Genomic DNA, 57671 nt, shown 5'->3' with positions numbered 1-57671 from the left:
GGACGATTTTTTTCATGAAACGTTATCCACCTCAAAGTTTACAGACAATCCTGCCGATCGGCTTAACGGTGTTTCAGGCTAAAAAGCACACCGTTCACCATATACCAGGCGTAATAGTAATAGATTTTTAACGGATTGTTTTTATAGATAATTCTTAATAGTTCGAGGTGCCATTTCGCGGCTTTATTTTTATTACGCGACAGAGAATCGCCCAGCTCATAATAATTCACCAGAATTGTCTGAATTATCCTGGCCTGTTTATAACGACTAAACAGTTCGTAGAGGAAAAGGAAGTCTTCATGACCTTTGCGCTGGAAAAAAATACCGCCTGGTGGACGGCGAAAGCACACGGAAGAGAAGCAGACACGGTACTGTTTTTTTACGAAGTTGTCCTGCTGTAAATACGGCTTCGAGTAGCGGATATCGTGGTCAGCTTTGCGGGTTTTATAATGATATTCGGTAATAACCAGATTATCCCCATCGACTATCGCCTGCATCTGCTGACGCAGTTTATCACTGTGCCATTCATCATCGCTGTCCAGAAAAGCAATGATCTCTTCTTTGGCCGCGCGCAAGCCGACATTGCGGGTTTCGGCTGCGCCCATGTTCACGGCATTGTCCAGAATCGTAATACGCGGATCCTGGCACTGTTCTGTTACCCAGGCGAGGGAGTCATCGGTGGATTTATCGTTGATCAGATAGAGGTGCCAGTCCTGATAGGTTTGATTTAACACGGACTGCACGGCGCGTAATACCGTCTGGCGGGCATTATACATAGGCATCACGATGCCAACGGTACCAGAGTGATTAGTCATTTTCATACCTGAATAAATAAAAAGACGGAGCGACCGGGAGAGGCTTCCGGCAGCACAGAAACGTCACAACATTTAAGAGAATCAGGAAAGTGCCTTTTCACCGCCAAAACGCGCTTTCAGCTTGTCTTTCAGGCGGTTGAGGAAGTAGGTGCGATTGTCTTTATTAGTGAGCAAGAAATAGCGGGCAAAACTCACGCTCGCCATCAGGGCGTTGCCGTCCATTTTGTAGCGCAGCGGCAGCTTAAAGGCTTTATAGGTGTGAATATCACGCGCGGTAAGGTGCGGCTTCATGGTATCCAGCCAGAACAGGGAGTATTTGACCGATTCCCCTTTGTGCTTTGAACCGAACGAGGTCACCAGATGATAATTAGCCAGCGGCGCGTCAATCATCTCGAACCGGTAACCCATCCGATCGGCACGGATACAGAAGTCATAATCCTGATGGCGAATAAAGCGCGCATCGAACTGAATTTTGGCGGCATCTTCACGCTTCAGCACAATCGTGCTGGTTTGAATGAAGCCATAACAACCGAACAGATATTCCGCCACCGTTTCATTTTCAGCAGGCGGCTGCATTGGCATGACTTTCAGGAACGCGCCGTCCTGATAGATATTCACCTGACTGAAGATAATGGTCTTGTCTTTGCCCTGCGCCTCAAGTTCGGCAATTTTTTTTGTGACCTGCAGCAGCTTATCGGCGTGCCATTCATCGTCGGCATCCAGGAAGCTGACATAGTCGCCCGTGGCCAGTTCAATGCCTTTGTTACGCGCACCTGCGCCATTCAGCTTGACCTCTGACAACACCAGGTTGATGTCCAGGTCCTGGTAACGCTCGCTGCGAACCACCTCGGCGAGCGCGGCGGCATCCGCCGATTTGTCATCAACGATGATGACCTCGAAATGACGATACGTCTGTGCTTTAACGCAATCCAGCGTCGTGACAATCGATTCTGACGCGTTATAAGCCGGAATTACGATGGAGAAACGAATGTCCTTCATTGCCAGCACCTCATTAAAATAGTTCAAAAATAAACAATTCAATCGACAAAGGTCGAAGAAAAACCTGTGTTCTGACTGGCAACCGCCCCTGCGTGACGCCTTTCACGTGAGGACGATCGCCGGGTTGATTAGCGAGTCAACCAAAACTCCTGCGCCACTTCGTAGCCGACAACCGCCTGTTTGGTGGAAATGGTGTTGTAGTAGAGGTAATAGAGCAGGAAGAAAACCAGCATGCCAAACAGTGCGGGCTTCCAGACGCGCCTGGCCTGAAAGATGAGCGAGGTCAGGATAATCGGCTCGACCTGTTGCAAATAGTTGGACAGACGTGAACCCGACGGGAAGTTGTACAGGAAGATCCTGATCGCCCCGCCGATAGCAAAACTTAAAATCAGCAGATAGTTAAGACGGTACTGGGCGTAATTTTCGCGCTTCAGCTCTTCCGTCAGCATGAAATAGAAGAAGATAAACACCAGCATGATGTTTTTCAGGTTCGAGACTGACAGGATACTGCCATCCATTGCGTAGGACGGGTCATTGTTATAGCCCGATGCCCTTTCACCCAGCGACCCCAGATGACCGGCAATCAGCGCGATAAAGCTGGAACCGCCGACAACGGAGAGCGGCAGACTGAAGAGAATGATAACCACCGGCCACCAGCGCCAGTCACGAATAAACAGGAACGGCACCAGCGTCACCACCATAACGGCGGTGTTGTGGCTCATAAATGACAGAATAAAAAAGGTAAATGCCCACCAGTAACGCTTGAGGTAAATGGACCACAGCACACCCAGGAACAGCGCGGAGCTCAGGCCAAAGCGAATCTGGTTTATGTCTTTGTTAATAAAGATGTGCGCGGAATACAGCGCCAGCGCCAGCACCGGATAGGGTGACATCTTCTTAAAGAAGTAGGTATTTATGGAAACTGCAATGGCACAAAACACAAACAGAAACACGCTGGCATTGTGCGAAAACAGGCTGGTCAGCCAGGCCATGGCGAAAATCAGCGGTTCGTAACGGAAAAAAGCGACGGTATTAAAAAAGCCGTTAATCTGGATACGTCGTACGAAGTCCTCGAAGAAACTCCGGTACTGAAAGTCATCCATGCCGGTGCCCAGACCGCGAATACCGCCGAAAACAATCAAAATCATGGCAGCAATACAGAGCAGCCAGGTTAAAGCATAATTTGTGCGTTCGTCTTTTTTAACCAGGATTTCGAACAGCGAAAGCAGCAGCAAAAACCCTGATATTGACCAATATGGAGCCATGGTGTGATTCCTTAAATCCACAAGTTCACATGCCAACAGTGGCCAGCGCTGATGCCCTTCCAGGGGGCTGTCTCAGCGGGTCTGCGTGAAAGACCAGGGCATGTTGATGATGAATTCTGATGATTGACGTGAGATCGTCGCTTATTGTGCGTTCTATCCAGAATCATCTGTGCAAATCGTTGCGTGTCGTCATCGCAAGCCAGCGATCAAAAGGGGCGGTGAAACCCGCCCCTTCTCACTTAGCGCTTAGCTTTTCGTGGGTTTACCGTATTCGTAGTCGTAGTAGTCGTAGCCGTAACCATAAGAGTTAGCGGCTTTGCGTACCACGGCGTTCAGAATCACCCCTTTAATTTCGATACCGTTCTGGGCAAAGCGTTTGAAGCTGACATCCACTTCTTTCGTGGTGTTAGTTTCGAAACGCGCCACCATCAACGACGTACCGGCCAGTTTTCCGATAATGGAGGCGTCGGTAACGGCCAGAATCGGCGGTGTATCAATCAGGACCAGATCGTAGTTTTTGCTTGCCCAGTCCAGCAGTTCACTCATGCGGCGATGCATTAACAGCTCCGACGGGTTCGGCGGCACCTGACCACGTGGCAGGAAATCAAATCCGTACGCGCCCTGCTGAATCATGGCCGGGCTAAACTCCGTTTTGCCGGACAGGACGTTTGACAGCCCGGATTTGTTATCGGCACCCAGCAGTTCGTGGGTATAACCCCGGCGCATGTCACCGTCGATAAACAGCACTTTCTGACCGGCTTTGGCCACCAGCGTCGCCAGGTTGACACAGATAAAGGTTTTACCAATGCCCGGGCTGGCCCCGGTAATCATCAGGATGTTGTTTTTCGCCTCCATCATGGCGAAGTGCAGGCTGGTACGCAGGCTACGAATCGCTTCAATGGACAAATCGGTCGGATTACCCAGCGCCAGCAGCGTGTCATGCGGATCGGTTTTCACCTTGTGACCACGACGTGCCAGCGCCTCGGTGTCTTTCTTACGCTGCCAGTCGGAGAGCGGTACGCTGGCATAGACGTTCATGCCCAGCTCTTCCAGCTGTTCTGGATTTTCGATGCCGTGATGCAACAGGGCTTTAAGCAGAACCACGCCCACGGAAACCATCAGGCCCAGGATAAAGCTGGCGGCGATAATCAACAGCTTCTTCGGGCTACCGGTGCGTTAGCGGTGGCCGCCTGGTCGATGATGCGAACATCCCCCACGGTACTGGCCTTGCTGATGCTCAGCTCTTGCTGACGGTTAAGCAGCTGCATGTAGATTTCCTGGCCTGACTGCACATCGCGGGTCAGACGCAGAATCTCTTGCTGGGTTTTCGGCATCTGCGCAATTTTCTTGTTTAACTCAGCCTGCTCATCTTCCAGCGTTTTGCGCTTCTCAAGCAGCGCACGATAGGTCGGGTGATCCTTGGTAAACAGCTGCGACACTTCGGCTTCACGGAAGGTCAGCTCGTTAAGCTGGCTCTGTACGCTGACGGAAGAATCCAGTGCCGATTTCGCTTCCAGTGAGAGGTCAACGGATTCATTCGCGCGGCGGAAGGCGTTCAGCTTATCTTCAGCCTGATCCAGTTTGGCCCGGACTTCAGGCAGTTGCGTTTTCAGGAACTCCAGGCTTTTCTCCGCCTGCTCAGATTTACGCTGAACGTTCTGCAACAGGTAGTTGTTGACGATCTGGTTCAGCACCTTACTGATCTGATCCGGGTCTTCACCCACATACTGCAGGCCCAGCACGCCAGTATCTTTTCCTTTATCCGCGACGGTCAGGTTAGACAGGATGCTGTTAATCGCCTGCAACTCGTTCAGTTTGGTGACGGTAAATGTGGTGCCGGGTTCAGCATTGATATCGCTGACCAGCATGCTGACATCACCGTGTTTTTCAAACTGCCCGACTTTTCCTTTAAACAGCTCATCCCCGTCAGCCGAAACGGTGTAGCTGTCTTTTCCGGTCACTTCCAGCTTAACGCTGCGTTTGTCGATAGTGCGTGGGATCTCCAGACGGGAAACCGCGACCTCGCCCGGTTTATTGCCCATCAGGCGCGACAGACCTTTACCGATAACCGGGAAATAGTTCTGTGAGACCACCGCGTCCAGACCAAGGTCCTGAACGGTTTTGCCCAGTACCATACGTGATTCCAGAATCTGAATCTCAGTGTCAGAAGCAGGCGTGGTCGGCATCAGCGTTTGCAGTTCATTCAGAACGGTGCTGGTGTTCTTTTGCTCGACCTGAACCATCGCATCGGCGCTGTAAATGGGTGTTGCAAACAAGGTGTAAAGGGTTGCCACCAGCATGAAAAAAGCGGTCACAGCGACGATCACCCACCGGTGATCAATCAGCTGTCCCACAAGGTGTGCCAGATCCCATCCATTCGATTCCTCGCGTGGCGCGGTCATGACTTTATTTTTACTATTCATGGATAATCCCAACTATCGGCTTAAAACGCTGACCCATTTCTGAGTGGCGTGTTCCAGTAACCCGTAAACCTCTTCAAAGGCCTCACGGCTTTTTCTGTACGGATCCGCAATTTCCTTCTGATCGAGCCAGTGCCCAAGCAGCATCGTTTTGCCACGCGCTGCCGGGTCAATGCGGTTAACCTGTTCAATGTGGCGCTTTTCCATCACCAGAATCAGGTCATATTCCCGACACAGGTTGGCCGTTAACTGTTGGGCCTCGTGCCCTTCCAGTGACAACCCGTTATCGGCCGCGACGTCAGAGGCGGTTTTATCCGCCGCGTGCCCGACGAGGGCACCCAGACCGGCTGAGGCGACAGAGAGTTGCGGCAGCGCACGTTTGAACAGGCGCTCTCCGGTAGGAGAGCGGCAGATGTTGCCTACGCAGACGACTAACACAGACTTAATCATGGCGAAACCTTAGTTCGACCAGTTGCGGATGCGTTGTGCGGCCTGCGTCGCATCGTTAACACCGGCTATGGTTGGTATCAACTGCGATATCACGCGATTCCAACGCGTCAGCGGCGTCGAGGTCACGTAGACGATATCGTAAGGTTCGAGTTGGAATTCGGTACCCATCACCATTGATGCAGCATCTTTGGTGTTCAACTGGTAAATATTGGCGATCTTGTTGCGGTCTGTGCCGCGTGTCGGACGGATAACAAAGACACCGGTCGCATCCGACGTGGTCTGATCCATGCCCGCCGCATTGCCCAGCGCTTCCGCCAGCGTCATGCCACTGCGATCCATCTTCAGGGTGGCCTGCTGTTTCACTTCACCCATAACGAAGACTTTCAGATCGTCGTTGCGCGGCACATACAGAATGTCGCCCGGATAAAGCAGATGGTTTTGGCTCAGATCGCCATTCTGCATCAACGCCTGCAATGACACGCGCTGTTCGCGGCCATTATGCGTCAGAACCACGTTGCGCCAGTCGGCGTCCGCAGCCAGTCCGCCCGCGGCGTTAATTGCGTCCAGGATAGTAAGCGGAACGTTGGTAATAGGCTGTTGACCTGAGGTGGTCACCGCACCGGTTACGTAAGTTTTCTGTGACTTAAAGGAAGCAATGCTGACGTCAACCTGAGGACTTTCGATGTACTGTGCCAGGCGACGCGCGATCTCATTACGCACTTCCCCTACGGTCCGGCCTGCGACACGGACACGACCAATATAAGGGTAGAAAATGGTGCCATCTGAATGGACCCAGTTACCGGTGTCGCTTGCACTGCGGTACTGACCAGCGGGCGTGGTGAGTTCAGGGTGATCCCATACGGTCACGGTGAGCACATCACCGATGCCGATACGGTATTCATAGTTCTGAATCTCATTTTGCAGTGACGGGTTGGCTTGTGCTACCAGTGGCTTAGGACGCATTCTTTCCACCAGGCTCGGCGTTAACGGATACACGTTAACGTACTTGTCGATGTCAAAGTTGTTGTCCTGCTGCTCAATGACATCTTTTCCCGAAGTGGATAAATTTTGCCCCGGCACGACGGTACAGCCGGCCATAAACGTGGCAGATACCAAAACAGGTATCATCTTCATTTTCATTGTAATCATTTAGATCTTCGCTATCAGTTAATGTTTGATAGAGGCAAGTACGCCGCTGTGTAAGCGCTCAAAAAAAGTAAACTATCCTGACTCAGGCACTGAACATGTCGTTCATTATTCTTAGCTCCTGTCTTTTACCGATCACGCGCTTTACCCAGAAAGAAATAAAGCAAAGCAGAACATGGCTGTTTATCAATGCCGTACCGCTTTTTTTTAGAAAAATGTACCAACCCGCTCCCCTGTCGTGTGCTGTCAGAGAGAGGCTGGCACCTTTTTCCTGCGGTTAATAAGCACCATCACGCTTAAGCACGACACCGACGGTTTTGAACAAAATGGCGATATCGTTCCACAACGACCAGTTTTTCACGTACCAGGAATCGAAATAGACGCGCGTTTCATAATCAACGTCGTTACGACCACTGACCTGCCACAGTCCGGTCATGCCGGGTTTGGCCATCAGGTAGTAATCCACATCACCGGCGTAGCGTGCCAGCTCGTCTTCGATGACAGGACGCGGTCCTACCAGACTCATATCACCCCGAACGACGTTCCACAGTTGCGGCAGCTCATCCAGGCTGGTTTTACGAATGAAGTGGCCGACTTTGGTAATGCGTGGATCGTTTTTAAGTTTGAAATCTTTATCCCACTCAGCACGGGCGACCGGATCGGTACGCAGCACTTCCTCAAGCACTTCTTTGGAGTTGATCACCATCGAACGGAATTTCAGGCATTTGAATTTACGGCCATTCATGCCCACGCGCTCATGACCATAAATCGGTGGACCGCCATCCCGGCCGACCAGAAAACCCAGCACCAGCAGCGCGGGGAGCAGCATGACGATGATAGACAGTGCGCCGACAATATCGAACACGCGCTTCAGGAAGCGTGACGTACGCTTAGCCAGGTTATTCTGCACGCGCAGGATCATGACTTCATGGCTGAAGATGTAAGCCATATCGGTACCGTACAGCGGTACGCCGCGCAGCGTCGGAATGACAGAAACGGAGCGACAGTTGTGCATAGCCAGTGATTTCAGCCACATATCACGGTACTGGCTTTGCTCGAATTCCACCGCCACGATGAACTGGGTGTCCGCATTGGTCAGCTTCCATACGTCCTGTTCGTCGCGCAGAACAGGAACGCCCGACATGACGTCCTGAGGGCAGGTCCCATCAACGTCGTAGAAGGCAATGACATCGAATCCCATGACTTCTTCACTTTGCAGCGCTTCCCACGCTTCCTGGGCATTTTTACTGCTGCCGATAATGATGGTCTGTTTTTTCCACAGGCCATAATTATTTAAGACGCGTTTAAAAACGGAGCGACAGACAGGAATAATCACCAGCGTGATAAGCCAGGTCAGCAGCCAGACAAAACGGGACATCTGCCACTGAGACAGTGCCGTGATTGACAGTTCAATAACGGAAAAAATAAGAATGGTACGAAAAATTTCTTTTAATTCGAACCAGAAAGGTTTGCGATAGGTGTAATGACGCAGTCTGACCCAGAACCAGCCCACGCAAATTACTGACAGGCAAATGTGGGTAGCAATTTTTAAATTTAATTCCCGGTCAGACATATCCGACAAAAGAGACGGAGATGTCAAATTAATTAGCATCATCGCGATAAATAATGCCGCGTTGAAACATATTAAATCAGAACAAGCCAATAATAATTTGGTGATAAGACTTTTAAACGTAAAATGGTTATCGCGCATATTTAACTCTTTATTTTATTTCCTTAACCCACCACGACCAGACCCTGAAGTGAACAGTACTGATGTTGAGCCTGAAGCGTTTCTGAGGGGAGCTCCTGCGGCATTTACGCCATTGTCATTGACTATGAAAACAATAATCCCGTACTCAATACCAACAGATTACTCTGACTTTACCCACACAGGACTGATTAAATATCAAACCACAGCGGCAAGTCAGGCACGCTACCGCCCTTGGCTGTCGGTGCCAATACCGCCTTGATAGCCTCGGGTTATCCCTGCGCCACAAATGAAGGCGCACAACGCATCCCTTGCCGAATGCGTTTACATTCCGCTGCTTACCCTGACGGATGATTGCGCAAATTACAGGTTCAGACGCAGGCGTTAACTAACTCGTTGCTATACTAGTTATTACTGGCCTGTTTACAAGTGGACCCCGCCATCACCGGACTATTTTAGGAAAAAGACTACCAGTAATAAGTATTGAAGCCGCTCATTTTGGGTGCCAGGGAAGAAAAAAATCAGATTTATTCCATGTTGGCACCAGGATTAATCGCATAAGAAATTCCTCTGAATGGCGAGTGTAGTGACATTAATCTGCAACCTTTATCCCTTACAGTCCTTCCCGCATTAATCATTTCGTCCATTAATTCGCCTGTAATTAAAGTGGTCTGTGTCTAAATAAAGCGTAAAGCGCCTGTCATTCCGCTATTTGTCCCGACGCCGTCTGTCCACTATCATCAGACAAAGCTTATTTTTAGACATTCAGGTGAATAACGCATGCTGGAGGTAATGACCGATCCCTCATTGTGGGCAGGTTTAGTAACGCTAATCGTTCTGGAGCTGGTGCTGGGTATTGATAACCTTGTGTTTATCGCTATCCTGGTGGAGAAACTGCCTGCGGCGTTGCGCGACCGCGCGCGCATTATTGGTCTGCTCATGGCGCTGGTTTGTCGCCTGCTGCTGTTAGCCTCGCTTTCCTGGCTGGTAACGCTGACTCAACCTTTATTCACCTTCGCGCATCATGCCTTTAGTGCGCGTGATCTGTTGCTGTTGTGCGGGGGGCTGTTTTTGCTGTTCAAAGCGACCACCGAACTTAACACACGACTTGAAGGCAGCGATGCGGAGGACACTCAACAAAAGGGCGGCGCTAAATTCTGGCCCGTCGTGGCACAAATTGTCGTGCTGGATGCCATTTTTTCTCTGGATGCGGTGATTACCGCCGTCGGGATGGTCAACGATCTGCCGATCATGATGGCGGCGGTCACTATCGCCATTTTACTGATGTTGTTAGCCAGTAAACCGCTGACGCGCTTTGTTAACAACCATCCGACCATCGTGATTCTGTGTCTGAGCTTTTTGCTGATGATTGGTTTCAGTCTGGTGGCGGAAGGGTTTGGTTTTGCGATTCCCAAGGGCTATCTGTATGCCGCGATCGGTTTCTCCGTCGTCATTGAAGCCCTGAATCAGCTGGCACAGTTTAACCGCCGTAAAGTGTTGTCAGCCGGACGGCCCCTTCGCCAGCGCACAGCTGAAGCCGTGCTGCGGCTGCTGCGTGGTGAAGCGGAACAGGCCGAGCTGGATACGCAAACCGCCTCTATGCTGGCTGACGGTGAGTCTGTTGCCCTGTTTAACCGGCAGGAACGTGTGATGATTGCCAGCGTGATGGGACTGGGGCAACGTCGTATCGACACAATTATGACCACGCGCCATGATGTTCAGCACATTGATTTAAGCGACGATCCCGACGTCATTATGGCCGATCTTGACCGCAATCAGCATACGCGCATCGTTATCACCGAAAACGGTAACGAACCGCTTGGTGTTGTCCATGTTAACGATCTGCTGCATCAGTCGCTGCATCGGCATGCCCTGGATCTGCGTAGCCTGATCCGTCAGCCGCTGGTCTTCCATGAGCGAATAACGGTGTTACAGGCGCTGGAGCAGTTCCGCCAGGCACAGACGCATTTTGCGTTTGTGGTCGATGAGTTCGGGTCGGTAGAAGGCGTGGTGACGCTGAGCGATTTAATGGAGGCGATTGCGGGCAATCTGCCGAACGAAGCCGATTCAGAGGCGCGCCACGACATTCAGCCTGACGGCGCAGGCGGCTGGATTGCCAATGGCCATATGCCACTGGACGATTTGGCCCTTTACGTCACGCTGCCGCGAGAAAACACACAGCATTACCACACGATCGCAGGTTTAATGATGGATCGCCTGCAACATGTGCCGCAGGAAGGCGAAGAGATTCAGCTTGGCGAATACCGGCTACGGACTTTACAGGTCGACCAGCATCGGATTCAGAAGGTAGGGATTGTACCTCACGTCGACGGTGCGGCGCTGAAAGCGTAATTCAGCGCCGGCTGCCGACGGTGATTACGGGTGCGTACTGTTCTTGTCTTTTGCCTGTTGACGATCGAGCCACTGATTGAGGCGGGATTTTGCCTCATTCTGTAGCCTGTCACGCATGACATCATCTACCGGCAGCGTATATTGCGGATTAGCCCAACTGCCATAAATACGGAACGGAATCACCTGGTCGGACAGCGCGGCCACCAGTTTTTCGTCGCCGCGCCAGTCGCTCAGTGTCAGGCCCAGCGTCACATCCAGCTGTTGCTGCACCAGATTGATACGCCCCTCGCCGCGCAGCGTCAGCGCCTTCCCTCCACCGTCGAGATGACTTAACGTCAGCAGCCCATTTTTCATGGCCAGTTGTCCGCTCATCTGCTCAATGCCCTGTCCGGACGCCTGAGAATCACTGCTGACACGGTCGCTGACACGTGCCACGGCACTGCGCACCATTTGCTGTAAGTCGAGCTGGGCCAGTTTCAGATCATGCGCCTGGATATCGGCCTTGCCCTGCCAGCTGCGTTTTGCATCCGCAAGCGTCAGATTTTCACCCGACAATTCACCTTTAAGGCTCAGGGTTCCCTGCAGCGACGGCGGCAAGGCCAGCGCTTTTAATAAAGGCTGGATAGCTATCTGGTTCAGCACCGGCGAAAAAGCGACCTGCGTAACAGGCTGACGAATGTCGATACTGCCCGGTACAGAGAAGCTCCCCTGCCCCACATTGCCTGATAATGTACTGAAGGTTATCAGCCCCTGTTGATTAACTGCTTTGAGGGAGAGTTTGGTCAGGTTCAGGCCACGCCAGACCGCGCTATCGGCCTGCAGCGACAAATCAAGATCAATGTCGTTAAGCGGGGAGTCTGCATTGGTCGGTTCAGGCTGGTCCGCGATGACCGGTGCCGGGGCAATCTGACTGTTTTGTCCACTCATCTGCTGGGTCAGGGTCGAGATAAACAACAGATTGTCCATATTGAGTGCGCTGGCATGAAGATCCAGCGCCAGCTTTTGCGGCGGCGTAAGTTCGCCTTCAGCGCGCCCGCTGAGCACGCTGTCGTTAGCGGTCAGCTTAAGATTGCTCACGTCAAAACGATTTTTATCCAGGTCCCAGTTGCCCTGAAAGCTCAGCGTGCCTTTAATGCCCTCTGGCGGCAGGCTCGCTCCGGTCAGGTTATAGTCGACCTGCGCCACCTGGCCGCTCAACTGATGCGGATAGCGTGATTTGTCCAGTTGCCCTTTCAGCGTCAGGACAGCGGTGCGCTGGTTACGGGTCAGACTGGTCGTCAGGCCGATCGTGGCGATTCTGGACTGATCCTGCTCCATATCCAGATTAAGATTACGGAAGGTAAAGGCGTCCCCGCCCGGCTGCTGCCAGATAAGCAGGCTGTCGGACAGTTGCAGATTGTCGATGTCAAACGACCAGCCGGCAGACGAGGTGGGTTCGCTGTTGTGTGGCGCGCGCGGCGCGTTCTCAGGTGCCCGCGCGGCGCTGTCTGGCGTGACCCGCACGATGGCATTTTTTAACATCACCTGGCTTACGCTGAGCTGATGGGAAAGTAACGGCAGAAGATTAACATCCAGACGCATGTTATCGGCAGAAACAACCGGTTGCGCCGCTCCGGGTGCCGTCAGGCTCATCCGTCCGGCGAGAATGCTGAGTTTCGGCCACACATGCCAGCGCAGGTCGCCATCGATAGTGAGTTGATAACCGCTACGCTGTTCGACCTCTTGCACCATGTAACTACGGAAGTCGTTAGGGTTCACCAGCATGACCAACGCCGTTAATCCGGCTACGACCACTACCAGTAGAATGGCCAGCGTGGTTATCACTCTTCTCATCACATCCTCATGAATTAATCTTTGTCGATACGACTGGCATCAGCACCCTGCTGGCCACGATATTTTGCATTCTCACGGCGATTATAGGGACGCGCTGCCGGACCGGAAAGCGGTTCAAAGCTTAGCGCACCAATCAACATGCCAGGGCGCAACGCCAGAGGCAGTTTGCCTGAATTATAAAACTCCAGCACGATACGGCCCTGCCAGCCCGGATCGATACGGTGCGCAGTGACGTGAACCATTAGCCCGAGGCGGGCAAGTGAAGAACGCCCGTCGAGCCAGCCCACCAGATCGTCGGGAATCGTGACAGATTCCAGCGTTACCGCCAGCGCCAGTTCGCCCGGATGCAGAAAGAACGCCTCACCTTCCGGCAACACGATCTCATCGCTCATGACGCGATCCAGCGCAGCACTGACCTCGTGCTTCGGGCCGCTTAAATCAATAAACGGCGCGGTATGTCCGCTGAACGTCCGGAACTGATTGCCCAAACGCACGTCCACCGTTGCACCATTGATATGTTCCACGGTTGGCCGTGGGGTAATCGCCAGTTTTCCAGTGTCGAGCCAGGCTTCAATATCGCGGTCGCATAATCTCATTACGGTAACTCCATGAAGTAAGTGTAGCGAACAGGGCGCATCTGTGCTTTTAACCTGTTCGCGTCACGCCTTTTGAGACGTAAACTACTCGAAAAACTGATTAATCTTGGCCTTCAGAATATCAATCGCGATGCGGTTTTTACCACCGCGCGGCACGATGATATCCGCGTACTGTTTTGACGGTTCAATGAACTGCAGAAACATCGGGCGTACCGTTTTCTGATACTGACTCATGACGGAATCCATTGAGCGACCGCGTTCATTGACGTCGCGCTTCATTCGGCGCATCAGACAAATATCCAGCGGCGTATCGACGAAAATTGAAAAATTCAGTTCCTGGCGTAACCGCGCATCCGTTAACAACAGAATGCCTTCAAGAATAATGACTTTTTTGGGCTTGAGATGCAGCGTCTCTTGCGTGCGGGTGTGCTCAACGTAGCTGTAAACCGGCAGTTCAATGTCCTGTCCTGCTTTGACAGCGCGCAGATGCTGTAACAGCAAATCATGATCCATCGCGCTGGGATGGTCATAATTGGTCTTAACCCTCTCTTCCATGGTGAGGTGACTTTGATCTTTGTAATAGGCATCTTCGGGAATAACACCAATGTGTTCATCACCCACCTGATCGCGAATTTCACGATACAGGGTACTGGCGATTAAACTTTTACCGGATGCGGATGCACCTGCAATGCCAACGATCACGCACTGATGGGACTTGTCAGTCATACTTTTAAAAACCTGATACTGGAGCCAGAAACTGTACGCAAACTGCGCACCCAGTTAATGGGGCTGAACGGAGAGGGTGATTTGGCGCTAAGTATAGGGATTTCGGTCTTTTGATGCCAGAGAAATGGCATGGCCGGTTTTCAGACTTTCCCCTTTTAACTCGAATGATTTCATCGATAAACTAGCCCTCTCAGACAGCATGACGATGCACAGCACGTATCAGGTCTTACAAACCTGAACAAAAAGGGCCTGGGGCCCGAAAAAAATAAAGGAAAACTATGCTCTGGAAGACCCTCACCTATTTTGGTGACAGTATGTTGTTAATTCCCACGGCGGTGATTATTGCACTGATTTTGCCGTGGAAAAGTGATAACCGGCGCACCGTATGGTACTGGCTTTTTGCCTTTGGCCTGGCGGGGCTGGTTGTCAGCCTGTCAAAAATTCTCTTTCTGGGCTTTGGCATTGGCAGTGCCCGTTTTAACTTCACCGGATTTAGCGGCCACAGCGCCATGTCTGCCACCCTGTGGCCCGTGATGCTCTGGCTGATATCCGGACGCTGGCCGAGCCTGTGGCGCGGTTTCGCCATTGGCGTGGGCTATATGATCCCCTTAATGGTGGGGTTTTCCCGCCTCGTCATCCATGCTCATTCCCTCAGCGAAGTCCTGACCGGACTGCTGTTAGGCTTTACACTGAGCACCGCTTTTTTGCTTTCACAACGCGAAACCGCATTAAAAGGGTTTAGCTGGCCGCAGATTGCCGCCGCGTTGCTGGTGCCGGTGCTGCTGCTGGGACATGGACGCATCGCCACCACGCAGCAGTTTCTTGAGCACTTTTCAGCCCGCCTCGCGGGCCTGGAAAAACCCTATACCCGTGCCGACCTTTTTCGTTGAATAAGGCGAGACGGGCTCGCCTCACAGACGAGCCCGTCAATCGGTCAAATAACGCAATTTAATGATTTCCCCCCTTTTTTCTCCAACAAATGTGCTAGCATTCTTCAATCAGGATGGCTATCTCGTCACCTGCCATGTCAATACCTTGTACCCTGCTGGATCGATAAATGATCGTTGATGCGCTGGCTTCGTCAGATAAATCACCTAATTCGTGGCTTCATGCCTGCGGGCTTGGCCTGGTTTCGTTCGTCCTGACCTTGTTCTGCCTTGAACTGATCGTAGTGAGCGGCAAGATTTCGCCTTTATGGTTTTCCACCGCCTTAATGACCGTGGTGGTGTTTCGCTGCACATCACGTCAGTTGCCGTTGTTCCTTGCGGCCTGCCTGATTGGCACCGCTGCAGCCAATGCGTTTGTCATCGGTCCTGCGCTTTCAAATTTAAAATTTGCCCTGTTGAACCTTTTGCAGGCGGGCATCGGTGGCATGCTGCTGCGCGCGTTGCTTAACCGCGAGGCACCGCTGGTGTCGCTGCGTGACTGGCTGCGCTTTGTTTTTGCCACCGGTGTGATTTCGCCACTGATTGGTGGCGTACTGGCGCTGTGGGTTTTACAGGTTGGACAACAGGCCTCTTTCGCCTTCTTTTATACATGGGTGATTTCGGAAATCATTGGCATGCTCGCGCTTGGGCCGGTTCTGCTGCTGCTCTCCTGGCCCTTGCCTAAGGGTTACCTCAAGCGCGCCTCGCTGTTTGAAACACTTTTCAGCCTCGTTCTGACGCTGATTGCCAGCTATTTGTCGCTGCGTTTTTTGCCCTGGCCGTTTACCTTCATTTTGGTCGTGCTGTTCTGGTGCGCTGTTCGGCTGCCCAAGGTGGAGGCGTTTGTCCTGTTCTTTCTCAACGCCAGCTTTATGGCGCTGCTGCTTTCTTTAGACTGGATAATCGTCACGCCTACGACGACGAATTACGCCATGATTGTCAGTTGGCTGCCGTTTCTGATGGTCTTAATCCCCTGCCATATTATGTCGCTGGTCATGGATGCGTTCCGCCATGAAACGCGCCATATCAGTGAAAGCGAAACGCGTTTTCGTAACGCCATGGAGTATTCCGCTATTGGCATGGCGCTGGTTTCACCCGAAGGCCGCTGGCTTCAGGTGAATAAATCATTATGCGACACGCTGGGTTATCCCGAGTACGAATTAAAGAACCTGACTTTCCAGCAGATTACGCATCCTGACGACCTGGGTATTGACGATGGCAAAATGGATAAGCTGCTGGCTGGCGAGATTTTGTCGTTCACGCTGGAGAAGCGTTACTTCCGTAAGGACCATGAAATCGTCTGGGTGCGGCTGACGGTTTCGCTGGTACGGGACAGCGAACAACAACCGCTCTATTTTATTGCGCAGATTGTGAATATTTCTGAATTAAAACAGAGCGAGTTGGTCAACCAGCGGTTAATGGAACGTATCACGCTGGCCAACGAAGCGGGCGGCATTGGCGTGTGGGAATGGAACATGAACAGTGGAGAAATGCTGTGGGATAAACGCATGTACACATTGTTCGGTTTGCAGTCGGATGAAGTGCCCAGCTTCGACTTGTGGATCAAACTGGTGCATCCCGACGATCGCGCATTTTGTGTGCAGACCATACAGCAGGCCATTGAAGAAAGCAGCGCGTTTCAAATGGAGTATCGCGTGATGCGCGAAGAAGGACATTACTGGATACGTTCTCAGGCGAATCGTTTACTCAGTCAGGAAGGCCGGATCGAGCGCATACTGGGCGTTGCACAGGACATTACGCCGCTGCGTAACCTGAACGAAGCCCTGTTTCAGGAAAAAGAGCGCATGATGATTACGCTCGATTCCATCGGCGAGGCCGTCATCAGTACGGATCAGGCCATGCGCGTCACCTTCATGAATCCGGTGGCTGAAAAAATGACTGGCTGGTCACAGGAAGCCGCGGTCGGCAGACCGGTAAGTGAACTGCTTCACATCACCCATGGCCGTCACGGCGCGCCGGTGGAAAATCTGATGATCAACCCCACGCATTCTGAAAAGACTGCGCCCTATCTGTCGGAAGAGTGGGTGCTTCACACCCTGAATGGTGAGCACATTGATATCCATTACACGATAACGCCGCTGAAATCGGAATCGGGAACCGAACGCGGCGCGGTGATGGTCATTCAGGATGTGAGTGAATCACGTAAAGTCATGAAACGATTGAGCTACAGCGCGCTGCACGATACGTTAACCCGCCTGCCCAATCGCGCCAGTTTTGAGTTGCAACTGAAGCGACTGCTGTCCGATGCCGCTGAACATCAACATCAGCATGTACTGGTGTTTATTGACCTGGATAAATTCAAAGCGGTTAACGACAGCGCCGGGCACGCCGCCGGGGATGCACTGCTGAGCGAACTTTCCGATTTAATGCGTCACCACCTGCGCAGCACCGACTTTCTCGCCCGTCTTGGCGGGGATGAATTTGCCGTGCTCATGCCTGAATGTCTGGTGGACCAGGCCCGTGATGTGGTGCAGCGTATCGTGCGTGCAGTCAACGACTATTGTTTTGAATGGCTGGGCCGGGCCTATCAGGTTGGGGCCAGCGCAGGCATGACACAAATTTCACCAAATAATTGTCAAAGCAGTGATGTGTTGTCCCAGGCCGATATTGCCTGTTACAACGCTAAACGCAGCGGCCGCGGGCGCTACATGGTGTACGAACAGCATCCGCTGGCCCTGACCGGCAGCCACCATTCGCTGGATCAGGCAACCCTGGATGCCTTGCAGGTGGAACTCCAGGTCTGGGCTGTCGCACCGCCAGGTAAGCCGCACTCTGCCAGCGTCTGGTTGATTGAAGTGCAGTTGTTTACCCGGGAAGGACTGCTGGTGGATGAACATCTGCTGCGTAACAACCTGACTGACGCGGCGCTGAAACAGCGGCTGGAAGACAATATCGTTGAGGCTTTTTTCCGTCATCGCATTGCGGCTATGAGCCAAAAAGGCATTGCCTTAATTTTGCCCGTGGATGTTAACGCGCTTTATAATCCGGTTTTCGTTGAGAAACTTTGTGTCCGTTTTGCAGAATCCGGTCTGGCGAACAGTAACAGCGGTATCGCGCTGCATGCCGCCAGCGTGTTATCGGGCGGCGAGCAGCTTTTGGGTACACTGATGAAGCTGCGCCAGGCAGGCTGTCGCATCGTGCTGCAACAGTTTGGCCGTAACCTGGATGCGTTTAATCAGTTAACCGGTAAAGTGGTGGACTGCCTGATTCTGGCACCCGAGCTGGTGGCGAACCTGCATAACAATCTGATGGATGAAATGCTGATTTCCATTATTCAAAGCCAGACCAATGAACGTAATATTATATTGCTTGCGGGCCCAGTCTCCGTGCCGGCCGTTCTGACCACGCTTACCAGCCTGGATGTTGACGGAGTCTGGGGCAGTGCGGTTGCCGAGCGCCAGCCGCTCAGCAAACTGAGTGAAGATCACCTTTTTGCGATTCGCTAATTCTGCCGCTCGCCGCTTGCCTCACCTTTACAGCTGCGCTAAAGTCGCCCCCTTTTTCCTGCCTGGGGGCGAAAAATGTTCATTGGATTCGATTACGGTACGGCTAACTGCTCGATTGCGGTCAGCGAAAAAGGCACACCACGACTGTTAACGCTGGAGAACGGTCAACGCCTGCTGCCATCGATGATCTGCTCCCCGACACGTGAAGCCGTTACGGAATGGCTTTATCGCCATCATCAGGTTGCCACGCCGGACCAGGAAAGCACGGCGCTGTTGCAACGGGCGCTGCGCTATAACCGTGAAGAAGATATCGATGTTCTCTCCGATAGCGTGCAGTTCGGTCTGACCGCGCTTCAGCACTATATGGTCGATCCGGAAGATGTCTGGTTCGTGAAGTCGCCGAAGTCCTTCCTGGGCGCGAGTGGGTTAAAACCCCAGCAGATCGCCTTCTTTGAAGATTTAGTGTGCGCCATGATGCTGCATATTCGTCAGCAGGGCGAAGCACAGCTTGACCAGTCAATTGAACAGGCGGTAATTGGCCGCCCGGTGAACTTTCAGGGACTGGGCAGCGAAGAGGCCAACGCGCAGGCGCAGGGCATCTTATTGCGTGCCGCTAAACGCGCGGGCTTTCGGGAGGTGGAGTTTCAGTTTGAGCCGGTCGCGGCGGGGCTGGACTTTGAAGCCACACTCGAAAAAGAAACCCGCGTGCTGGTCGTGGACATCGGTGGGGGAACCACCGACTGTTCGATGCTGTTGATGGGGCCGCAGTGGCGTCATCTGTCAGACCGGCGGGAAAGCCTGCTGGGCCATAGTGGCTGCCGCGTGGGCGGTAATGACCTGGATATTATGCTGGCGTTTAAAGCGTTGATGCCGTTGCTGGGCGCGGGCGGGAAGACACAAAAAGGCACGGCCTTACCTGCCCTGCCCTGGTGGAATGCCGTCGCCATCAACGATGTGCCTGCACAAAGCGATTTTTACAGTACCGCCTGCGGCAAACTGTTGCGCGATCTGGTACGGGATGCCGAAAATCCTGCCGCCGTGGCACACCTGTTAAAAGTCTGGCAACAAAAGCTGAGCTATCGTCTGGTGCGTACTGCGGAAGAGAGCAAAATCGCCCTCTCCGACCGCCCTGACTTCGCTGCCGCACTGGATTTTATCAGCGCGGATTTACAGGCCGATATCAGCGTGGCAACCCTGCAGGACGCGATCAGCCAGCCGCTGGAGAAGATCCTGGAACAGGTACATCTGGCGCTGGCGACCAGCCATATTAAGCCGGAAGTGATCTATCTGACGGGCGGTAGTGCACGTTCGCCTCTGCTGCGCGCTGCGCTGCAGCAGGCCCTGCCGGGTACACCGATTGCTGGCGGAGATGACTTTGCCTCAGTGACCGCTGGTCTGGCGCGCTGGGCTGAGGTGATGTTTGCCTGACAGCGGGGGGAGTCGAATAAAGTGCAGCACTCTCGGCGGGTGAAATCGCCTGAAGGGGCATTTTGGCTTCGGCTCCCTTTCCTTCGTTTGCCTTTACCGCGAAGACGTCAGGCTGAGCTGTTTTGGGATGCTAACCTATTGTTGTGATGTCGGCGGGTGAGATCACCAGAAGAGGCACTTTGGCTTCGGCGGTCCTCGCGCCGCTGACGCGGTGCCTTCAGGTCGCTCAGCGCTGCGGAATACCTCGCAGAAAATGTCCCTTCTGGCTTTGTCAGTTTGTGCGCGGGTAAAGCGACACAGTATGTGAGCCCGTGCTTTCTTTTGCGGTGAAGGCAAAACGAATGCAGTGCCTGTCCTCAGAAAAAAGCCCTTCTGCCCTTTAATCTTGAGCGGGGTTAAAGCGGCACCATGCGTCAGCCGGTTCTGCCGCGTTAAGGATAGCGCCCGGTCCGGCAATGCACGTTACTGACGGACCCGGCGGTATCGAAGATGATGCTTATTCCTCTTCGCGCCGCGCCCCCTTGCTCAGCGCTCAATGTCTCAGCAGGCATAACGTAAGGTTACACGCTGACCTTCTTCATGCTGCGCACGGCTGCGTAAAGCGCTGGGTAATGAATGTGTCATCTTCCTGAAGGACAAGTTGTTTTTAATCCTGTATTTCCTGGTCAGGCAGGATATGATCCGGCGCGCTGTGGTCAGCGTAGTCCGCCTTGTTTCACATCAAATCTGACTCTTTGCCAACGCCGTTTTTTCAAAAAACCGACATACTTACGGTGCGCTGACAGATATCCTTAATTCCTTCAAATTTTTACCCGCAGGGACGACTACAATTCGTGGTTTGCAGGCTAACGTTTACGCCCGCGTCCTGGAACGATATCGCTGGAGAGCAACAATAACAATGAACAACCGACATCCTGGAATGAAAAAAGGCCTGATTTTAGCGGTGGTTATTGCCGCTGCTGCAGGCGGTTACTACTGGTGGAAGCATCCAGCCCAACCCGCAGGCAACGAAACATCCAGCCAGTCAGAACACGGCAAAAGAGGCAACGGTGGACATAAACCGCTTGCGCCCGTGCAGGCTGCCAGCGCTGTAACAGAAAGTGTGCCGCAATACCTTAGCGGTTTGGGTACGGTGACCGCAGCCAATACCGTAACGGTACGCAGCCGGGTAGATGGTAACCTGGTGGCCATCCATTTCACGGAAGGCCAGCAGGTCAAAGCCGGCGATCTGCTGGCAGAGATCGATCCGCGTCCCTATCAGGTCGCCCTGATGCAGGCTCAAGGCCAGCTGGCGCGCGATCAGGCTACGCTTGCGAACGCCCGCCGTGATTTAGCCCGTTACCAGAAGCTGGCGAAAACCTCGCTGGTATCCCAGCAGGATCTGGATACGCAAAACGCGCTGGTCAGTGAAACCCTGGGCACGATTAAGGCCGACGAAGGCAGCGTTGCCAGCGCACAACTGAACCTGACTTACAGCCGAATTACGTCCCCGATTGCGGGTCGCGTCGGCCTGAAGCAGGTTGATATTGGCAACTACATTACCAGCGGTGATACCAATGGTCTGGTGGTGATTACTCAGACGCATCCGGTGGATGTCGTCTTTAGCGTCGCCGAAAACAATATCAGCCAGATCATGCAGGCGCAGAAAAGTGGCGAACCGTTGCTGGTGGAAGCCTGGGACCGCAGCAATCAACACCTGATTGCGCGCGGAAAACTGCTCAGCCTGGACAACCAGATCGACGTCACGACTGGCACCATTAAAATTAAAGCGCGTTTTGATAATCAGGATGACCTGCTTTTCCCTAATCAGTTCGTCAACGCCCGGCTGAAGGTGAATACGTTGCAGGATGCCGTCGTGATTCCGGTAGCCGCGTTACAGATGGGCAACGAAGGCCACTTTGTCTGGGTGATTAACAGCGAAGATAAGGTGAGTAAGAAAACCGTGACCGCCGGTTTCCAGGACAGTCAGAAAGTGGTCATCAATGCCGGACTGAGCGCGGGCGACCGCGTGGTAACGGATGGCCTTGACCGCCTGACAGAGGGGGCAAAAGTGGAAGTGGTTGCAGCACAGAGCAGTGCAACTAAACAGAGCCGCGCCAGCTTGCCATCCAAAGGAGAGTCAGAGTAATGCAGGTTATGCCTCCTGACCGCAGCGGAGGACCGTCACGCCAGTTTATTCTGCGCCCGGTCGCGACGACGTTACTGATGATTGCTATTCTGCTGGCGGGGATTCTGGGTTACCGCTTTTTGCCGGTGTCAGCGTTACCCGAAGTGGACTATCCGACCATTCAGGTTGTTACCCTGTATCCCGGTGCCAGTCCGGATGTGGTGACGTCGTCGATTACAGCGCCTCTTGAACGTCAGTTCGGTCAGATGTCCGGTCTTAAGCAGATGGCCTCGCAAAGTTCTGGCGGCGCCTCGGTGGTGACGCTGCAGTTCCAGCTCTCGCTGCCGCTCGATGTCGCAGAACAGGAAGTGCAGGCGGCGATTAACTCTGCCTCTAACCTGCTGCCCAGCGATTTGCCGAATCCGCCGGTTTACAGCAAAGTTAACCCGGCGGATCCGCCCATCATGACGCTCGCCGTCACCACCACCAGCATGCCTTTAACCCAGGTACAGGACATGGTGGAAACACGCGTCGCGCAGAAAATTTCCCAGGTGACCGGCGTCGGCCTGGTCACGTTGACCGGCGGCCAGCGTCCCGCGGTGCGCGTTAAGATGAACACCCAGGCATTAGCCTCTATGGGCCTGACCAGCGAAATGGTGCGTACGGCGATCACCAACGCCAACGTAAATTCCGCGAAAGGCAGTCTTGATGGTCCGACCCGCTCGGTTACGCTGTCAGCCAACGATCAGATGAAATCGGTCGAGGATTACCGCCAGCTGATCGTCAGTTATAAAAATGGCGCGCCAGTGCGGCTGGCCGATGTGGCTACGATTGAACAGGGTGCCGAAAACAGCTGGCTGGGTGCCTGGTCTAACCGTGAACCCGCCATCGTACTGAATGTGCAGCGCCAGCCGGGTGCCAATATTATTGCAACCGCCGACAATATTCGCGCCATGCTGCCCGGGCTGATTGCCAGCCTGCCCAAATCCGTCGATGTCAAACTGGTCACCGATCGCACCACCAATATCCGCGCGTCCGTCACCGATACGCAGCATGAGCTGATGCTGGCAATGGCGCTCGTGGTGATGATCATCTACCTGTTCTTGCGTAATGTGCCCGCGACCATCATTCCGGCCGTGGCTGTTCCGCTGTCGCTTATTGGCACCTTTGCGGCAATGTATTTCCTGGGCTTTTCCATCAATAATCTGACGCTGATGGCGCTGACCATCGCCACAGGCTTTGTGGTGGACGATGCCATCGTGGTGATTGAGAATATCTCGCGCTATATCGAAAAAGGGGAAAAGCCGATGACAGCGGCCCTGAAAGGGGCAGGCGAAATTGGCTTTACCATTATTTCGTTAACGTTTTCACTGATTGCGGTATTGATTCCGCTGCTGTTCATGGGCGACGTGATTGGTCGCCTGTTTCGCGAATTTGCGGTGACGCTGGCGGTGGCAATTCTGATCTCAGCGGTGGTCTCGCTCACCCTGACGCCGATGATGTGTGCCCGCATGCTGAGCGCCGAGTCACTGCGTAAGCAGAACCGCTTTTCCCGTGCCAGCGAAGCGATGTTCGATCGCATCATTGCCGTTTATGGTCGTGGGCTGCGCCGGGTGCTGAATCACCCCTGGCTGACGCTGTCCGTGGCGCTCGGCACGTTGCTGCTGACGGTTTTGCTGTGGATGGCCATTCCTAAAGGTTTCTTTCCGCAGCAGGACAACGGCATTATCCAGGGAACGCTGGAGGCACCGCAGTCGGTATCCTATGCCAGTATGGCGGAGCGGACACGCGATGTTGCCTCTGTGATTATGAAAGATCCGGCTGTACAGAGTCTGACCTCGTTCGTGGGCGTGGATGGCACCAATCCGTCACTCAACAGCGCCCGGTTGCAGATTAACCTCAAACCGCTGGATATGCGCAGCGAGCGTATTCCGGAGATTCAGCAGCGGCTGCAAGCGCAGATCAGCAAAATTCCTGGCGTCACCTTGTGGTTGCAGGCGGTGCAGGACCTGACAATTGATACCCAGGCCAGCCGTACGCCGTATCAGTTTACTCTGCAGTCCGGTTCGCTGGATTCGCTCAGCACCTGGGTCCCTGCCCTGCTTAACGCCCTGCAGAAACACCCTGCGCTACGTGACGTCAGCAGTGACTGGCAGGACCAGGGGCTGGAAGCCTATATCAAAGTGGACCGCGACAGTGCCAGCCGGCTGGGCATCAGCATGGCGGACGTAGATAACGCGCTGTATGACGCCTTTGGTCAGCGGCTGATCTCCACGATTTATACCCAGGCGAATCAGTACCGCGTGGTGCTGGAACAGGACAACAGCACCATGCCGGGCCTGCAAAGCCTGGACGGTATTCGTCTGAACAGCACTGACGGTGGCAGCGTGCCGTTGAGCGCGATCGCCAGCATTGCCCAGCGCCATGCGCCTTTAACGATTAACCACCTGAGTCAGTTCCCCTCCGCCACCTTCTCTTTCAATGTGGCGAAGGGCTATTCGCTGGAAGATGCGACCAAAGCGATCAACCAGGCAGAGACGGAACTGGGGATGCCGTCAGAGGTGATGACGCAGTTCCAGGGCAGCACGCTGGCTTTCGAGGCTGCCCTGACCAGTACCGTCTGGCTGATTGTGGCGGCAGTCGTAGCGATGTATATCGTGCTCGGCGTGCTGTATGAGAGCTTTATCCATCCCATCACCATCCTCTCCACGTTGCCCACGGCGGGCGTCGGTGCGCTGCTGGCGCTGATGATAAGTGGGAATGAGCTGGATATTGTTGCCATCATCGGCATCATTCTGCTCATTGGTATTGTGAAAAAGAACGCCATTATGATGATCGACTTCGCGTTAGCGGCGGAACGTGAACAGGGCATGAAGCCCTATGATGCGATTTATCAGGCCTGCCTGCTGCGTTTCCGACCGATTCTGATGACGACGCTGGCTGCCCTGCTGGGTGCATTACCGCTGATGCTCAGCACTGGCGTGGGTGCAGAGCTGAGGCAGCCGCTGGGGATTGCCATGGTCGGCGGCCTGATTCTGAGCCAGATTCTGACGCTGTTTACCACGCCGGTAATCTACCTGCTGTTTGACCGCCTGGCGCATAACCTGCGTCGTCGCCTGGGTCAGACGGAGGCGCAGCCGTGAAGTTTTTTGCTTTGTTTATCCATCGTCCGGTCGCCACGACGCTACTGACGCTGGCCATTGCGCTGGCGGGCATTCTGGGCTTCCGCCTGCTGCCGGTGGCGCCGCTGCCGCAGGTGGATTTTCCGGTCATTATGGTGTCAGCGTCCCTGCCAGGAGCCTCGCCCGAAACGATGGCGTCTTCGGTCGCCACGCCGCTGGAGCGCTCGCTGGGCCGAATTGCAGGCGTCAGTGAAATGACCTCGACCAGTTCGCTGGGATCGACCCGCATTATTATGGTGTTCGATTTTAATCGTGATATTAACGGCGCGGCACGTGATGTACAGGCGGCCATTAACGCGGCGCAGAGCCTGCTCCCTACCGGCATGCCGTCGCGTCCGACCTACCGCAAAGCCAACCCGTCTGACGCGCCGATCATGATTATGACGCTGACGTCAGATCTGTACACGCCAGCCCAGCTTTATGATTATGCGTCGACACAGCTGGCACAGAAGCTGTCGCAGATTAATGGCGTGGGCGATGTCACCGTGGGCGGCAGCTCGCTGCCCGCAGTGCGCGTGGCGCTCAATCCGCAGGCGTTATTTAATCAGGGCGTGTCGCTGGATGCGGTGCGTCAGACCATCGCTAACGCTAACCAGCGCCGTCCGCAGGGCGCGCTGGAAGACGGGCAACAGCGCTGGCAGTTACGGACCAACGATGCATTACAAACTGCCCGGGAATACCAGCCGCTGATCGTGCAATACAACAACGGCGCGGCAGTACGGTTGTCCGATGTCGCCACCGTTGAGGACTCCGTGCAGGATGTGCGCAACGCCGGTATGTCGCGGGGCAAACCGGCCGTTTTGCTGGTGATTCGCAAAACGGCGGATGCGAACGTGATTGAGACGGTTGATCGTATTCGCGCTGAACTGCCCGAACTGCACGAAATCATCCCGACGGCGATCGATCTGCAGATTGCCCAGGATCGCTCACCCACCATCCGCGCGTCGCTCGAAGAAGTGGAGCAGTCGCTAATTATCGCCGTTGGCCTGGTCATTCTGGTGGTGTTTGTTTTCCTGCGCTCAGGTCGCGCCACGCTGATTCCGGCGGCGGCCGTGCCGGTCTCGCTGATTGGCACCTTTGCCGCCATGTATTTGTGCGGCTTTAGCCTGAACAATCTGTCGTTGATGGCGCTGACCATCGCCACCGGCTTTGTCGTGGACGATGCCATTGTGGTGCTGGAAAACATTGCCCGTCATGTTGAATCGGGCATGAAACCGCTGGCCGCCGCGCTCAAAGGCGTGCGTGAAGTGGGCTTTACGGTGCTGTCGATGAGCCTGTCGCTGATCGCGGTCTTCCTGCCGCTGTTGATGACAGGCGGATTGATTGGCCGCTTCTTCGCGGAGTTTTCCATCACCCTGTCGGTTGCTATTCTGATCTCGCTGTTTGTGTCCATCACGCTGACGCCTATGATGTGTGCTTACCTGCTGAAACCCCATGCGCCGCGCAGTCAGCCGCGGCGACGGGGCATTGGCCGCCTGCTGCTGGCGGTACAACAGGGTTATGCGCGCTCTCTGAACGTCGTGCTGAACCATGCGCGCTGGGTCATCCTGTTGCTCGTGGGCACTGTCGCCCTGACGGTGTGGCTGTTCATCAGTATTCCTAAAACCTTTTTGCCCGAGCAGGATACCGGCCGCCTGTCCGGCTTTATCTCTGCCGACCAAAGCATTTCGTTTCAGGCGATGCGCGGTAAGTTGCAGGACTTCATGAAAATCGTGGGGGCCGATCCGGATGTCTCAAGCGTGGTGGGCTTTACCGGCGGCATGCGCACCAATATGGGCCTGATGTTTATCTCCCTGAAACCCTTGTCCGAACGCAAAGATAATGCACAGGCGGTGATTGCCCGCCTGCGTACCAAGCTGGCAAAGGAGCCCGGTGCCAACCTGTATCTTAATGCGGTACAGGATATCCGGGTGGGCGGTCGCGAAGCCAACGCCAGCTATCAGTATTCTCTGTTAACAGACGATCTGGCTGCGCTGCGCACCTGGGAACCGAAAATTCGTCAGGCCTTTAGCGCCCTGCCGGAACTGGCCGACGTTAACTCCGATCAGCAGGATCAGGGCAGCGAAATGGCCCTGACGTATGACCGGGCCAGCATGGCGCGGCTGGGCATTAATGTTTCCGAAGCGAATGCGTTGCTCAACGATGCGTTTGGTCAGCGTCAGATTTCCACCATCTATCAGCCGCTGAACCAGTACAAGGTCGTCATGGAAGTGGATCCGCGCTATACCCAGGACATCAGTTCACTGGATCAGATGTTTGTGATTAACAGCGACGGCAAACCCATCCCGCTCTCCTGGTTCGCCAAATGGCAACCGGCCAACGCGCCGCTGTCGGTTAATCATCAGGGCTTGTCTGCCGCGTCAACCCTCTCCTTTAACCTGCCAGAAGGTGTGTCGCTTTCCCAGGCATCCGAGGCGATCGATCGCACTATGACGGCGCTTGGCGTACCGTCCAGCGTGCGCGGCAGCTTTGCCGGCACCGCACAGGCGTTCCAGCAATCGCAAAGCAGTCAACTCTGGTTGATGCTGGCTGCGGTTGCGGCAGTTTATATCGTGCTGGGGATTCTCTACGAAAGCTATGTGCACCCGTTGACCATTCTTTCAACGCTGCCGTCTGCGGGCGTCGGTGCCCTGCTGGCGCTGGAGCTGTTTGATACGCCGTTCAGCCTGATTGCCTTGATCGGGATTCTGTTGTTGATCGGGATAGTAAAAAAGAACGCCATCATGATGGTCGACTTTGCGCTTGACGCAGAACGCAACGGCAACCTGAGTGCCCGCGAGGCGATTTTCCAGGCCTGCCTGTTACGCTTCCGCCCTATCCTGATGACCACGCTGGCGGCCCTGTTTGGCGCGTTACCGCTGGTGCTGACCAGCGGAGACGGCGCCGAGCTGCGTCAGCCGTTGGGCATCACCATTGCCGGCGGCTTGATCATGAGCCAGCTCCTCACGCTGTATACCACGCCGGTGGTGTACTTAATGATGGACAAACTGCGACGTAAAACGCGCACCCAGAGGATGAATGCCACTCAGCATTAAGGGGTAAATATCATGCAGAGCGTCACGGTCCGCTGGCAGTTGTGGATTGTTGCCTTTGGTTTTTTTATGCAGACGCTGGACACCACCATCGTCAACACGGCGATCCCGTCCATGGCGCACGATCTGGGCGTGAGCCCACTGCATATGCATTCGGTGATTGTGGCCTATGTGCTCACGGTGGCAGTGACGCTGCCGCTGAGCGGCTGGCTGGCGGACCGGTTTGGCGTGAGAAATATCTTTTTTAGCGCGATTGTGCTGTTCAGCGTGGGATCGCTGTTGTGCGGCCTGTCAGGCACGCTGAATCAGCTTATCATGGCGCGTGTGATTCAGGGGATTGGCGGGGCCATGATGGTGCCGGTAGGACGACTGACGGTAATGCGCATTGTACCGCGTGACCAGTATATGTCTGCGATGACCTTTGTCACCCTGCCCGGCCAGATTGGGCCGCTGCTGGGGCCCGCACTGGGCGGTGTGCTGGTGGAATATGCCAGCTGGCACTGGATTTTCCTGATTAACATCCCGGTCGGCATCATCGGTGCCGTCGCCACGTTGAAGTTACTGCCGAACTATGCGATGCCGCCGCGACGCTTTGATTTTGTCGGGTTTGTCCTGCTGGCCGCCGGAATGGCTACGTTAACGCTGGCGCTTGACGGTCAACGCAGTAGCGGCGGCTCTGCCTTGTTACTGGCCGCGATGATCCTCATCGGCACCGGCTCTCTTCTGTTTTATCTGCTGCATGCGCGCCAAAACGACAGTGCGCTGTTCAGCCTGAAGCTGTTCGACAACCGCATTTTCTCTATTGGCTTACTCGGTAGTCTGACTGGCCGCATCGGCAGCGGCATGTTGCCCTTTATGACGCCGCTGTTCTTGCAAATCGGCATGGGCTTCAGCCCGTTTCATGCCGGCTTGATGATGATTGCCATGGTGCTGGGCAATATGGGCATGAAGCGTGTGGTTGTCAGCATTGTTAACCTGTTTGGCTATCGCAACGTGCTGGTGGGTTCAACAATAGGCCTGGCGCTGGTGGTCTTGCTGTTTCCACTGGTGGCGATGCTCGGCTGGACAGTCATGCTGCCGCTGGTGCTGTTTCTGCAAGGCATGGTAAATGCGATTCGCTTCTCTTCGATGAACACGCTGACGCTCAAGGATCTACCCGATGACCTGGCCTCCAGCGGCAACAGCCTGTTATCGATGATCATGCAGCTCTCAATGAGTATTGGCGTAACCGTGGCGGGCCTGCTGCTGGGCGCGTTTGGTCATGCAACGTCCGGGGAACAGGGTTTAAGCCATCAGGCGTTTATCTGTGTTTATCTCTGTATGGCGCTGATAATTATTCTGCCTGCGCTGGTGTTCTGGCGGGTTCCGAAAGAGATGAGTAAAAGCGTCGATCTGCGACGTCGGAGAAGTGAATGAGATCGTTCCTGCATTTTGGCATCGGAGCCAAATTATTCATGGCCATATTCTCCACCTGCATGCTGGTCCTGATTACCATGCACTGGGGCGTCCGGCTCAGCTTTGAACATGGCTTTGTCGACTATATTAAACGCGGGAATGAACAGCGGCTGAATTTGCTGGGTGCGGCGCTGGCCGATCAGTATGAACAGCATGGCGACTGGGATTTTCTGCGTAATAACGACCGGCTGATCTTCTCTATGCTGCGCTCGCTGGAGCAAAACCCGGACAGCAGTAACCAGTTACCGCCTCACGGCTGGCGCACCCAGTTCTGGGTACTCGATCAGCACTACAAAGTGATGGTCGGCCCGCGCTCACAGGTTCCCCCGGAAGGGATACGTCACGATATTACGCTCAGTAACGGTAAAGTCGTGGGCTGGATCATCAGCTCGCCGCCAGAGCGCCTGACGCGCAGCACCGATATCAATTTTGATCAGCAGCAGCGACGAACCAGCTGGTATATCGTGGGCCTCTCTACTCTGCTTGCCGCCCTGGTCACCTGGCTGATGGCGCGGGGCTTGCTGGCACCGGTGAAAAGACTGGTAGACGGTACGCATCATCTGGCGGCGGGGAACTTAACCACACGGGTTAAGGTTGACAGCCAGGACGAACTGGGCCAGCTGGCCCATGACTTTAACCTGCTGGCCAGTTCGCTGGAGAAAAATGAAAGTATGCGTCGGGCCTTTATGGCCGACATCTCGCATGAACTGCGCACGCCACTGGCGATTTTGCGCGGTGAGCTGGAAGCCATGCAGGATGGTGTACGTAAACTCACGCCAGACGCGATTACCTCTCTGCAAAGCGAAGTGGCGCTGCTGACCAAGCTGGTGGATGATCTGCACCAGCTTTCGCTCTCTGACGTCGGCGCACTGGCCTATCGCAAGCAGGCCACCGATTTGGTGCAGCTTATTGAGATCAGCGCAGGCAATTTTACCGAGCGCTACCGCAGCCATGATTTAACCCTGAAGCTCGACATGCCGGATGACGCGCCGTTTTTTGGCGATCCTGACCGGCTGATGCAGTTGTTTATTAACCTGCTGGAAAACAGCCTGCGTTACACCGATGCCGGCGGCGAAGTCCGGGTGCGGCTCTGGTATGACGCGCCCTACTGGCACGTCACCGTAGAGGACAGCGCGCCCGGCGTGGAAGGCGATCAACAGGCACAAATATTTGAGCGTTTTTTCCGCACAGAAGGTTCGCGCAATCGCGCCAGCGGCGGCTCTGGCCTGGGGCTGGCCATCTGTAAAAACATTGTTGATGCCCACGGTGGCAGCATCAGCGCCTCGCATGCGGATTTAGGTGGGCTGAAAATCGCGCTACAATTGCGTTATGTTCCTCCCGTTTAGAAGATTATGAACCAGGAAAACACTTACCCGCTAATCCTTGTGGTTGAAGATGAACCCAAGCTGGCACAGCTGATGATTGATTACCTTGAGGCCTCTAACTATCGCACGCATCATCTGGCGCACGGCAACGCGGTACTGGACTACGTTAAACAGACGCCGCCCGATCTTATCCTGCTGGATTTGATGCTGCCGGGTAAAGATGGGCTGACGCTGTGCCGTGAGATTCGTCGTGATTCCGACTTGCCGATTATTATGGTGACCGCGCGCACGGAAGAAATCGATCGCCTGCTGGGCCTGGAGATTGGTGCGGATGACTATATCTGCAAGCCATTCAGCCCACGCGAAGTGGTAGCGCGGGTCAAAACCATTTTGCGCCGGGTGAAGCGATCTCCCGAAGAAGCGCCCGTCGCGTCTTTGCTGAAAGTTCATGAAAGCCGCTTTCAGGCCAGCTGGCGTGATGAGCCGCTGGATTTAACGCCCGCTGAATTTCGTCTGCTGAAAACGCTGTCCCTTGAACCGGGAAAAGTCTTCTCCCGTGAACAGTTGTTAAACCATCTCTACGACGATTACCGGGTTGTAACCGACCGAACCATTGACAGCCATATCAAGAACCTGCGCAGGAAACTGGAAAGCCTGGACAGCGAACAACCCTTTATCCGCGCGGTATATGGCATGGGCTATCGCTGGGAAGCCGATGTCTGCCAGTTGATTTAGATTGACCCAGATCAATTTACTTCCGTTTTCACCCTGCCTACAATTCCGCACCTTTTGCAGGGTTTCCCCCTGCACATGTCGCCCAGGCGACATGCTGACCTGACATCAGTGAGCACATCATGAAACCCGAATTACTTTCCCCCGCCGGAACGCTGAAAAACATGCGTTACGCGTTTGCCTATGGGGCCGATGCCGTCTATGCCGGCCAGCCGCGCTACAGCCTGCGGGTACGCAATAACGAATTCAGCCATGAAAACCTGGCGAAAGGCATTAACGAAGCCCACGCGCTGGGTAAAAAATTTTATGTGGTGGTGAACATCGCCCCGCATAACGCCAAGCTGAAAACCTTTATTCGCGATTTAACGCCGGTAATTGAGATGCAGCCCGACGCGTTAATCATGTCCGATCCTGGGCTGATCATGCTGGTGCGCGAGGCGTTTCCGGCCATGCCCATCCACTTATCTGTGCAGGCTAACGCCGTGAACTGGGCAACGGTGAAATTCTGGCAGCAAATGGGCTTAAGCCGGGTGATTTTATCCCGCGAGCTGTCGCTGGAGGAGATCGCCGATATTCGCGAGCAGGTGCCGGACATGGAGCTGGAAGTGTTTGTGCACGGCGCACTGTGTATGGCGTACTCCGGGCGCTGTCTGCTGTCGGGCTACATGAATAAACGCGATCCTAACCAGGGAACCTGCACCAACGCCTGCCGCTGGGAATATCAGTTGCAGGAAGCCAGACAAGATGACGTCGGCAACATTGTTGAAATTCATCAGCCGGTCAGCGTACAGGACGTGACGCCTACATTGGGCATCGGGCAACCCAGCGACAAGGTGTTTTTGCTGGAGGAGAAAATGAAACCCGGCGAAATGATGAGCGCCTTTGAAGATGAACACGGCACCTACATCATGAACTCGAAAGATCTGCGTGCCGTGGCGCACGTCGAGCGCCTGAGCCAGATGGGCGTTCACTCGCTGAAAATCGAAGGTCGCACCAAATCCTATTATTACTGCGCCCGCACCGCACAGGTTTATCGCAAAGCCATTGACGATGCGGCGGCAGGTAAACCGTTTGATTCTGCCCTGCTGGAAACCCTGGAAGGCCTGGCGCATCGCGGCTATACCGAAGGTTTTTTGCGTCGTCACACCCACGACAGCTACCAGAATTACCAGACCGGCTACTCTGTCTCAGAGCGCCAGCAGTTCGTCGGGGAGTTTAGCGGTGAACAGCGCGAGGGCTGGGCGGAAGTACGGGTAAAGAATAAATTTGTTCTGCATGACAGCCTGGAGATCATGACGCCGTCCGGTAACCTGATCTGCACCCTTGATGCCCTGCAAAACAGCCGTGGAGAACCGACAGAGGTGGCCCCGGGAGACGGGCATCGCGTCTGGATGAAAGTGCCGCCGGAGGTAGATTTGCGGTTTGCCTTGCTGCTGCGTAACTTTGCGCCAGGCCAGAACACTCAGGATCCGCATGCCGCTCACGTCACGGCCTGACAAAATTTGACAAAAGCAAGAACAGGATCACAGACGGCTCGGTTTTACTGAACTATAGTGCTGCCTGCTACCAATGAGTAACAATTATCAGCAGCAGTAACTGGATCCACCTCATTCACCCGCCCGGCTCCCCCGTGCGGGTTTTCTTTTTTCTCCCTTTCGCCAATCATTTTTCTCTTCCGGCTATGCTATAACCACTAACTACGCTTTCGATCTCCAAGGAACAGATAATGGACAAACAATCGCTTACGCTGCTAATCCTGAATGGTAAAGGCGCAGGCAATGACGATCTCCGTGAAGCGATCACGAAGCTGCGCGCCGAGGGCTTTAACATAGCCGTGCGCGTGACGTATGAAAAAGGAGACGGTGAGCGTTACGTGGAAGAAGCCCTTGAACTGCAGGCGGAAACCGTGGTGGCGGGCGGCGGTGACGGCACCGTCAACGAAATCGCTACCGCACTGGCGTCGGTCAACGCGGATGAGCGCCCGGTTCTGGGGATTCTGCCGCTGGGCACAGCGAACGATTTTGCCACCAGCGTCGGCATTCCTGAAGAGATTGAGCACGCCTTGCGCCTGGCTATCCAGGGTAAAGCCTGTGATATCGACCTCGCCCGCGTTAACCAGCATCACTATTTTATTAATATGGCGACCGGAGGATTTGGCACGCGCATTACGACCGAGACGCCGGAAAAACTCAAATCCGCGCTGGGCGGCGTGTCCTATTTTATTCATGGGTTGATGCGCATGGACACGCTAAAACCGGACAGTTGTGAAATTACCGGGCCCGGTTTTAACTGGCAGGGCGATGCGCTGGTCATCGGCATCGGCAACGGTCGTCAGGCCGGAGGCGGTCAGCGTTTATGCCCGTCGGCGTTGATTAACGATGGCCTGCTGGACGTTAGCATTGTTACCGCGCAGGAGTTGCTGCCTACCCTGCTGCATTCCCTGACCGGCGATGAAGAGAATCCCGGCATTATTTCCACGCGCTTATCGTCCCTGACGATTCGCTCACCGCATGAAATGACCTTTAACCTGGATGGCGAACCGCTGACAGGCCAGTCATTTACCATTGATATCATGCCGGGCGCGTTAAGCTGCCGCCTGCCGCCGCAGTGTGCCCTGCTGAGTTAATTCTCACGGGAGCCCTGGCTCCCGGCCTTAATGTAAACAGTTCGTGATTACATTCACAATTCCGCTACTTCAACTTGTATGGTAGTAGCGGGACGCGTAATTTTTCATCCTTAATGCCAGCATGGCCTGCCGTCCGTCTGCCACAAGGATGCTTTATGCTACACATCGATCACCTTCCTGCGGATGTTCATCTGCCCGCCTATGACCGTCGCCAGCTTAAAACCCGTATAGTGCATATCGGCTTTGGTGCCTTTCATCGCGCCCATCAGGCCTTGTGCACGGATAAACTGGCCGAACAGGGTAGCGACTGGGGAATCTGCGAGGTTAACCTTAACAGCGGCGAGCTGATTCAGGCACTCCGCCAGCAGGACTTTCTCTATACGTTGACCGAAAAAAGTGACGACGCCGTGAAAACCCGGGTCATTGGGGTGGTTACCGCGGCACTGCACGGCAAAACGGACGGCATTGATGCCGTGATTACGGCCCTGTGCCAGCCGGACGTGGCGATTGTGTCGATGACCGTGACGGAAAAAGGCTATTGTCACCTGCCCGCCAGCGGCAATCTCGATCTGCAACATGCGGATATCGTGCATGACCTGGCGCACCCCGCACAGCCCCGCTCGCTGCCCGGATTGATTGTCGCCGCCATCCGCCGTCGACGCGATCTGAGTTTAGCGCCTTTCAGCGTGATGTCCTGCGATAACATGCCTGAAAATGGCCACGTCACACGGAATGTGGTGACGCAGCTCGCCCGGCAGCATGATCCGTCGCTGGCGGACTATATTCAGCACAACATCACCTTTCCCTCCACCATGGTAGATCGCATTGTTCCGGCGATGAATGAGGCCGCCTTTGACGCGTTACGTGCCCGTATTGGTTCGTCCGATCCAGTGGCCGTTGAGGCTGAACCCTTCTTTCAGTGGGTGATTGAAGACCATTTTGTCAGCGGCCGACCTGACTGGGACAAGGCAGGTGCCGAACTGGTGGAGGATGTGCTGCCGTTTGAGCAAATGAAGTTGCGCATGCTCAATGGCAGCCACTCCTTTCTGGCGTACCTTGGTTACCTTGCGGGTTATGAACATATCAGCGATTGTATGGCTGACGACGCGTTCCGGGCGGCCGCACGTGCGCTGATGGTTAACGAACAGGCGCCGACGTTAACCACGCAGGGCGTGGATTTACCGGCTTACGCCGACGCCTTAATCGCTCGCTTTGCCAACCGCGCTATCAGACACCGCACCTACCAGATTGCGACCGATGGCACCCAGAAACTGCCACAACGCTTTCTCGACAGCGTGCGCTGGCATCTCGCTAACGGCACACCCTGCCCGCTGCTGTTGCTGGGCATTGCCGCCTGGATGCGCTATGTCGCTGCGGTCGATGAAAAAGGCGAACCTATAGCGATCCGCGACCCACTTAAAGCCCAGCTGGCCACCTGTGTGGCAGAAAGCGCGGAAGGTCAGGAGCGGGTGCGGGCCTTACTGGGCCTGAAAACCGTTTTCGGCGAGGATCTGGCGGATAATACAGCCTTCGTTGACGCGCTCTCCGCCTGCTATATACAGTTAACGAAAGTGGGGGCACGGGCGGCCGTGCAACAGGCCATCGCACAGGGCTAAGGCGTTTTAACGCGCTGGCGAAATCGGGTTAATGTTAACAGGGACAGAACATGACGCTTTCCTACACCATCACGACAAGTGAACCGGTCAATCAGCAGATTTACCGTTATCTACGCAAAGATATCGTCACCTGCGTCATTCAGCCGGGCGCTTTGCTGTCGGAAAAAGAGGTTTCCGCCCGTTTTCATCTCTCTCGCCAGCCGGTACGTGAGGCGTTCATTAAGCTGGCAGAAGCCGGTCTGGTACAAATCCTTCCACAGCGCGGCACCTTTGTGCGTAAGATTTCAGCGAAGCAGGTCGAAGATGGACGCTTTATCCGGGAAGCGGTAGAACTGGCCGTGATACGCCGCGCAGCGCGGGAAACAAGCCAGCGCGGACTGATGGCGCTGGAGCATAATCTGCAGCTCCAGCGCATCACTGCCGCCCGGGGCGACAGCCAGATGTTTCTCAGCCTGGACGATGAATTCCATCGTCTGATTGCGGAGAGTATCGACTGTATGCTGGCATGGGAAACCATTGAAAACATCAAGGCGACGATGGACCGGGTGCGCTATCTCACCCTGAATCAGGTCGCGCCCGCTGAAACGCTGATCGAACAACATGAAGCCGTTTTTGCCGCCCTGAAAGCGCGCGATGCGGACCAGGCAGAAACCGCCCTGCGTCACCATCTGCAGGCAATGATGTTTTCGCTCGCGCCCGTGATCAGGCAAAACCGTGACTGGTTCGAGGCTGAGTAGCGCGCCGTACAATCGCTGAGCGAAGCCGTTACCACCACTGATGAAAATGATGCACAGGTCCAGTCCCGTGGCCCACCTCCAGCGAATCGGCTGCCAGCAGGGCCTGTTGTAGCCAGGTTTTGGCTTCATTAACCGTCTCCGCCCAGTCACTGTGCCGTGGACGCAGGGCCGCCAGCGCAGCAGACAGCGTACAACCGGTACCGTGCGTATGGCGCGTCTTCACCCGAGGCGTGCTGAACCGTTGCCGCCCCGCTGGCGTGATCAGCCAGTCAGGACTTTCGCCATGATCCAGATGTCCGCCCTTCATCAGTACGGCCTGACAACCCAGCGCCAGAAGGGCATCGCCCTGCGTCAGCATCTCGTTCTCATTGCTGGCCATACCGCATTCGAGCAGCGCGGCGGCTTCGGGCAGATTAGGTGTGATCAGTGACACCTGTGGCAACAGGCGCTCGCGGACACAGGCAATGGCATCAGGACTCAGTAAGGCATCGCCGCTCTTGGCCACCATCACCGTGTCCAGCACCACGAACGGGATTGCCCGGCGCTGCAAGCCAACCGCCACCCGCTCCACGATCGCCGCGTCGGACAGCATGCCAATTTTTGCACTGTCGATGCGCACGTCATCAAGAACGGAATCCAGCTGTGCGCTGACAAAATCAGGATCAATACGGTACACCGACTGTACGCCACAGGTATTTTGCGCCACCAGGGCCGTAATCACGCTGGTGCCGTAAGCGCCCAGTGCGGAGAAGGTTTTCAGGTCGGCCTGAATCCCGGCACCGCCGCTGGGATCGGTACCGGCAATCGTTAAAGCATTGATGCGTTTCACAGGGCGGCCTCCAGTGTCCAGAGCGCGTCCAGAAACGCCGGTGCAAAGCTGCCCGGCCCGGTTGATGCCTGTGCGGCTTTCTCTCCGGCCAGTGCCATCACCCGACAGGCGCTGGCGATATTGACCAGTCTGTCACCCGGCAGGCTGGCAAAGGCGGCGACGACCGCAGACAGTGCACAGCCGGTACCGACCACCCGCGTCATTAAGGGCGATCCGCCGACGATCGACAGGGTACGCATCCCGTCGGTGGCATAATCCACCTCGCCAGTGACCACCACACAGGTCTGATACTCCCGCGCCAGTTGTTGGGCGGCCAGCAGGGCGCTTTCGGCGGCGTGCTGGCTGTCCACGCCACGTCCGCCGTCAGCCTGCTGGGCCAGCGCCAGAATCTCGGAAGCATTGCCGCGAATCACGGCAGGCGACTGCATCAGCACCTGCTGGCAAAACCGGGTACGCAACGTCAGTGCGCCCACCGCTACCGGGTCCAGCGTCCAGGGCGTGCCTGCCAGATTAGCCGCCTCGATTGCCGCGGCCATGGCCTGCTGGCGTTCGTGCGTTAATGTGCCGACATTGATTAACAGTGCATCCGCGATACCGCTGAACTGCGGCGCTTCCTCGCGATCGATGACCATGGCAGGTGACGCGTTCAGAGCAAGCAGGACATTAGCCGTGAGCATTTGCACCACATCATTGGTCATGCAGTGCACGAGCGGTGACTGATGGCGAAACTGTTGCAGGATGGGCGCGCATTGCGCATCAGAAAGATGGTGCGGTTGATGTGTCATCAGAACTCCCAACCGGCGGACAAGAAGGCGAATGCGGTCAGGCATCAGACTTCCCTACGCTGGCATTATCCAGATCAGGTAATACGGGTTTTTCTCAGCCTTCACAAAGAAGGGCACCCCGAGTCGTGTTACGCAGAGAAGAATAAGTAAGCCCCTAAATTTAAGCAAGGTGCTTATTCTTTTTTCAACCTGGCGGGCGAGACTTTTACATGATCCCGATCAACTCCCCACCGCACGAAAAAAGGCTTAATGCTGCGGGCTTAAAATTTGCACGTCAGAGCAGTAAAGGTATTTACGCGAGTAAATTATATCCTTCACCATTATCAGAATGCCCAGCAATAACAAACACCTGCCTACAACATCGCAACAATAAATCTTCATATCACGTAGTTAAAAATTACCAGAACACTTCATACTTGACAGGAAGCATGATGCGATTTTTAGCGCTTATCCCTCATCGTCACCGATGGACTGACATCACCATTACCCGTCAGGGTGCCCTTTCTCCTTCTGGCCGACACTATTATTCCACTTATCTTTCTGCCCGTTGTCAGCGTTGCGATGCGGTTATCCATCGGGTGTATTATCGCGATATCAGTGATGACCAGGCGCGCCGCTGGCTGGGGTAAATTCGCGGGTCGGGTACACGTTTTGCCAGGTTACGCGGCCGACGCAATTTGGTAGTCTTGCCCTTACTGAGTCACTGGACTGCTTACGCTTATGCCCTTCCTGCTGGATACATTAGGACACCAGATTTACCTGTCAGCCCCGCTGTTTATTCTTATTTTCCTGGGTTATTGCCTGACGAAATGGGGCAAATGGCCGCTGAGCATCAGCGAAGGCATGAACCGGTTTGTCTTTAACGTTGCCCTGCCCTGCATGCTGTTTCGCATCATGAGTGACTTTTACAACAGTCCCGCAGTCGATGTGCGCCTGCTTCTGGCATTCTTTGGCAGTTGTCTGCTGGTGTTTATCGTGGGCCGAATCCTTGCCTCGCGTCTGTTTCATCTGGATGGCGTGGCCGGTTCGGTCTTTGCCCTGGGCGGGGTCTTTTCAAATAACGTTATGCTGGGTATTCCGGTCGCTACCGTCCTGCTGGGCCCCGGTGCCTTGCCATCGGTTGCGCTGGTGCTGGTGTTTAACAGTCTGATCCTCTGGACATTACTCACCGTCTCGGTGGAATGGTCGAAACAGGGCAGTTTTTCCCTTCAGGGCTTTAAGCGCACCTTGATTAGCGTGCTCAGGAATCCGTTAATTATTGGCATCTTATCAGGCACCGCCTGGAGCCTGTTGCAGCGGCCGCTTCCCGCCATCGCCGCTGAACCGCTGCGCATGCTGGCGTCCATCGCCGCACCCTTATCGTTGGTCACTCTCGGCATGAGCCTGGCGCACTACCGGGTGCGGGAAGGCTTGAAAGAGAGTTACACGATTTGTGCGTTGAAACTGATTCTGCAGCCGCTGTGTGTCTGGGCGATCGCCTGGCTGACGGGTCTGCCTGCGCTGGAAAGTAAAGTGGTAGTGCTGCTGGGGTCGATGGCGGTCGGTGTGAATGTTTACCTGATGTCGCAGAAATTTAACGTGATTACCGGCCCCACGGCCGCCAGTATGCTGCTTTCCACCCTTTTTGCCGCGATAACCACGCCGCTGTGGATGATGTTAATGACGCTGGCCGGATACTAAAAAGCCCTGTAACACAGGTTACAGGGCTGGCTTTTGCACCGAAAAACTTAGTGTGCAGGTTGGGTGCGAATCAGGTAATCAAAAGCGCTCAGCGAGGCTTTTGCCCCTTCACCGCTGGCAATGATGATTTGCTTGTAAGGCACCGTGGTGCAGTCGCCTGCTGCGAAAACGCCTTTCAGGCTGGTTTCGCATTTTGCATCGATGATGATTTCACCCATCTTGTTGCGCTCAACCGCCCCTTCCAGCCAGGTGGTGTTAGGGAGCAGGCCAATCTGAACAAAAATGCCTGACAGCGCCAGTTCATGGGTTGTCTGGTTGGTGCGATCCAGATATTGCAGGCCGGTAACTTTGCTGCCGTCGCCTTTCACTTCGGTGGTTTGTGCATTCAGGATCACATCCACGTTTTTCAGACTGCGCAGTTTGTCCTGCAGCACTTTGTCTGCACGCATTTCGCTGGCGAATTCCAGCAATGTGACGTGTTCAACAATACCAGCCAGATCGATAGCCGCTTCCACGCCGGAGTTACCGCCACCGATGACGGCAGTGCGTTTACCTTTGAACAGCGGACCGTCACAGTGCGGGCAATAGGTCACACCTTTAGTACGGTACTGCTCTTCCCCCGGTACGCCCATGTTGCGCCAGCGCGCGCCGGTCGCCAGGATGATGCTACGGGATTTCAGTACGGCACCTGACGCCGTTTCAATGGCGTGCAGGCCGCCTTTCGCCGCAGACGGAATCAGTTTAATCGCGCTCTGACTGTCAATCACATCAACACTGTAATCGTCAACGTGGGCACGCAGTGCGCCAGCCAGTTTGGCCCCTTCCGTTTTCTGCACGGAAATATAGTTTTCGATATCAACGGTATCCAGTACCTGTCCGCCGAAACGCTCACCCATCAGGGCGGTGCGGATGCCTTTACGGGCAGAATAGATGGCGGCCGCTGCGCCAGCGGGACCGCTGCCAATAATCAGCACATCATAGGCTTCGCGTTTATTCAGCGCTTCTGCTGCGCGCTTGTCAGCATTGGTGTCGACTTTACTGACGATCTCCGCCAGGCTCATGCGGCCCTGACCAAACTCTTTGCCGTTCAGGAAAACCGCCGGCACGCCCATGACATTCCGTTCCTGAATTTCGTTCTGGAACAGGCCACCGTCAATCGCGGTGTGGCTGATGCGCGGGTTCAGGACCGCCATCAGATTCAGAGCCTGTACCACATCCGGACAGTTGTGGCAGGACAGCGAATAATAGGTTTCGAAATGGAAATCCCCATCCAGCGCCGCAATCTGATCAAGCAGATTTTGTGCTTCTTTGGACGGGTGCCCACCGGTCTGTAACAGCGCCAGCACCAGTGAGGTAAATTCATGACCCAGCGGCGAACCCGCAAAACGTGGGCCGTGATCCGCACCAGGGTTAGTGATTAAAAATGAGGGTTTACGCACCTGACGATCGTTCTCTTCACGAAAGCTGACCTTGTCAGACAGGCTCGCGATATCGACCAACAGATTGCGAATCTCGGTTGATTTTGCGCCATCATCCAGCGTTGCAATCAACTCCACAGGCTTGGTGAGTTTCTCAAGATAAGCTTTGAGCTGCGTTTTTAAATTGGTATCAAGCATAGTGAGTTCCTGGTCAAAAAATCGGGTGCCGAAGCACCCGATGAGAAAATGATCGACGTTGCGATGCGGAAATTAGATTTTGCCAACCAGGTCCAGCGAAGGCGCCAGAGTCGCATCACCTTCTTTCCATTTGGCCGGGCACACTTCACCAGGGTGAGAAGCCACGTACTGCGCCGCTTTCACTTTGCGCAGCAGGTCAGACGCATCACGGCCAATACCTTCAGCGGTGATTTCTACAGCCTGGATAACACCCTGTGGGTCAACGATGAATGTACCACGGTCAGCCAGACCTTCGTCTTCGCGCATGATGTCGAAGTTGCGGGTCAGCGCGCCAGTTGGGTCACCGATCATCGCATATTTGATTTTTGCGATGGTGTCAGAAGAGCCGTGCCAGGCTTTGTGGGTAAAGTGGGTATCAGTAGACACAGAGTAGATGTCCACGCCCAGTTTCTGGAACTCTTCATAGTGATCCGCGACGTCGCCCAGTTCGGTTGGGCAAACAAAGGTGAAGTCAGCCGGATAAAAGAAGAAAACACTCCATTTACCTTCAACGTCTTTCTCGGTTACTTCGATAAACTGGCCGTCTTTAAATGCACTGTTTTTGAACGGCTTAATTTTGGTGTTGATAATGGACATGTGATGGCCTCCTTTAAAATATGTGATGCAGCTTACAAATTTTCCGGGCCAACATCTAATAAGCCCTCGTTATCAATAAAATAAACGAAAGCTATCAAACGCCGATCGCGTTGATCGTTAAGGGAAAAAACCGCTTTTCTTACCTTCATTTACCCGCAAAAAGATATATTGCGTGCTTCCAGGCAATAACCCCTGTGCGTTAACTGAAGGCCGTTTGCTGTTTTCCCATAAGGCACCGTCGGGCAGTGTACAAGGAAAGTGATGACATTTGTTCTGCTTTTACTTTTTTGAGAATCCCTGCCAGGGTTGTTAAAAGATGTTTAACGGAGCTTGATGTGCATATTCGATTATTTACAGAGGCCGACCGTCCTTTCCTGCGGACGTTGTTTCTGGCGGCCCGTCGGCATAACTGGGACTGGATCGCCAACGATGACTGGCAACTGGAAGACTTCGATCAGGTGATACTCGGCGAAACCGTTTTAGTGGCTGAGCTGGACGGGCATCGGGCAGGATTCGCGGGTCTGATGGAAAACGATAATTTCTTACACAGCCTGTATGTGGACCCTGATTATCAGGGGCGCGGTGTGGGCAGTGCACTGCTTGAGGCCGTCCAGTCACGCTTTACATCAACCGGCGCGCTGAAGTGTCTGCAAATGAACAAGGCCGCCCAGACGTTTTACCTGCAACATGGCTGGAAAGTGATTTCCCAGGGTGAAAGCGAGCAAGGCGGCTATCTGTTAATGCATTATCCCCAGGCGTCGCACTATGAGAGCGACGCGCAGAAGGGTTAAAGCGCGCGGAAGGCGATATCGCCGGGAATCACCTCGCCCTGCCAGTAAAGCTGGGCGGCCACACGTCCGGCGAGCTGACGGTACAGCATCGCAAATTCACTGTCCGGCCGACGAATCACCGTTGGCTCGCCATCATCCAGATCTTCACGCAGATGAATATGCAGGGGAAGCTGTGCCAGCAGCCGCGTGCCATAGTCATCCACCAGCCGTTGCGCCCCGCCGGTACCAAAAATTGGCTCATGGTGACCGCACTGGCTGCAGACGTGGATACTCATGTTCTCCACCACGCCCAGCACCGGGACATTAACCTTTTCGAACATGACCATGCCTTTGCGTGCATCGATGAGCGCGATGTCCTGTGGCGTAGTGACCACCAGCGCACCGGTGACGGGCACACTCTGCGCGAGCGTTAACTGGATATCTCCGGTTCCTGGCGGCATATCCAGCACCAGATAATCCAGGTCGGGCCACTGGGTTTCGGTAAGTAACTGCATCAGCGCTTTGCTGGCCATAGGGCCGCGCCACACCATCGCGTTATCGTCGGTCACCAGATAGCCGATGGAATTGGTTGCCAGACCATGGGACATGATCGGCGCCATATGGGTGCCGTCAGGCGAGGTCGGGCGCTCTTTTTCACAGCCCAGCATGTTAGGCACGGACGGGCCATAAATATCGGCATCCAGAATGCCCACACGTGCGCCTTCAGCCAGCAACGCCAGCGCCATATTAACTGCGGTACTCGATTTGCCCACGCCGCCTTTACCGGAGCTGACCGCGATAATGTTCTTCACGCCGTTAACACCTGGGTGATTTTTCACGCGTTTCAACGTAGCAATCTCGTGACTTAACCGCCAGTCGATGGCCTGCGCGCCGCTCAGACGCAGTAGCTCAGCGCTGGTGTCTGCTTTTAAGGTCTCAAACGCGCTGTGCCAGGCAAAAGGCATCCGCAGTTCAATATGCAACGTCCCATCCAGCAGCGCCACATGATGCAGCGCCTTCAGGGTAATAAGGTTACGTTGCAGCGTCGGATGCTCAAAGCTGTTCAGAACGCCGGCCACAACGGCGCGTAAGGCTTCTGGTGTATGTGGTTCCCGGGATTGCGCTGTCATCCCCACTCCTTTTCTGCTGTGCTTATGCTGTTTTTCAACGATGTAGTAACAATACTATCAGATGCCGATCGTTTCACGGGCCGCGCGGCGGGAAATCCCTTATGTTTACGCGGCTGTGCCCATCGGTTACCATCTAAGCCCGTTTTTTTACTTAACTGAAAGCTACGCAAACTATGACTCAAGTCGCAAAAAAAATTCTGGTAACCTGCGCCCTGCCTTACGCTAACGGCTCAATTCATCTCGGCCACATGCTCGAGCATATCCAGGCGGACATTTGGGTGCGTTATCAGCGAATGCGTGGCAATCAGGTTTACTTCATCTGCGCCGATGACGCCCACGGCACGCCGATCATGCTGAAGGCTCAGCAGTTGGGCATTGCGCCGGAACAGATGATTGCTGAAATGAAACACGAGCACGAAACAGATTTTGCCGGTTTTAACATCAGCTATGATAACTATCACTCAACGCACGGCGACGAGAACCGTGAGCTGGCCGGGCTCATCTATGGTCGCCTGAAAGAGAACGGTTTCATTAAGAACCGCACGATTTCTCAGCTGTACGATCCGGAAAAAGGCATGTTCCTGCCTGACCGTTTCGTGAAAGGCACCTGCCCGAAATGTAAAGCGCCTGACCAGTACGGCGACAATTGCGAGGTGTGCAGCGCGACCTACAGCCCGACCGAACTGATCGATCCGAAATCTGTGGTGTCCGGTGCAACCCCTGTGCTGCGTGATTCCGAGCACTTCTTCTTTGACCTGCCGTCGTTCAGCGAAATGCTGCGCGCCTGGACGCGTTCTGGCGCCCTGCAGGAGCAGGTCGCCAATAAAATGCAGGAGTGGTTCGAATCCGGTCTGCAACAGTGGGATATCTCCCGTGATGCGCCGTACTTTGGCTTCGAAATTCCTGGCGCGCCGGGCAAATACTTCTACGTCTGGCTGGATGCGCCAATCGGCTATATGGGCGCGTTTAAGAACTTGTGTGACAAACGCGGCGACATCAGTTTTGACGAATTCTGGCAGCAGGATTCCACCACAGAGTTGTACCACTTCATTGGTAAAGACATCGTCTACTTCCACAGCCTGTTCTGGCCTGCCATGCTGGAAGGCAGCGGCTTCCGCAAACCCAACAACCTGTTTGTGCATGGCTATGTGACCGTAAATGGCGCAAAAATGTCGAAATCGCGCGGAACCTTTATCAAAGCCAGTACCTGGTTACAGCATCTGGATGCCGACAGCCTGCGCTATTACTATGCGGCCAAGCTTTCTTCGCGTATTGATGACATCGACCTGAATCTGGAAGATTTTGTTCAGCGCGTCAACGCCGACATTGTGAACAAAGTGGTCAACCTGGCATCACGTAATGCCGGTTTTATCACCAAACGCTTTGACGGCAAGCTGTCCGCAGAACTGGCCGACCCGGCGCTTTATCAAACCTTCCTGGACGCATCCGAAAAAATTGGCGAGGCCTGGGCAAGCCGTGAATTTGGCCGGGCGATTCGTGAAATTATGGCGCTGGCCGATCTGGCCAACCGTTATGTTGACGAGCAGGCACCGTGGGTGGTGGCGAAGCAGGAAGGCCGTGATGCCGATCTGCAGGCTATTTGCTCCATGGGCATTAACCTGTTCCGTGTGCTGATGACCTGGCTGAAGCCTGTGCTGCCGTCGCTGAGCGAGCGAGCCGAAGCTTTCCTGAACAGCGAACTCAGCTGGGACGCCATTCAGGAGCCGCTGCTCGACCATCAGGTTGCGCCGTTTAAAGCCCTGTATGGTCGCATTGAGATGGCGAAAGTCGAGGGCCTGATTGAAGCGTCGAAAGCCGACGCGGCTGAAGCCAGTAAACCGACGGTCAGCGGCCCACTGGCGGATGCGCCGATTGGCGATACCATCACGATTGATGACTTTGCCAAAGTTGATATGCGCGTGGCACTGATTGAGAAAGCGGAACTGGTGGACGGCTCAGACAAACTGCTGCGTCTGGAGTTGGATCTGGGCGGCGAGAAGCGCCAGATTTTCTCTGGTATCCGTGCAGCCTATCCTGACCCGGCCGTACTCGTCGGCAAAATGACCATTATCGTGGCGAACCTGGCACCACGTAAAATGCGCTTTGGCGTCTCGGAAGGCATGGTGCTGTCTGCGGGGCCGGGCGGCAAAGACCTGTTCGTGTTGTCTGTCGACAGTGGCGCAGTGCCGGGTATGCCCGTTAAATAAGGCGTTCGCCCTTCCTGCATCTGATGGCAGGAAGGGCCGTTCTGCCTTACGCTGACAGCTGGCACGCCAGACCGTCAGTGCGTAGGATCACGCTCGTTGGAAACAGGAGCCTGTCATGCACACCGTGCTAGCGATAAGTTGGCGTTATCTGCGCGCTTTTACCCTTCTCTATCTCTGTTTATATGCCGGAAACGGCGTAGCAAGGTTGCTGCCCATTACGCTGCCCGGCAGCATTATTGGCATGCTGATTTTGTTTACCCTGCTCGCGTCTCAGATCGTGCCGGTCCACTGGGTTAAGCCCGGTTGTCATCTTATTATTCGCTATATGGCGCTGCTGTTCGTTCCCATCAGCGTGGGCGTCATGAATTACACCGATCTGCTGACCGCGCAGTTTGGCCCTATCGTGGTCTCGTGTCTTGTCAGTACCTTCGCTGTCCTGAGCATCGTGGGGTTAAGCGCCCACAAGCTGCATTCGCGCGCCCCGACGAAAGAGGTGAAGGATGAGTGATATCTGGTGGTCATTGCCCCTGACGCTGGGCGCATTTTTCCTGGCGCGCAGACTGGCTGCCGCGCTGAAGATTGCCCTGCTGAACCCCTTGCTGGTTTCAATGGCGATCATCATTCCCATCCTGCTGTTACTGCAACTGCCCTATACACGTTACTTTGCCGGAAGCCAGGTGCTTAATGCCCTGCTACAGCCCGCCGTGGTCGCACTGGCGCTGCCGCTGTATGAGCAGATGCATCAAATTCGCGCCCGCTGGAAATCCATTATCGGCGTATGCCTGATCGGCAGCCTGACGGCAATGACCTCCGGCACAGCGATCGCCCTGTGGATGGGGGCAACGCCGGAAATCGCCGCCACGATTTTACCTAAATCCGTCACCACACCGATCGCGATGGCGGTATCCGGCTCTCTGCACGGCATTCCCGCTATCAGTGCGATTTGTGTACTGATAGCCGGTGTGCTCGGTGCGGTATTTGGCCATATGGTGCTGAATCTGTTGGGCGTGAAAAGTAAAGCGGCACGCGGTCTGGCGATTGGTAATGCGTCCCACGCGCTGGGAACCGCCCGGGCGGCGGAACTGGACTTCCAGGAAGGGGCATTTAGTTCGCTGGCACTGGTGATCTGCGGCATCGTAACGTCGTTACTGGCACCCTTTGTTTTTCCGCTGCTACTGCACTGGTTTGGCTAAAACTTTGGGAGAGATCTCGCAAAGTTGAAAACTCTAAGACACGTTGCATTGTCAGAGCGACAGAGATCACATATAAACCGATGTCTGGCACATTGCCTGAAGATTGAATGAGGCTTCCATGCATCCACGTTTCCACTCTGCCTTTGAATTACTGCCGGCTCCCCTGCAAACCGCGCTTCGTCCGGTGCTGAGTGAGCCGGGATTTGACGCGATGCTGCGGGCCGATCAGGTCACCCTCCTGCAACAGCAAACCCAACTGGATGCGGACGCCCTCGCCCTGGCGCTGCTTCCGGTCGCGGCGGCCTGCGCGGTCGCCTCGCTGTCCCGTTTCAACGTCGGTGCCATTGCACGCGGGATAAGCGGTAACTGGTATTTCGGTGCCAATATGGAGTTTGCCGGTGCCACCATGCAGCAAACCGTGCATGCAGAACAAAGCGCCGTTACGCACGCCTGGCTGCGCGGCGAAGCGCGCCTGGAGACCATCACCGTCAACTACACGCCGTGCGGGCATTGCCGCCAGTTCATGAATGAGCTTAACAGCGGCACGGCGATTCGTATCAGCCTGCCCCAGCGCCCGGTGCAGACGTTAGCGCACTATCTGCCTGACGCTTTCGGTCCTGGCGACCTGCACATCACCGAACGGCTGATGGATAAGGTGGATCATGGCTTTGTTGTCACGGGCGATGCGCTGTCGCAGGCGGCCATTGACGCGGCCAACCAGAGTCATGCCCCTTACAGCCGCGCGTTCAGTGGCGTTGCAGTGCAAACCGCCTCAGGCCGTATTTTTAGCGGTCGCTATGCGGAAAATGCGGCCTTCAATCCCAGCCTGCCTCCGCTTCAGGCCGCACTGATTTTGCTGAACATGGCCGGCGAATCCTGCGAGGCGATTCAGGCAGCGGCGCTGGCCCAGCCCCGACAGCCTGCGTTAGATCAGTATTCAGCGACGCAGGCAACACTGCGCGCGCTGGGTTGCGACAACCTCAGCGTTATCGAGCTGGCGTAAAGCGTAATGCGGGGCACGGTTTTAAACAGTTTCTAAATCTTTTATTTACAAAAGCTGTACATCCGCGAGAAATTTCATAGGATCTGACGCCAGGCCTTCTTTATCAAAATAAACTGGCGTCCTCTACCCTCTTATTGCGCCAGGAACACTCGCAACCGGAGCATTACTGCATGGAACTCGAATACGAAAGTAAACGCCCGCTCTATATTCCCTACGCTGGCCCTATTCTGCTGGAATTTCCCCTGCTGAATAAGGGCAGCGCCTTCAGCATCGAAGAGCGTAACGAATTCAATCTCAACGGCTTACTGCCCGAAGCGGTCGAAACCATTGAAGAGCAGGCGAAACGCGCATGGCGTCAGTTTCAGGACTTCAAAAATAATAACGACAAGCACGTCTACCTGCGCAATATTCAGGACACCAACGAAACCCTGTTCTACCGTCTGCTGGACAATCATCTTGAAGAGATGATGCCAATTATTTATACGCCAACCGTCGGCGCAGCCTGCGAACACTTCTCTGAAATTTATCGCCGCGCCCGTGGTGTGTTCATCTCATATCCCAACCGTGAACACATCGAAGACATGCTGCAAAACGCCACCAAACAGAACGTTAAAGTCATCGTGGTGACCGACGGTGAGCGTATTCTGGGCCTGGGTGACCAGGGCATCGGCGGCATGGGTATTCCGATTGGTAAACTGTCGCTGTATACCGCGTGCGGCGGCATCAGTCCGGCTTACACCTTACCGGTGGTGCTGGATGTCGGTACCAATAACCAGCAACTGCTGAACGATCCGCTTTATATGGGCTGGCGTCACCCACGTATCACCGGTGAGGAGTACGATGAATTCGTTAATGAATTTATCCAGGCCGTGAAACGCCGCTGGCCGAAAGTGCTGCTGCAGTTTGAAGACTTTGCGCAGAAAAACGCAATGCCGCTGCTGGAGCGCTATCGCGATGAAGTGTGCTGCTTCAACGATGATATTCAGGGCACCGCTGCTGTCACCGTGGGCACTCTGATTGCCGCCAGTCGTGCTGCCGGAAGCCGTTTGTGCGAACAAAAAGTGGTGTTCCTGGGGGCAGGTTCAGCCGGCTGCGGTATCGCAGAGCAAATCATTGCGCAGATGAAGTCGGAAGGTCTGAGCGATGAAGAGGCGCGTAGCCGCGTAATGATGGTCGACCGCTTTGGCCTGCTCACTGATAAGTTGCCTAACCTGCTCGATTTCCAGAGCAAGCTGGTGCAGAAAAGCGACAACCTCAAAGACTGGGATACGGCCAGTGATGCGATTTCGCTGCTGGACGTAGTGCGCAACGCCAAACCCGATATTCTGATTGGGGTTTCAGGCCAGCCGGGACTGTTCACCGAAGAGATCATCCGCGAGATGCACAAGCACTGCAAACGTCCTATTGTGATGCCGCTCTCTAACCCCACCTCGCGCGTTGAAGCCACGCCAGCGGATATTATCGCCTGGACCGATGGTGCTGCACTGGTCGCGACCGGGAGCCCGTTCTCACCGGTTTCATGGAACGGTAAAACCTATCCGATCGCGCAGTGTAACAACTCCTATATCTTCCCGGGCATTGGTTTAGGGGTGATTGCCTCGGGTGCATCACGCGTAACCGATACCATGCTGATGACCGCCAGCCGCGCACTGGCAGACTGCTCGCCGCTGGTCAACGATGGTGAAGGGCCGGTACTGCCTGAAATCAAAGATATTCAGGGCGTGTCGAAAGTGATCGCAATGGAAGTGGGCAAAGCCGCGCAACTGGCGGGCGTTGCCGTGGTGACCTCGGAAGACGTGCTGTCACAGTCTATTTCGAATAACTTCTGGCTGCCGCAATACCGTCATTACCGCCGTACCTCGATCTAAAAAGGTCTGCGCTGGATCATCCTCTGATCCAGCGCTGCTTAAAATAGCACCAGCCAGACGGGGTAAACTTGCTTCGCGAGGGTTGCTCAAGTAGCCTTGTCCCACCAAAACCTCTCATCTCGAGTGCTCAGGCGCATGTTGAAACGCGTTTTCATTGCTCTGCTTTTCATCATCTTAACGATGGTGGCGACGGCGCTTGGCCTGGATCGCTGGATAAGCTGGAAAACCGCCCCCTATATTTACGACAATCTGGCCTCACTGCCCCATCGTCAGGTCGGTGTTGTGCTGGGTACGGCAAAATATTACCGCACCGGGGTGATTAATCAGTACTACCTCTACCGGATGCAGGGCGCGCTTAACGCCTATAACAGCGGCAAGATTAACTATTTACTGCTGAGCGGAGACAATGCGCAGCAGAGCTATAACGAACCCATGACCATGCGGCGCGATTTAATCAAAGGTGGCGTTGATCCGGCGGATATCGTACTGGATTACGCGGGCTTTCGGACGCTGGATTCCATTGTCCGCACGCGCAAGGTATTCGATACCAACGATTTTATTATCATCACCCAACGCTTCCACTGTGAGCGGGCGCTGTTTATCGCCCTGCACCTTGGCATTCAGGCTCAGTGCTACGCTGTGCCCTCGCCGAAAAATATGCTGACAGTGCGCATGCGTGAGGTCGGTGCACGTCTTGGCGCGCTGGTAGATTTGTACCTCCTCAAGCGTGAACCGCGCTTCCTCGGGCCTCTGGTGCCCATTCCCGCCGTACATGATGTGCCGGAGGATGCGCAAAGCTATCCTGCAGTCACCCCTGAGCAACTGCTGGAACTGGAACAAAAACGCCATCAGTAAGCCGCCTTTGTCTGGCTGACAGCCCGCTGACCCTGGCGTGAAGATGGCCTGTGAGAACGGACGATTACGCCGGCGCGGCAGGCTCAGCCTTTCTGACAGGAGTGCATCGCCGACGCGTAGCATCCTTGCTATGGCGAAACAAGGCTTAGCGCGCGACTTTGCGATGGCGTCAGGGCTTATCACGCATCGTTACCAAGGATGACGGTCAGTCCAGCGCGGCGGATTTGCTGCTTTTTTACCTTACTGACCTGCTGACCTGCTGACCTGCTGACCTGCTGACCTGCTGACCTGCTGACCTGCTGACCTGCTGACTCAGGATTTTGCGTCCACAGGACAGCTTTCTGTTCCTGATTAAAGTCAATTCGAACACGCATTCTCATAGCGGGCATCCTGCTGGCTCGCCGTGAATCCGCGTTCTTTCCTGCTTCCGGGCGCACGCTGGCAGCTTCCGTGCCATAAAAAAAGCGGCCCGCAGGCCGCTTAGCTTACATGATGACTTCTGCCGTTATTTTTTACGTGCGTACTTCAACGAGTCGAGCGCCACAGCAAAAATAATGATGCCGCCCTTGATGATGTACTGCCAGTACGGGTTAATGCCGATATAGGTCAAGCCATAGTTGATGACGGTGAAGATCAACACACCGGTCACGACACCGGCCACCGTCCCCACACCACCGGCAAAAGACACACCACCGACGACGCAGGCCGCGATAGCATCCAGCTCGTACATAAAGCCAAGGTTGTTCGTTGCCGAGCCGATACGGCCCGCTTCCAGCATGCCGCCGAAAGCATAGAACACGCCTGAAAGAGCATAAATCAGAATCAGGTTCAGGTTAACGTTTACGCCGGAGACTTTTGCCGCTTCCGGGTTACCGCCGATGGCAAAAATGTTTTTACCGAAACGCGTTTTGTTCCACAGAATCCAGACGAACACGATCGCAATCACCGCATAGAAGGTGATGTAGGACAGCTTAAAATCCCCGAAACGCAGGAAGCCTTGCGTAAAGGTTGAGAAGCCGTCATAGAAGCCTGCAATCGGTGATGCGCCTACGAAATCGTAATACAGCGAGTTGATACCGTAAACGATAATCATGGTACCCAACGTAGTGATAAACGGCGTCACTTTCAGGTAAGCAATAATTACGCCGTTCACCAGGCCAATAACGGCACCAATCGCACAAACAATCAGGATCACCACAGGAATCGGTACGGTTTCCAGATGGGGAAACACTTTGTTTGGGTTATCCATAGCCTGCAGCAGCGAAGCGGCCACGATAGCGGCGAGGCCAACCTGACGACCGGCTGACAGGTCTGTCCCCTGAGTCACAATCAGTCCCGCAACGCCCAGCGCGATGATAATACGCACCGAGGATTGGGTCAGAATGTTACTCAGATTCATTAAACTTAAGAACGTCGGATCCTGGAAAATAATAATCGCCAGCAGTACCAGTAGCACGACATAAATGCCACCCTCTTTCAGCCAGGTTAGCGCATTCTTTTTTGTAGTCGCTTTCATGTTAACAGCCCTTACTTCATTAAAGGTGTAATGACGCTAAACGCAATATTTCGTTCTGCGTAGTCGTTTTTGTATCAACAATGCCAGCGACCAGACCGTTACTCATGACCAGAATACGATCGGTGATGCCTAACAGCTCTGGCATTTCGGAAGAGATAATAATGATGCCCTTTTCTTTTTTTGCCAGCTCAGCCATCAGCTGGTAAATCTCGAATTTGGCCCCCACATCAATACCGCGAGTGGGTTCATCGAGCATCAATATTTCGGGCTGCGTCAGCAACCAGCGTCCAATAATCACCTTCTGTTGGTTACCACCTGAAAGCGAACCAATTTGGGTGTGGTGGCCTGGCGTTTTTACCCGCATGGAGTCGATAACCCATTGGGTATCACTCTTCATACGCTTATTATCCAGCAGACCAATGTTGTTCTTATATTTTTTGATATTGGAGATGAGAGAATTAAAACCAATATCCAGAAACGCATAAATACCGGTAGAGCGACGTTCTTCCGTCACAAGAGCAAAGCCATGATTGATGGCTTCGTTCGCCGTGTGATTATTAATCGTTTTACCGTGCAGTTTAATTGTGCCGCCCGATTTTTCGCGAATGCCAAACAGCGTTTCGACGATATCCGTACGTTTTGCACCGACCAACCCGGCAATACCGAGTATCTCCCCTTTACGCAAATCAAACGAAATATCACGAATAGAAGGCTGACGCAGAGAGGTTAAATTGCGCACCTCAAGAATGGTCTCGCCCGGCACATTTACGCGATCCGGGAAGCGCTGGCTTAATGAACGCCCCACCATCATGGCGATGATCTTATCCATGTCCAGCCCTTCGAGCGGCTGGGTTGCAATCCACTGACCGTCACGCAGAACCGTAATTTCATCACACAACTGGAAGATCTCTTCCATTTTGTGTGAAATATAAACAATGCCGCAGCCGCGATCTTTCAGCTTACGGATAATCGTGAACAGATGATTCACTTCTTTTTCCGTCAACGAGGATGTTGGTTCATCCATGATCACGATTTTGGCGTCATAAGAAAACGCTTTGGCAATCTCAATCATCTGCATTTGCGAGACGGAGAGATGCGCGACTTTGTCACGGGGATCGATGTTAATATCCAGCTCGTCAAAAATCGCTTTGGTATCACGGTACATTTTTTCCTGATCGACAAAGAAGCCTTTGCGTGGATAACGCCCAAGCCACATGTTGTCCATCACGGTACGCTGTAATACCAGGTTTAATTCCTGGTGCACCATTGACACGCCATTTTCCAGCGCCTCTTTGGAACTTTTAAAATCTATTTCCTGCCCTTGAAAAAGAATACTTCCGGTATCTTTTTTGTAGATACCAAATAAACATTTTAACAACGTTGATTTACCAGCGCCGTTTTCACCCATCAGTGCATGAACGGAGTGAGGCCGCACTTTTAAATTTACGTTGTCGAGAGCTTTAACGCCGGGAAATGATTTACTGACGTTGGTCATTTCCAGCAGATATTCGCGCTGCGCGGTCGTATTATCACTGGCCATAATTTACCTGGCTAAAAAACGGTGATGACATAAAAAAGGCGCAGCAGCAGCCGCGCCCGTTTGCACATAATTATTTCTGGAACTGAGACAGGTTTTCCTGATCAACCGGTACGTAGGGTACGCGTACGATCTTATCGACCATCTTGAAGTTGGTGCCTTCGGTGGCCGGTTTACCATCGGCAAGGTTCTTCGCCATATCGATGGTGGCTTTCGCCTGGTTTTCCGCATCGTTCAGCACCGTACCGGCCATCGCGCCAGATTTAACCAGCGCCAGCGCCTCAGGTAAGGCATCCACACCAAATACCGGGATAGAAGACATGTTGTGTGCCTTCAGCGCTTCAACAGCCCCCATCGCCATCGCATCGTTGTTCGCGATTACCACTTCGATTTTCTTGGCGTTAGGGCCTGACAGCCAGGCGTCCATTTTGTCTTTAGCCTGTGCGGTATCCCACATCGCCGTATCCATCGCTAACTGCTGGGTTTTCACGCCATCTTTGTTCAGCGTATCGATAACATATTTAGTACGCGCTTCAGCATCAGGATGGCCTGGTTCACCTTTCAGCAGCACATACTGGATCACACCGTCTTTGTTCAGATCCCAGGCCGGGGTCGCTTTCCAGTGTTTCTCAATCAGTTTGCCCTGAATCACGCCAGACTCTTTCGAATCGGTACCGACGTAGTAGGCTTTATCGTAGCTGGCCAGCACTTTGGCGTTAGGTTCTTTGTTGAAGAACACAACCGGGATATCGTTCGCACGGGCTTTCTGTACCACGACGGCCGCTGCAGCCGGGTCGACCAGGTTGATGGCTAACGCTTTCACGCCTTTTGCCATCAGCACGTCAATTTGATCGTTTTGTTTTGACTGATCGTTCTGCGAGTCATTCATCAGCAGTTGGATGCCGCCCAGCGTTTTGGCTTCTTTCTCGATGTCTTTACGTACCATCGACATAAAGTTGTCGTCGTACTTATAAATAGTCACGCCGATACGGGTATCAGCGGCGTGGGCTACTGCACCAAACATCATGCTGGCAACCAGTGCTGTGAGCGTGAAAACCTTCTTATTCATGGTATCTCCGGTTTTTCTGTAGGGTCTTTTTATGTTCTGCTGCGTCAAGCCGCGGAAGAACATCGGGTAAGAATTATCCGGCGAGGCAAGATGCGCTCTAAATCAGACTGAGCCACTGCTGTGCCGTGCCAAACTCGACTTCCATGTAGGTCAATGCGTCCGTAAAGCGTGTGTTATAAGCCTGAACCAACGATGCTGTCGGTGCCCTCAACGGGAGAGTGGCGTTACATAATGTTTCAGTACTGTAAGACGTTGCCATCATAGTGATAGCAATGTTAATTAACTGTGAATACAATCACAGATTGAAAACGGTTACATCGCGGAATCGCCTGAATTAGTGACGGACTCCACACTTTGCTTTTGCGCGACGGAATGGCGGCGAACGAGGGTGGGCATAAAGATATGTTTCGCCGTGGTGTCAAGACAGCCTGCCGCGCCCTGCAGGGCCAGTTCAGTGGCAAGTTTTGCCATAGAAACAATAGGATAACGGACTGTGGTAAGTTGAGGATCGGTGTACCGCGAAACCGGAATATCATCGAAGCCGACGACAGAAAAATGGTGCGGCACCTGAATGCCATTGTCTTTCAGAGCGGTAAGGGCACCGGCCGCCATACCATCGTTATAGGCGAAAATGGCGCTGAGATTCAGATTGCGTCCCAGCAGTTCCACCATTGCGGCTTCGCCCCCTTGCATATCCGGCTCTGCGCTGGCTATCCAGCTTTCCTGTGGGCGGATTCCCTGCTCTGCCATCGCCTGTAACCAGCCTTCACGCCGTTGATCCACATCTTCAATGGGATGACTGGAACAGAGATAGCCGATGCGGGAATGCCCCTGTTGTAGCAGCATGCGTGAGGCCATTAAGGCCCCGGTCACATTATCCAGACTGACGCAACGGGCCTCATAACCCGGTATGCTGCGGTTGATAACCACCATACCTGGCACCTGACTCATAAAGCCCGCCAGCTCTGCGTCTGAAAGCGTTTTCGCATGGACCACCAGCGCATTGCACCGTTGCCGTATCAACACTTCGATAGCGTGACGCTCTTTTTCTTCCTGATGCCAGGAGTTGCTGATCAGTACATGTTTCTGGACGCGCTGTGCCACGGTATCCACCGCTTTAACCAGCGCGCCAAAAAAGGGATCGGAGACATCCATGACGACGACGCCGATCGTATCGCTCACCTGGGTTGCCAGCGCCTGAGCATTGGCATTTGGGCGATAGCCCAGAGCGTCAACCGCCTGTAACACGACGTCACGTGTTTCAGCGGTGACCGCGCTGCTGTTATTTAGTACGCGCGAGACAGTCGCTACGGACACGCCCGCCTGACGCGCAACATCTCGAATGGTTATCATGCAGCACTTCCAGAGAAAAGGCATTACGCCGGTTATGGCACCGGCGCTATTCTGTCAGGGAAGTGCACGGGACAGCGTGAATTGCGTCACATCAATGAAAACGGTTACATACAATTCTGCAACCTTTGTGATGACCGTCATTATCTTTCTGAGGATGACGTGGGGTGCGGCGTGGCAAGAAAGCGTGTCAGACGACGCCAGATCCATTCCACCGGCCCCTGCGGGAAATAGCGTAGCCACAGTACGGAAAACAGCAGGTTAATACACCATATGCCTGGCACCATCATGACCAGTTGCCAGCGCGTAAAGTGCATAAAAAGCCCGAAGCGGTAGAACAGCGTAGTGCCGATCAGGGACTGCAGCAGATAGTTACTGAGCGCCATGCGGCCCACACACTGAATAGCATAACTCATCCGCCAGCGCTGAATGGCTGGCCAAAATCCAAAGCACAGTGCGGCATAGCCGATACTGATTAACGGGCTGGCAAGATCACGCGGCAGTTGTAAATAGAACGCACTCCAGCGTGCATCCCAGTCCACAAACCATTGCGCAGCTACACCTGCCGTCGCTATCCCCAGCCCAATCGGCAGTAACATCCGCGCAACGCGCCGGTAATGGGACACGGGAAACGTTCCTTTCAGCCAGCCGCTACGTAACAAGGCGGCGCCCAGCAGCATCAGT

44 protein-coding genes, 1 pseudogene and 1 riboswitch (2 of these 46 only partly in view) are annotated in these 57671 nt (G+C 54.4%); of the genes and pseudogenes, 23 read left to right on the top strand and 22 right to left on the bottom strand.

The window, feature by feature from the left end; genetic code table 11:
- From GC090_RS07290 to wbaP, 8 genes and pseudogenes are all read right to left on the bottom strand, one after another.
- Positions 1–16, bottom strand: partial view of a glycosyltransferase gene (locus tag GC090_RS07290; protein ID WP_324021218.1) — the 5' end (the start) only. Its footprint begins 1019 nt before the window's first position; 16 of the gene's 1035 nt are visible here — the first part of the coding sequence; the start codon lies at positions 14–16; its stop codon lies beyond the left edge, outside the window.
- A 46-nt stretch (positions 17–62) separates the two neighbouring features.
- On the bottom strand, positions 63–815 hold the full coding sequence (locus tag GC090_RS07285) for a glycosyltransferase family 2 protein (protein ID WP_324021217.1): 753 nt from the start codon (positions 813–815) through the stop codon (positions 63–65).
- An 81-nt stretch (positions 816–896) separates the two neighbouring features.
- On the bottom strand, positions 897–1814 hold the full coding sequence (locus GC090_RS07280; RefSeq protein ID WP_205952057.1) for a glycosyltransferase family 2 protein: 918 nt from the start codon (positions 1812–1814) through the stop codon (positions 897–899).
- Between the two features lie 128 nt (positions 1815–1942).
- Complete coding sequence (locus GC090_RS07275; protein ID WP_006119869.1) at positions 1943–3079, bottom strand: EpsG family protein; 1137 nt, start codon at positions 3077–3079, stop codon at positions 1943–1945.
- A 246-nt stretch (positions 3080–3325) separates the two neighbouring features.
- Positions 3326–5502: pseudogene (gene wzc / locus GC090_RS07270) on the bottom strand (tyrosine-protein kinase Wzc).
- 12 nt (positions 5503–5514) lie between these two features.
- Positions 5515–5949, bottom strand: a complete 435-nt coding sequence (locus tag GC090_RS07265; protein WP_006119871.1) for an arsenate reductase/protein-tyrosine-phosphatase family protein — start codon at positions 5947–5949, stop codon at positions 5515–5517.
- Positions 5950–5958: 9 nt separating this feature from the next.
- Complete coding sequence (locus GC090_RS07260; protein ID WP_033740498.1) at positions 5959–7098, bottom strand: polysaccharide export protein; 1140 nt, start codon at positions 7096–7098, stop codon at positions 5959–5961.
- A 274-nt stretch (positions 7099–7372) separates the two neighbouring features.
- Positions 7373–8806, bottom strand: a complete 1434-nt coding sequence (gene wbaP / locus GC090_RS07255) for an undecaprenyl-phosphate galactose phosphotransferase WbaP (RefSeq protein WP_039338133.1) — start codon at positions 8804–8806, stop codon at positions 7373–7375.
- A 777-nt stretch (positions 8807–9583) separates the two neighbouring features.
- Between wbaP and GC090_RS07245 the strand changes: the two genes are divergently transcribed.
- Positions 9584–11155: a TerC family protein gene (locus GC090_RS07245; RefSeq protein ID WP_054633470.1), complete on the top strand. Its 1572-nt coding sequence runs from the start codon at positions 9584–9586 to the stop codon at positions 11153–11155.
- 24 nt (positions 11156–11179) lie between these two features.
- On the opposite strand, the gene asmA is transcribed toward GC090_RS07245, so the two are convergent.
- The 3 genes from asmA to udk form a co-directional block, all read right to left on the bottom strand.
- The gene (gene asmA, locus GC090_RS07240) at positions 11180–12988 is read right to left on the bottom strand and encodes an outer membrane assembly protein AsmA (protein WP_324021215.1); all 1809 of its coding nucleotides are present in this window, start codon (positions 12986–12988) and stop codon (positions 11180–11182) included.
- A 14-nt stretch (positions 12989–13002) separates the two neighbouring features.
- The gene (gene dcd, locus GC090_RS07235; RefSeq protein WP_006119878.1) at positions 13003–13584 is read right to left on the bottom strand and encodes a dCTP deaminase; all 582 of its coding nucleotides are present in this window, start codon (positions 13582–13584) and stop codon (positions 13003–13005) included.
- Between the two features lie 84 nt (positions 13585–13668).
- A complete protein-coding gene (gene udk, locus GC090_RS07230; RefSeq protein WP_006119880.1) occupies positions 13669–14310 on the bottom strand; it encodes a uridine kinase in 642 nt (213 codons plus the stop codon).
- A gap of 278 nt (positions 14311–14588) precedes the next feature.
- Between udk and GC090_RS07225 the strand changes: the two genes are divergently transcribed.
- The 13 genes from GC090_RS07225 to GC090_RS07165 all read left to right on the top strand — a co-directional run bounded on the left by GC090_RS07225 (position 14589) and on the right by GC090_RS07165 (position 36943).
- Complete coding sequence (locus GC090_RS07225) at positions 14589–15200, top strand: phosphatase PAP2 family protein (protein ID WP_006119881.1); 612 nt, start codon at positions 14589–14591, stop codon at positions 15198–15200.
- A gap of 167 nt (positions 15201–15367) precedes the next feature.
- A complete protein-coding gene (locus tag GC090_RS07220) occupies positions 15368–18703 on the top strand; it encodes a diguanylate cyclase (RefSeq protein WP_282498015.1) in 3336 nt (1111 codons plus the stop codon).
- Between the two features lie 75 nt (positions 18704–18778).
- The gene (gene yegD, locus GC090_RS07215) at positions 18779–20131 is read left to right on the top strand and encodes a molecular chaperone (protein WP_039338137.1); all 1353 of its coding nucleotides are present in this window, start codon (positions 18779–18781) and stop codon (positions 20129–20131) included.
- 898 nt (positions 20132–21029) lie between these two features.
- Positions 21030–22259, top strand: coding sequence for an MdtA/MuxA family multidrug efflux RND transporter periplasmic adaptor subunit (locus GC090_RS07210; protein ID WP_033740510.1), 1230 nt, complete (start codon positions 21030–21032; stop codon positions 22257–22259).
- Positions 22259–25381 (top strand): MdtB/MuxB family multidrug efflux RND transporter permease subunit, encoded by a 3123-nt coding sequence (locus GC090_RS07205; protein ID WP_033740511.1) that lies wholly within the window; start codon positions 22259–22261, stop codon positions 25379–25381. The genes GC090_RS07210 and GC090_RS07205 overlap by 1 nt, the downstream gene beginning before the upstream one ends.
- Positions 25378–28455: a multidrug efflux RND transporter permease subunit MdtC gene (gene mdtC, locus GC090_RS07200; RefSeq protein ID WP_033740513.1), complete on the top strand. Its 3078-nt coding sequence runs from the start codon at positions 25378–25380 to the stop codon at positions 28453–28455. The genes GC090_RS07205 and mdtC overlap by 4 nt, the downstream gene beginning before the upstream one ends.
- Positions 28456–28467: 12 nt before the next feature.
- Positions 28468–29868, top strand: coding sequence for a multidrug transporter subunit MdtD (mdtD, locus tag GC090_RS07195; RefSeq protein ID WP_110268219.1), 1401 nt, complete (start codon positions 28468–28470; stop codon positions 29866–29868).
- On the top strand, positions 29865–31253 hold the full coding sequence (baeS, locus tag GC090_RS07190) for an envelope stress sensor histidine kinase BaeS (RefSeq protein ID WP_324021213.1): 1389 nt from the start codon (positions 29865–29867) through the stop codon (positions 31251–31253). Before mdtD ends, baeS begins: the two co-directional genes overlap by 4 nt.
- A 6-nt stretch (positions 31254–31259) precedes the next feature.
- Positions 31260–31967 (top strand): envelope stress response regulator BaeR, encoded by a 708-nt coding sequence (baeR, locus tag GC090_RS07185; protein WP_033740518.1) that lies wholly within the window; start codon positions 31260–31262, stop codon positions 31965–31967.
- A 116-nt stretch (positions 31968–32083) separates the two neighbouring features.
- A complete protein-coding gene (yegQ, locus tag GC090_RS07180; RefSeq protein ID WP_205950549.1) occupies positions 32084–33460 on the top strand; it encodes a prephenate-dependent tRNA uridine(34) hydroxylase TrhP in 1377 nt (458 codons plus the stop codon).
- A 230-nt stretch (positions 33461–33690) separates the two neighbouring features.
- Positions 33691–34590 carry a lipid kinase YegS gene (yegS, locus tag GC090_RS07175; protein ID WP_054633462.1) on the top strand — a complete coding sequence of 300 codons (900 nt, stop codon included), beginning with the start codon at positions 33691–33693 and terminating at the stop codon, positions 34588–34590.
- A 155-nt stretch (positions 34591–34745) separates the two neighbouring features.
- A complete protein-coding gene (locus GC090_RS07170; protein ID WP_324021210.1) occupies positions 34746–36206 on the top strand; it encodes a mannitol dehydrogenase family protein in 1461 nt (486 codons plus the stop codon).
- 50 nt (positions 36207–36256) lie between these two features.
- Complete coding sequence (locus GC090_RS07165; protein ID WP_039338144.1) at positions 36257–36943, top strand: GntR family transcriptional regulator; 687 nt, start codon at positions 36257–36259, stop codon at positions 36941–36943.
- A 28-nt stretch (positions 36944–36971) separates the two neighbouring features.
- Here the strand turns inward: GC090_RS07165 and thiD are convergent, their stop codons facing one another.
- Together thiD and thiM are read right to left on the bottom strand one after the other, a co-directional pair.
- Complete coding sequence (gene thiD / locus GC090_RS07160; RefSeq protein WP_324021207.1) at positions 36972–37772, bottom strand: bifunctional hydroxymethylpyrimidine kinase/phosphomethylpyrimidine kinase; 801 nt, start codon at positions 37770–37772, stop codon at positions 36972–36974.
- Positions 37769–38557: a hydroxyethylthiazole kinase gene (gene thiM, locus GC090_RS07155; protein WP_185199248.1), complete on the bottom strand. Its 789-nt coding sequence runs from the start codon at positions 38555–38557 to the stop codon at positions 37769–37771. Before thiM ends, thiD begins: the two co-directional genes overlap by 4 nt.
- Positions 38558–38591: 34 nt before the next feature.
- Positions 38592–38688: riboswitch (TPP riboswitch) on the bottom strand.
- Positions 38689–38988: 300 nt separating this feature from the next.
- Between thiM and GC090_RS07150 the strand changes: the two genes are divergently transcribed.
- The gene (locus GC090_RS07150) at positions 38989–39186 is read left to right on the top strand and encodes a hypothetical protein (protein ID WP_006119907.1); all 198 of its coding nucleotides are present in this window, start codon (positions 38989–38991) and stop codon (positions 39184–39186) included.
- A gap of 91 nt (positions 39187–39277) precedes the next feature.
- Positions 39278–40237 (top strand): AEC family transporter, encoded by a 960-nt coding sequence (locus GC090_RS07145; protein WP_033740536.1) that lies wholly within the window; start codon positions 39278–39280, stop codon positions 40235–40237.
- Between the two features lie 47 nt (positions 40238–40284).
- Here GC090_RS07145 and ahpF read toward each other — a convergent pair whose 3' ends face one another.
- Positions 40285–41853, bottom strand: a complete 1569-nt coding sequence (gene ahpF / locus GC090_RS07140) for an alkyl hydroperoxide reductase subunit F (RefSeq protein WP_039338149.1) — start codon at positions 41851–41853, stop codon at positions 40285–40287.
- A gap of 72 nt (positions 41854–41925) precedes the next feature.
- A complete protein-coding gene (ahpC, locus tag GC090_RS07135) occupies positions 41926–42489 on the bottom strand; it encodes an alkyl hydroperoxide reductase subunit C (protein ID WP_033740540.1) in 564 nt (187 codons plus the stop codon).
- A gap of 335 nt (positions 42490–42824) precedes the next feature.
- On the opposite strand from ahpC, the gene GC090_RS07130 reads away from it, so the two are divergent.
- Positions 42825–43280: a GNAT family N-acetyltransferase gene (locus tag GC090_RS07130; RefSeq protein ID WP_039338150.1), complete on the top strand. Its 456-nt coding sequence runs from the start codon at positions 42825–42827 to the stop codon at positions 43278–43280.
- Here the strand turns inward: GC090_RS07130 and apbC are convergent.
- Positions 43277–44389 (bottom strand): iron-sulfur cluster carrier protein ApbC, encoded by a 1113-nt coding sequence (apbC, locus tag GC090_RS07125; protein ID WP_033740543.1) that lies wholly within the window; start codon positions 44387–44389, stop codon positions 43277–43279. The genes GC090_RS07130 and apbC overlap by 4 nt on opposite strands.
- Before the next feature lie 173 nt (positions 44390–44562).
- Here apbC and metG point away from each other — a divergent pair, with 173 nt between their 5' ends.
- The 6 genes from metG (at position 44563) to sanA (ending at position 51515) form a co-directional block, all read left to right on the top strand.
- Positions 44563–46596, top strand: a complete 2034-nt coding sequence (metG, locus tag GC090_RS07120; RefSeq protein WP_324021204.1) for a methionine--tRNA ligase — start codon at positions 44563–44565, stop codon at positions 46594–46596.
- A 115-nt stretch (positions 46597–46711) separates the two neighbouring features.
- Positions 46712–47104: a CidA/LrgA family protein gene (locus GC090_RS07115; RefSeq protein ID WP_033740547.1), complete on the top strand. Its 393-nt coding sequence runs from the start codon at positions 46712–46714 to the stop codon at positions 47102–47104.
- Complete coding sequence (locus tag GC090_RS07110) at positions 47097–47789, top strand: CidB/LrgB family autolysis modulator (RefSeq protein ID WP_006119921.1); 693 nt, start codon at positions 47097–47099, stop codon at positions 47787–47789. Before GC090_RS07115 ends, GC090_RS07110 begins: the two co-directional genes overlap by 8 nt.
- 118 nt (positions 47790–47907) lie before the next feature.
- Positions 47908–48792: a cytidine deaminase gene (gene cdd / locus GC090_RS07105; RefSeq protein WP_006119922.1), complete on the top strand. Its 885-nt coding sequence runs from the start codon at positions 47908–47910 to the stop codon at positions 48790–48792.
- A 170-nt stretch (positions 48793–48962) separates the two neighbouring features.
- Positions 48963–50660 (top strand): NAD-dependent malic enzyme, encoded by a 1698-nt coding sequence (locus tag GC090_RS07100; protein ID WP_006119924.1) that lies wholly within the window; start codon positions 48963–48965, stop codon positions 50658–50660.
- Between the two features lie 135 nt (positions 50661–50795).
- A complete protein-coding gene (sanA, locus tag GC090_RS07095) occupies positions 50796–51515 on the top strand; it encodes an outer membrane permeability protein SanA (protein ID WP_006119925.1) in 720 nt (239 codons plus the stop codon).
- Between the two features lie 179 nt (positions 51516–51694).
- On the opposite strand, the gene GC090_RS07090 is transcribed toward sanA, so the two are convergent.
- From GC090_RS07090 to yeiB, 6 genes are all read right to left on the bottom strand, one after another.
- Positions 51695–51895, bottom strand: a complete 201-nt coding sequence (locus tag GC090_RS07090) for a hypothetical protein (RefSeq protein ID WP_324021202.1) — start codon at positions 51893–51895, stop codon at positions 51695–51697.
- Between the two features lie 125 nt (positions 51896–52020).
- Complete coding sequence (gene mglC, locus GC090_RS07085) at positions 52021–53031, bottom strand: galactose/methyl galactoside ABC transporter permease MglC (RefSeq protein ID WP_006119926.1); 1011 nt, start codon at positions 53029–53031, stop codon at positions 52021–52023.
- Positions 53032–53050: 19 nt separating this feature from the next.
- Positions 53051–54571: a galactose/methyl galactoside ABC transporter ATP-binding protein MglA gene (mglA, locus tag GC090_RS07080; RefSeq protein ID WP_006119927.1), complete on the bottom strand. Its 1521-nt coding sequence runs from the start codon at positions 54569–54571 to the stop codon at positions 53051–53053.
- Positions 54572–54641: 70 nt separating this feature from the next.
- Positions 54642–55637 carry a galactose/glucose ABC transporter substrate-binding protein MglB gene (mglB, locus tag GC090_RS07075; protein WP_033740552.1) on the bottom strand — a complete coding sequence of 332 codons (996 nt, stop codon included), beginning with the start codon at positions 55635–55637 and terminating at the stop codon, positions 54642–54644.
- 312 nt (positions 55638–55949) lie between these two features.
- A complete protein-coding gene (galS, locus tag GC090_RS07070) occupies positions 55950–56990 on the bottom strand; it encodes an HTH-type transcriptional regulator GalS (protein ID WP_110268213.1) in 1041 nt (346 codons plus the stop codon).
- Positions 56991–57130: 140 nt separating this feature from the next.
- Positions 57131–57671: the end of a DUF418 domain-containing protein YeiB gene (gene yeiB / locus GC090_RS07065; protein WP_324021200.1), read on the bottom strand. 620 nt of this gene lie beyond the right edge of the window; 541 of the gene's 1161 nt are visible here — the last part of the coding sequence; its start codon lies beyond the right edge, outside the window — the gene reads right to left on this strand; the stop codon is at positions 57131–57133.

The sequence above is a fragment of the Pantoea sp. JZ29 genome (genome assembly GCF_035190385.1).
GTDB classification, from domain to species: Bacteria; Pseudomonadota; Gammaproteobacteria; order Enterobacterales; family Enterobacteriaceae; genus Pantoea; species Pantoea stewartii.
This window is presented reverse-complemented; position numbering and strand designations above follow the sequence as displayed.

Coding starts and splice junctions, on each gene's coding strand:
- yegD (WP_039338137.1), top strand. CDS start 18,779: ATGTTCATTGGATTCGATTACGGTACGGCTAACTGCTCGATTGCGGTC.
- GC090_RS07115 (WP_033740547.1), top strand. CDS start 46,712: ATGCACACCGTGCTAGCGATAAGTTGGCGTTATCTGCGCGCTTTTACC.
- asmA (WP_324021215.1), bottom strand. CDS start 12,988: ATGAGAAGAGTGATAACCACGCTGGCCATTCTACTGGTAGTGGTCGTA.
- baeS (WP_324021213.1), top strand. CDS start 29,865: ATGAGATCGTTCCTGCATTTTGGCATCGGAGCCAAATTATTCATGGCC.
- galS (WP_110268213.1), bottom strand. CDS start 56,990: ATGATAACCATTCGAGATGTTGCGCGTCAGGCGGGCGTGTCCGTAGCG.
- thiM (WP_185199248.1), bottom strand. CDS start 38,557: ATGACACATCAACCGCACCATCTTTCTGATGCGCAATGCGCGCCCATC.
- mglC (WP_006119926.1), bottom strand. CDS start 53,031: ATGAAAGCGACTACAAAAAAGAATGCGCTAACCTGGCTGAAAGAGGGT.
- GC090_RS07280 (WP_205952057.1), bottom strand. CDS start 1,814: ATGAAGGACATTCGTTTCTCCATCGTAATTCCGGCTTATAACGCGTCA.
- mglA (WP_006119927.1), bottom strand. CDS start 54,571: ATGGCCAGTGATAATACGACCGCGCAGCGCGAATATCTGCTGGAAATG.
- GC090_RS07285 (WP_324021217.1), bottom strand. CDS start 815: ATGACTAATCACTCTGGTACCGTTGGCATCGTGATGCCTATGTATAAT.
- GC090_RS07220 (WP_282498015.1), top strand. CDS start 15,368: ATGATCGTTGATGCGCTGGCTTCGTCAGATAAATCACCTAATTCGTGG.
- cdd (WP_006119922.1), top strand. CDS start 47,908: ATGCATCCACGTTTCCACTCTGCCTTTGAATTACTGCCGGCTCCCCTG.
- udk (WP_006119880.1), bottom strand. CDS start 14,310: ATGACTGACAAGTCCCATCAGTGCGTGATCGTTGGCATTGCAGGTGCA.
- GC090_RS07110 (WP_006119921.1), top strand. CDS start 47,097: ATGAGTGATATCTGGTGGTCATTGCCCCTGACGCTGGGCGCATTTTTC.
- baeR (WP_033740518.1), top strand. CDS start 31,260: ATGAACCAGGAAAACACTTACCCGCTAATCCTTGTGGTTGAAGATGAA.
- yegS (WP_054633462.1), top strand. CDS start 33,691: ATGGACAAACAATCGCTTACGCTGCTAATCCTGAATGGTAAAGGCGCA.
- ahpC (WP_033740540.1), bottom strand. CDS start 42,489: ATGTCCATTATCAACACCAAAATTAAGCCGTTCAAAAACAGTGCATTT.
- GC090_RS07090 (WP_324021202.1), bottom strand. CDS start 51,895: ATGAGAATGCGTGTTCGAATTGACTTTAATCAGGAACAGAAAGCTGTC.
- mdtD (WP_110268219.1), top strand. CDS start 28,468: ATGCAGAGCGTCACGGTCCGCTGGCAGTTGTGGATTGTTGCCTTTGGT.
- GC090_RS07205 (WP_033740511.1), top strand. CDS start 22,259: ATGCAGGTTATGCCTCCTGACCGCAGCGGAGGACCGTCACGCCAGTTT.
- GC090_RS07145 (WP_033740536.1), top strand. CDS start 39,278: ATGCCCTTCCTGCTGGATACATTAGGACACCAGATTTACCTGTCAGCC.
- apbC (WP_033740543.1), bottom strand. CDS start 44,389: ATGACAGCGCAATCCCGGGAACCACATACACCAGAAGCCTTACGCGCC.
- sanA (WP_006119925.1), top strand. CDS start 50,796: ATGTTGAAACGCGTTTTCATTGCTCTGCTTTTCATCATCTTAACGATG.
- GC090_RS07245 (WP_054633470.1), top strand. CDS start 9,584: ATGCTGGAGGTAATGACCGATCCCTCATTGTGGGCAGGTTTAGTAACG.
- GC090_RS07170 (WP_324021210.1), top strand. CDS start 34,746: ATGCTACACATCGATCACCTTCCTGCGGATGTTCATCTGCCCGCCTAT.
- GC090_RS07100 (WP_006119924.1), top strand. CDS start 48,963: ATGGAACTCGAATACGAAAGTAAACGCCCGCTCTATATTCCCTACGCT.
- GC090_RS07210 (WP_033740510.1), top strand. CDS start 21,030: ATGAACAACCGACATCCTGGAATGAAAAAAGGCCTGATTTTAGCGGTG.
- GC090_RS07260 (WP_033740498.1), bottom strand. CDS start 7,098: ATGATTACAATGAAAATGAAGATGATACCTGTTTTGGTATCTGCCACG.
- ahpF (WP_039338149.1), bottom strand. CDS start 41,853: ATGCTTGATACCAATTTAAAAACGCAGCTCAAAGCTTATCTTGAGAAA.
- mglB (WP_033740552.1), bottom strand. CDS start 55,637: ATGAATAAGAAGGTTTTCACGCTCACAGCACTGGTTGCCAGCATGATG.
- GC090_RS07150 (WP_006119907.1), top strand. CDS start 38,989: ATGCGATTTTTAGCGCTTATCCCTCATCGTCACCGATGGACTGACATC.
- metG (WP_324021204.1), top strand. CDS start 44,563: ATGACTCAAGTCGCAAAAAAAATTCTGGTAACCTGCGCCCTGCCTTAC.
- GC090_RS07265 (WP_006119871.1), bottom strand. CDS start 5,949: ATGATTAAGTCTGTGTTAGTCGTCTGCGTAGGCAACATCTGCCGCTCT.
- GC090_RS07225 (WP_006119881.1), top strand. CDS start 14,589: ATGCTCTGGAAGACCCTCACCTATTTTGGTGACAGTATGTTGTTAATT.
- wbaP (WP_039338133.1), bottom strand. CDS start 8,806: ATGCGCGATAACCATTTTACGTTTAAAAGTCTTATCACCAAATTATTA.
- GC090_RS07275 (WP_006119869.1), bottom strand. CDS start 3,079: ATGGCTCCATATTGGTCAATATCAGGGTTTTTGCTGCTGCTTTCGCTG.
- GC090_RS07165 (WP_039338144.1), top strand. CDS start 36,257: ATGACGCTTTCCTACACCATCACGACAAGTGAACCGGTCAATCAGCAG.
- dcd (WP_006119878.1), bottom strand. CDS start 13,584: ATGAGATTATGCGACCGCGATATTGAAGCCTGGCTCGACACTGGAAAA.